Here is a 55,969-nt window from a genome sequence, read left to right on the forward strand (position 1 = left end):
CCGGCACCCGAGAAGGAGCACACCGTGACCACCGACGACCGCACCGCCCGCCTCTCCACCCCCGCCGACGAGCAGCCGACCGTGGACCTGGGCGCTCCCCGGCGGACGGCCGCTCCTCGGTGAGGACGGCGGTCGCGCCCAGGTCCACGGTCGGCTGCTCGTCGGCGGGGGTGGAGAGGCGGGCGGTGCGGTCGTCGGTGGTCACGGTGTGCTCCTTCTCGGGTGCCGGTCGCCCGGCGGGATGCGGTCCCGCCGGGCGGGCCGGCGGTGCTGCCGGTGTGCTCCGGCGATGCCTCCACGCTACGGACGAGCCCGGACCCGCCCCATCCGGGGAACCCCCGGAACTCGAGGGCGATCCCCCGCCTCGACGCGGGGGCGGGTGCGAGACTGGTCCCGGCGCGAGGAGGCGGCGATGGACGACGACGAGCTGCGGCACCGCACCCGGGACCGCAAGGGCGCCCGTGCCGTCTGGTTCGCCGGGCTCTCGGCGCTCGCCGGCTTCGTGGTGATCTCCCCTGTGATCTCCCTCACGGCGACCGTGATGGTGTGGGGGTCGCGGCGGCGGATCGGCACCCTCAGCGACCGCAACGGCCTGGTCGCCGTCAACTGGCAGCTCACCTACCTCGCGCTCCAGCTGATGCTGGTCCCGCTGCACCTCGCGCTGGTGTCGGTGCGCGACTCGCTCGGCGCCGACTGGCCGCTCGCGACGATCTCGGCGATCCTCGCGCTGGCCGTGCTCAACCTCGTGCTGTGCGTCTTCCTCGGAGTCCGGTCCGGCCAGGGCCGTACCGTGCGCCTCGGGATCGCCGTGCCCTTCGCCCGCTCCACCCGTCCGCCACGCTGACCGTCCGGGGACACCGGGCCCGGCGGCTCTCCGCTCCTGGGACTCCGCCCGGCGTGTCCGCGGCGCGGTGCCCCCTCGACCCCGCGGCGGCGGGCAGGGTGGTGGAGTGATCGCCTTCCCTCCGCCCGTGTACGTCGTGGCCGACGACGGAGTGCGGCTGGCCACCTACTCCGTCGGCGAGGAGAGCGCCCCGACCGTCCTCGCCGTGCACGGCTTCGCCTCCCACGCCGTGCTCAACTGGGAGACGTCGGGCTGGCTGCGGACGCTGCACCGGGCCGGGTACCGCGTCGTGGCGCTCGACCAGCGCGGGCACGGCGCGAGCGAGAAGCCGCACCACTCCGACTCCTACAGCGTGGACGCCATGGTGGCCGACCTGGTGCGGGTGCTCGACTCCTACGACCTCGACGCGCCCCACGTCCTCGGCTACTCCCTCGGCGCCCGGATGAGCTGGGTGCTGGGGCTCGAGCACCCGGAGCGGCTCGCATCGCTGAGCCTCGGCGGGCTGACGGTGGGCGAGCCCCTCCGCTCCTTCGACGCGGAGGCGGCCCGGGCCCGCGTCGCCTCCGGCGGCGAGATCGACGACGGCTTCACCCGCGCCTTCATCGGCATGGCGGAGGGCGTGCAGGGCAACGACCTCGCGGCACTGGTGGCGGTGGCCGACGGCGTCCGCGGCGGGGCGCACCCGGAGCACGGGCGGCACCCCGGCCTGCCGACGCTGCTCGTGACCGGCGGCGCGGATCCGATCGCTCCCGGCGGAGAGCTGCTGGCGGCGGAGACGGGGGCGCGGTTCGTGAGCGTCCCCGGCCGCGACCACACCAGCACCGTGCCCGCGCGGGGCTTCAAGGACGCGGTGCTGGCGTTCCTGGCGGAGCAGCGCTGAGCCGGCCCCGCGCCGGACGGGAGCACCGCGAGCGCCGAGGCCCGCGGCGTAGCATCCCCCTCATGCAGGCGATCCGCATCGAGAACCCCGGCCCCGACTCCCGACTCGTGCTGGAGGAGGTGCCGACGCCCTCCCCGGGACCCGGCGAGGTCCTCGTCCGCGTCGCGGCCGCCGGCGTCAACCGCGCCGACCTCGGCCAGCGCGCAGGGGTCTACCCGCCGCCGCCCGGCGCCTCCGAGATCCTCGGGATGGAGGTGTCCGGCACGGTCGTCGCGCTCGGCGAGGACGCGACCGGGTTCGCGGAGGGCGACGAGGTCTGCGCGCTGCTCTCCGGCGGCGGCTACGCCGAGTACGTCGCGGTCGACGCGGGCCTGGTGCTGCCGGTGCCGGACGGCGTCGGCCTCGTCTCGGCCGCCGCCCTCCCGGAGACGACGTCCACCGTCTGGTCGAACCTCGTGATGGTGGCCGGGCTCGGATCCGGCGACACCGTCCTCCTCCACGGCGGCGGGAGCGGGATCGGGACCACGGGCATCCAGATCGCCGCCGCCCTCGGCGCCCGCGTCGCCGTCACGGCCGGCAGCCCCCGCAAGCTCGAGGCGTGCCGCGCGCTCGGGGCCGACGTCCTGATCGACTACCGCGAGGAGGACTTCGTCGAGCGGATCCGCGAGGCGACCGGCGGGCGCGGCGTCGACGTGATCCTCGACCCCGTCGGCGGCGACTACCTGGCCCGAGACCTGGAGGCGCTGGCCGTGGGCGGGCGCGTGGTGTTCATCGGCAACCAGTCCGGTGCGCTGGGCTCGCTCGACCTCGGGGTGCTGATGCGCAAGCGCGGGGCGGTGCACGCCACGACCCTCCGCGCCCGGCCCCTGGAGGAGCGGCGCGCGATCGTCGCGCAGGTGCGCGCGGAGGTCTGGCCGCTGGTCGCCGCCGGGACGGTGCGACCGGTGGTGGACGAGGTGGTCCCGCTCGCCGAGGCCGAGCGGGCGCACGACGTGATGCGCTCCTCCGGCCACATCGGCAAGCTGCTGCTCACCCCGTGACGCCCCACACCGGAGGAGGCCCCCGCCGCCCGCGGTGAGCGGGAGCGGGGGCCTCCTCCGGTGATGCCCTCCGGCGGGGCGTCAGACCGCGGAGCGCAGGAGTCCGAGCGAGCGGTTGATGCCGTCGACGTCGACCGCGGCCGGATCGAACGAGGCTCCGGCGGCGAGGCCGAGAGCCTCGAGCGCCTCCGCGTGGTCGGCCGAGGACGGGTCGGTCGCCGCCCGCACCGTGTCGGCCCAGGCCGCGGGGCCTCCCGGCACGTCGAGCGGAGCCGCGCCGCGCGCGCCCGTGCAGCGCGGCAGAGCCGACGACAGCGGCGCGATCGCCTCTAGGCGGATGACGTGGCGCCACTCGTCCTCGAGGTCGTAGACGTAGAAGAGCTCGTCCTGCTCCTGCTCGAGCACCTCGGCGAGCGCGACGCCCGCCTCGTCCACGAGGTCGGCGCCGAACTCCTCCGCGTCGGACGGCGAGCCGATCGGAGCCTGCTCCTCGTCGGGCACGCCGACGCTGAAGTAGTGCGGCTGCGCGTCGGTCCAGCCCAGCGAGAGCTGGAGCGCGAGGTGCAGATCGCGCAGCGACGACTCGGAGGAGAGCTCGAGGCGCCGCCAGACGACGGGCTTGGTCCCGAGCAGGGCGACGTGGAGCGCGTAGGCCGTCGCCGTGTCCTGGGTCGCCTCGTCGAGGATCTCGAGGCGGGTGGCCTCGCGCTCGCCGAGGAGGACGACCGTCGCGCGGACGACGGAGGCGAGGACGGGCGCCAGGCCCTCCGGCACGGCGTAGCCGAACTCGGGCGAGTGCAGCAGCAGGCCGAGCTCGGCGGTGTCGTCGAGCATCCGCTCGGCCGTGCCGACCATGCGCTCGCGCTCGTCGAGGGCCTCGTCGAGCGAGACTCCGGAGTCGGCGGCCAGCTCGTCGACCAGCTCGCCGACGACCAGGCCCGGGTGGATCTCGGCCTGGCAGGCGACCGCGATGCGGACCAGCACGGCGTCGGTGGTGGTGACCGCGCGCTCCTCCGGGGAGAAGGCGCCGTCCTCGGTGTCGGTGGCCGCCAGCGCGGTCTGGGCGCTGAGGATCCACTGCTCGAGGAAGCGGGCGACGTAGGCGATGCGCTCGGCGGCGGCCTCGTGGGCATCGGAGCTGCGCCAGAGCACGGCGGCCTCGCCGAGACCTGCGGCGGATCCCTCCTGCTCGAGCACGGCGGAGCCGACCAGCGCGTCCCACCAGGCCGAGACCGGGATGCGGACGGAGTCGTCGCTCGGGGTGGATCCCGCGGAGGAGATGCCCGCCTCGACCGCGATCTCGCGGGCGGCGCGCTCGGTGAGGGTCGCGCCGTCGTCGGCGGCGAGGTGCTCGACCACGACGTCGGCGGCGTGCACGAGAGCGGTGGCGCGGACGGCGGAGAGCTGCTCCTCGGCCGGGACCTCGTCGAGCTCGGCGAGGTCGTCGAGCACGGCCTCGACGAAGGAGCCGGCGAGGTCGAGGACCTCGTCGAGGACGGCCTGGCACTCGTCCAGCTCCTCGTCGGTGCCGGTCCAGAGGTCCTCGTCGGTGAGGAAGTCGAGGAAGTGCTCGACGACCTCGGCGACGGTGAAGAGGGTGTCGTCGAGGTCGGCCTCGCTCTCCTCCCCCGACAGGTCGGCCTCGATCTGGTCGAAGACGGCCTCGAGCAGCTCGGCGTCGGGCTGGGCGAAGGAGCCGCGCGGGCGCAGGTCGCGGGTCATCGCGAAGAGGTCGGTCAGCACCTCGACGGCCTCGTCGGCCTCGAGGTGCTCGTGCTGCATGCCCACCTCGGCGAGGTGCGAGCGGTACCAGCTGCGGAACCGCACCATCAGAGCGGTCTCGGCCGTGCGGCCGCCGCCCTGACCGCCGGACCCGCCCTGACCGCCTCCGGATCGTCCCTGGTTGCGCTTCTTGCCCATGATTCCTCCGCGACCGCTCCACTCACGACGAAGCGCTCCAGCCTACCCAGTGCGGGCGCGCGGCGGCACGCGCGGTCGCCCCCTGTTCACCCTGTGCGCACCGGGTCCGCTCCCTCTGATGCGGCCGATCGCCCGAGTCCCGGGATCCGCGCGCTGTGGGAGTCCTCGCCGCCCGGGCCCCTGCCACACGGGTCGCGATGATGAGAAATCTCGCAGCGATCGGGCGGCGAGGCTTGCGCTTGGACCCTCCGCTTCGGTGGAGTGTCCGGATGACCGACACGACGGACACCGCCGAGACCGCTCCCGGGAAGGCGTCGCTCAAGCGGGTGATCACCGGGCCGCTGCTGTTCGCCTTCATCGTGGGCGACACACTCGGCGCCGGCATCTACACCCTGGTCGGCACGATGGCCGAGGACGTGGGCGGCGTGATCTGGCTGCCGCTGCTGATCGCGCTGGTCGTCGCCCTGCTCACCGCGGGCACGTACGCCGAGCTGATCACCAAGTACCCGCACGCCGGAGGGGCGGCGCGCTACGTGGACCGCGCATTCGGGAAGCCGTACCTCTCGTTCCTGATCGGCTTCCTGATGATGGCCTCCGGCATCACGACGGCGGCCTCCCTGGCGAACGCGTTCGCGGGCGACTACCTCGGGGCTCTGCTGGACGTGCCGCCGATCCCGACCGCGATCGTCTTCATCGCGATCCTCACCCTGGTGAACCTGCGCGGGGTGAAGGAGTCGCTGACCGCGAACCTGGTCGCCTCGGTGATCGAGGTGAGCGGACTGGTCATCGTCATCGTCTGCGCCGCGGTCTTCTTCGGCTCCGGCGACGGCGACGCCTCCCGCGTGCTCGAGTTCAACCCCGACGTCGCTCCGCTGCAGGGGGCGTTCGCCGCCTCGATCGTCGCCTTCTTCTCGTTCCTCGGCTTCGAGGCCGCGGCGAACATGGCCGAGGAGGTGCGGAACCCCTCGAAGGTCTACCCGCGGGCCCTCTTCGGTGCGCTGATCACCGCCGCCGTGGTCTACCTCCTCATCGCGCTCGGCGCCGTGATCGTGCTGCCGAACGACGAGCTCGCGGCCTCCAGCGGCCCCCTGCTGGACGTGGTCGCGGCGAGCGGAGTGGCCGTGCCGCCGTGGCTGTTCGGCCTCATCGCGCTGGTCGCCATCGCGAACGGCGCTCTGCTGTTCATGGTCATGGCGTCGCGGGTCGGCTTCGGGCTCGCCACCTCCGGGCTGCTGCCGAGCGCTTTCGGCAAGGTGCTCCCGGGCCGCCGCACGCCGTGGGTGTCGATCGTGGTCGTCGGCGGAGTGACGATGCTGCTCAGCCTGATCGGCGACGTCGGCACGCTCGCCGAGACGACGGTGCTGCTGCTCCTGCTGGTGTTCATCGCGGCGAACGTGTCGGTGCTGGTGCTGAAGAAGGACCGCGTCGACCACGCCCACTACTCCGTGCCGCGGGTGGTGCCGGTGCTCGCGACCATCGCGAGCGTGGTGCTGCTGACGCAGCAGACGGGCGTGGTCTGGCTGGCGACAGCGGGCTACGTGGTCGTGGGGACGCTGCTGTTCCTCGCCACCCGCCTGGGGAAGCGGAAGCACGCGGAGCGGACCCCGGACTGATCCGGGCCGGCGGCGATCCGTCGCGAGCGGCCCGTCCGCGGATCCCCTGCGGCCCGTCCGCGGCGGATCGATCGTGGGGGCGGTGAGGAGTGGGATCGTGAGGCTATGACCGTCACGCTCGAGCCGATGCCCGCCGCCGCTCTCGCCGCCTGGATGCGGGTCCAGCGCTCGGCGTACATCGAGGACCGGATGCGGGCGGGCGACGACGAGGCGGCCGCGACCCGCAACGCCGACGCCTCGTACGAGAAGTACTTCCCGGGCGGCTCCCCCGCCGCCGGGCACGACGTGCTCCTCGTCTCCGAGGACGGCCGCGCGGTCGGGTCGCTCTGGCTCGGCCCGCACCCGAGCGGACTCGAGGGCGTCGGGTACGTCTGGGACGTGCAGATCGACGCCGCCGAGCGCGGCCGCGGCCTCGGCCGGGCGGCGATGCTGCTCGCGGAGTCGCACGTCCGCTCCCAGGGCGGCTCCGCCCTCGCGCTGAACGTGTTCGGCTTCAACACCGCCGCGCGGGCTCTGTACGAGTCGCTCGGCTACGAGACGACGTCCCTGCAGATGCGCAAGCCGCTGGCCTGAGCGGGGCCGCTCGACGCCGGGCAGGGGCACGACCCGGTCACGCAGAACGCCGCACGCCGTGCTCGAGGGCGGACGCCGACGGGCGCCCACCGACGAGCACGGCGGCGGCAGTGGTGGAACCGCCGGGGATCGGCGGGACCCTGCGGTCAGCTCGTGGAGGCGACGGCGGTCGGGTCGCCGGTGCCGGACGGACGCGGGGCGTCACCCGATCCCGTCGCCACCGACGCGCCGGTCGGAACGACGGTGCCGCCGGTCGCCATCCCCCGGCCGAAGGCCTGGCCCTGGAGGATCGCGCCGAGGTCGACGCCGGTCGCCGACCTGACGCTGTCGAACGTCGCGGCGAGACCCGCCGCCTGCTCGCGCGCGATGTGGGTGCCGGCGGTGTCGCCGCCGATCAGCGTCACCGAGCCGACGTTCTGGTAGCCCTTCGCGAACTCGGCCATGAGCGAGGGCAGCTGCCCGATGAGCTCGCGACCCAGGATCGCCTCCTGGTTCTCGCGGAGCGCCTCCGCCTCGGCCGCGATGGCCGCCGCGCTCGCCTCGCCCTTCGCGCGGATGGCCTCCGCCTCGGCGGTCGCGTTCGCGCGCAGCGCCTCGGCCTCTGCGCCCGCCTTGGCCCGCAGTGCGTGGGCCTCGGCCTCGGCGCGGGCGCTCACGGCGGCGGCCTCGGCGGCGGCGGACGCCTGGCGCGCCTCCGCCTGGCGCTGGACGGCGTACGCCTCGGCGTCCGAGACCTGCTGCGCGACCTGGCGGTCCGTCTCGGCCTTCTTCTCGCGTCCGTAGGCGTCGGCGTCGGCCTCGGTCTGACGGCGGTACTTCTCGGCGTCCGCGACGCGCTTGACGTCGGCGTCGAGCTCGGCCTGCCGGTTCTCGGCGCGCTGCACGAGGACGGCCTGCTCGCGCTCGGCGCGGGCCAGGTTCTCGGCCTGCTCGGCCTCGGCGTTGGCGCGGCCGACCTCGGACTTCGCGGCGGCGGTGTTCTTGTCGTAGGCGGTCTGCTCGATCAGGTTCGCCTCGTCCGTGGCCAGCTGGCGAGCCTTGACCTCGCGGGCCGCGTTGATCCGCGCGACGTCGGCCTCGCGGCGGACGCGCTCGATCTCCTGCGCTCCGAGCGCCTCGATGTAGCCGTTGCGGTCGGTGACGCCCTGGATGGCGAAGGAGTCGAGGACGAGGCCCTGGGCGAGCAGGTCGCCCTTGATGCCCTCGGCGATCTCGTCTCCCAGCTTCTGCCGGTCCTGCATGACCTCCTCGACGCTGAGCTTCGCGACGACGCCGCGGAGGGCACCCTCGAGCTGCTCGGTGGTGAAGACGTCGATGGACTGGTCCTGCGACGCGAAGCGCTCGGCGGCGGCGCGGACCTGGTCGGCCGTGGACCCGATCTTGACCAGGGCGACGCCCGCGAGGTGGATGGTCACGCCGTTCTTGGTCTGCGCGACCGGCTCCATCTTGATCTGGCGCGAGCGCAGCGAGATGCGGTCGGACCGCTGGGTCAGCTTGTTCACGAACGCGCCGCCGCCGGTGATGACGGTCATGTTCGAGGTGAGGCCGTCCTCGCCCTTCTGCTTCTTCCCGACGATCACGATCGCCTCGTCGGCCTGCGGCACCTGGTACCAGGCGCGGAAGAGGAAGAAGCCGATGAGGGCGATCAGCAGGAGTGCGCCGACGGCGACTCCGGCGAGGACGATCCAGAGGAGATCCGGTTCCATGGGCGGGCGACCTTTCGTCCGACCCGCGCGACGCGGGTACCTGAGAGACGTACAGGTTCCATCGTGTCACAGCGCCTCGGACGGCCGCGTCGGCCGGAGGGGGGATACTGCGGCCGCCGCCGAGAGCGGATCACGAGGGGGCGGGCCCGGAGGAGGACGCCACGAACGAGGGCGTCGCGCGGAGTGCCGCGGAGGAGATCAGTGCTGGGGTACCTGGACTCGAACCAAGAACAACTGAACCAGAATCAGCCGTGTTGCCAATTACACCATACCCCAATGGTCATCCGGAGGTGATCCCGGGACCAGGCGGCGGCCGGATCGAGACCCGAGCGCCGAGAGACGACAGTACCCTACGCGGGCATCCCGCTCAAATCGAGCCGCGGACGACGCTGCCCTCGGACTCCGGGGCGGCCTCGCCGAGGCGGGCGCGGACGAGGTCGCGGTTGATCGCGGAGGCGACCTGGGCGCCCGATCCGGCGGCGACGATCAGCTGCTGCGGGCCGGGAGGGGTGACCTCGCCGGCGGCGTAGAGGCCGGGGACGGACGTGCGGCCACCGGCGTCGACGCGGAGGAAGCCGTCGGCGTCGCGGTCGGGGCCGGCCGCGTCCAGGTAGTCCAGCGCGGGCGTCCAGACGGGTCGGACGAACGCGCCGGTGCGCGGCACGACGTCGCCGTCGACGAGGCGGACGCCGGTCATCTCGGCGCGCTCCCCGGCGAGGTCGGCGACCGGGCGCCGGTCGACCCGGATGCCGATGGAGGCGAGCAGCGACTCGTCGGCGTCGCTCACCGTCCCGACGCCGTTGGTGAAGACGATCAGGTCGGTCGACCACTGCGAGAGGAGCATGGCCCGCTCCGCGAGGTCGTCGGTCTCGCCGATCAGGGCGAGCGCCTCCCCCGCCTTCTCGTAGCCGTCGCACTCCATGCAGCTGTGCACGGCGGTGCCGTAGTAGGCGCGCAGGCTCGGGAGCGCGGGCGGCGTCTCGAGGAGCCCCGCGGCGACCACGACGGCGGTGGCGACGACGGAGCGGTCCGCGCTGCCGCGCACGCCGCGCGCGCCGACCACGAACTCGCCGCCGGAGCGCTCGACCGACGTGACGAGGGCGTTGTGCACCTCGGCGGCCTCGTAGCGCTCGAACTCCTCGCGGCCGAGGCGGCGCAGCTCGAGCGGCGAGATGCCGTCGCGGGTGAGGAACCCGTGCGAGTGCAGGGTCGCAGCGTTCCGCGGGCGGTTGCTGTCGAGCAGCAGCACGCTCCGGCGCGCCCGGACGAGGTTGAGCGCGGTGGAGAGCCCGGCGGGGCCCCCGCCGATCACGACGACGTCGTAGCGTCCGCCGACCGTCTCCGCCACGGTCAGGCCTGCCGGGAGGCGCCGAGGTGGGCGCCCAGGCGGTCGAGGCGGGCGATCGACTCCTGCTTGCCGAGGATCTCCATCGACTCGAACAGCGGCGGCGAGACGCGGCGTCCGGAGACCGCGGTGCGCAGCGGCCCGTAGGCGATGCGGGGCTTGAGGCCGAGGCCCTCGTTCAGCGCGGAGGCGAGCGCCTCCTGGATCGAGGCCGTCAGCCACTCGGACGCGGGGACGAGCTCGAGGGCGCCGATCGAGGCGGCGAGCACCTCGCCGGCGTTCGCGGGCAGGCCCTTCAGCGCGTCCTCGTCGTACTCGAGCGCCTCGGAGGCGGTGAAGAGGAACCCGAGCATGCCGGGGGCCTCCCCGAGCAGGCCGATCCGCTCCTGCACGAGGGGCGCGGCGGCGTCGAGCACGGCGCGCTGCTCGGCGGTCGGCTCGCCCGCGAGCACTCCGGCCGCCACGAGGTACGGGATCGTCCGCTCGGTGAAGTCGTCGACGGCCAGGAGGCGGATGTGGTCGCCGTTGATCGACTCGGCCTTCTTGAGGTCGAAGCGGGCCGGATTGGGGTTCACATCGGCCACGTCGAAGGCGGCGACCATCTCGTCGATCGAGAAGACGTCGCGGTCGTGCGTGAGCGACCAGCCGAGCAGGGCGAGGTAGTTGACCAGGCCCTCCGGGATGAAGCCGCGGTCGCGGTGGTGGAAGAGGTTCGAGGACGGGTCGCGCTTGGAGAGCTTCTTGCTGCCGTCGCCCATCACGTAGGGGAGGTGCCCGAAGCGCGGGACGAAGGTCGTCACTCCGATGTCGATCAGTGCGTGGTACAGCGCGATCTGCCGGGCGGTCGAGGGGAGGATGTCCTCGCCGCGCAGCACGTGGGTGATCTGCATGATCGCGTCGTCGACCGGGTTCACCAGCGTGTAGAGCGGCTGGCCGTTGGGGCGCACCACGACGAAGTCGCTGAAGGAGCCCGCGGGGAACGTGATCGGGCCGCGGACCAGGTCGTCGAAGGACAGGTCGGCGTCCGGCACGCGCAGGCGCAGCGCCGGGGCGCGGCCCTCGGCGCGGAAGGCGGCGCGCTGCTCCTCGGTGAGGTCGCGGTCGTGGTTGTCGTACCCGTGCTGCTTCGCGCGGCCGGCCGCCTCGTTGCGCGCGTCGATCTCCTCGGCCGTGGAGTAGCTCTCGTAGAGGTGCCCCGACGCCGTCAGCCGCGCGATCACGTCGAGGTAGACATCGGTGCGCTCGGACTGCCGGTACGGGCCGTGCGGGCCGCCGACTCCGACGCCCTCGTCCCAGTCGAGCTTCAGCCAGCGCAGCGCGTCGAGGATCTGCTCCACGCTCTCCTCGCTGTCGCGGGCGGCGTCCGTGTCCTCGATGCGGAAGACGAACGTGCCGCCGGTGTGGCGCGCGTACGCCCAGTTGAACAGGGCGGTGCGGATGAGGCCGACGTGCGGGGTCCCGGTCGGCGAGGGGCAGAAGCGGACGCGGACGTCGCTCCCGGTCGCGGTCGTGAACGGGTGCGCGTCCGGCGCGCTTTCCAGGGGCGGGGTGAGCTCAGACATACGAGGCCGATCCTACCGGCGGGAGGCGGTGCAGCGCCCGGGATCGCGGGGGGCCGTGGCGCCTCCGCCCCGGGCACGGTGCGCGCCTCGCGGCGACTGCTTCTACCGGACAGCACTGCTCCGAGTCAACGGACTCCCCGAGCGAGCAGGAGCAGTGGTGCGCTGACCCCGGGCCTCTCGTCGAGAGGGCCCGAGCGCCGCACCGCAGGCCGCGCCGGGCCTCCGCGCGAGCGTGCCCGGAAGGAGCACTGATGAGCACGATCGATCTCGACCCCCGCACCGACCGCCCGAGCGCCCTCACCGAGGCGGCACGGGAGGAGAAGGACGCCCGCACGCTCTCGCTCTTCCAGGCCGCGGTGAGCGCGGAGGCCGCCGAGGGCGCGCGCATCCGCGAGCGCATCGTGCTCGACCACCTGGGCCTGGCCGAGGCCATGGCCCGCCGGGTCTCCCGGAGCGGAGGCGACTGGGCGGATCTGCGCCAGGTCGCCTACGTGGGCCTCGTGAAGGCCGCCCGCCGCTTCACTCCCGAGCGCGGCGACAGCTTCGCCGCGTTCGCCGTCCCCACGATCACCGGCGAGCTCAAGCGCCACCTCCGCGACCTCGGCTGGATGATCCGGCCGCCGCGCGGCGTGCAGGAGCTGCACCGCCGCTCCGCCGTCGTCGCCGACGAGCTCGCGCAGGAGCTCGGCCGTCACCCCACCGACCAGGAGATCGCCCGCCGCCTCGGAGTGGACGCGACGGAGGTGGCCGACGCGCGCCTCGCGGGGCATCCGCTCTCCCTCGACGAGACCGTGGGCGAGGGCGGCGTCGGCCTGGGCGACACCCTCGGCGGCGAGGACGACCGGCTGCTCGAGATCGACCGGCGGCACGGGCTCGCCGAGGCCCTCGCCGAGCTCGAGGAGGGCCAGCGCGAGCTCCTGCGCATGCGCTTCGTCGAGGAGCGGACCCAGCAGCAGATCGCCGACGCCCTGGGGACGACGCAGATGCAGGTCTCGCGCCTGCAGCGGCGGATCCTCGCGCAGCTCGCCGACAGGCTCGGCGCCCCCTCGCGCAGCCATCAGCCGCGCGCTCCCCGGGCCCGCGTGGCCACGGTCACTCCGGTCCGACCGGCGACGCGGCTGAAGTCCGCCTGAGGTGGGCCTCGGCACGCGACGGGAGCGACGAGAGGGCGGCGAGGACGTCGTCGACCTGGACCGCGAGCAGCGCCGGGTCCGGCTCGGCGGAGAAGACGTCGCCGCGGCGGAGGGAGGCGTCGGTCAGCACGACGTGCGGCCCCGAGGCCGGAGGGCCCCAGGCCTCGGGCGGTGCCGGACCGAAGATCACGACCGAGGGGACGCCGTACGCGGAGGCGAGGTGCGCGGCCCCGGTGTCGACGGTCACCACGACCTCGGCGGCCGCGACGACCGCGGCGAACCCGCTGAGCGCGAGCTCCCCCGCCAGCACCTCGCCCGTGCCGGCGAGCTCGGCGACGCGGCGGGCGCGGTCGGCCTCGTTCGCGCCTCCGGTGTAGACGACGCGGTGCCCCTCGGCGGCGAGGGAGCGCGCCACCGCGGCGAAGCGCTCCTCCGGCCACTCGCGCGAGCCGTAGAAGGCCCCGATGTGCACGACGGCGGCTCCGGGGGCCGAGGCGGGCTCCTCCGGGACGGCGATCGCGACGTCCTCGGGGTCGGCGTCGAGACCGATCGAGTTCACCAGGCGGGCCCAGCGGGCGCGCTCGAGCTCGCCGTCGATCCAGAGCGGCCGCGGGTCCTCCGGGCCCGCGCCCGGGTCCAGCGCCGGGACGCGGAACTCGAGAGTGCGCTCGGGCGCGATCTCGCGCAGCCGCAGCCGCGACTCCGGGCCGTTGCCGTGGAGGTTCACGCCGAGCTCGACCCGGCCGGCGGCCATCGGCAGCGGGTCGTCGAGTCCGTGGAGGGTGGGCACGAGCGCGTCCAGGCCCTCGACCAGGTCGACGATCGGCTCGAGCCAGGGCGTGGTCGCCATGATCAGCCGGTGGTCCGGGAAGCCGCGGCGCAGGGCCTTGAGCGCCGGGACGGCGACGAGCAGGTCGCCGAGCTTGAGGGCGCGCAGCGCGAGGATCTCCGGAGTCCCGTCCGGGGCGGTGAGAGCGCGCACGGCGCCTCCTTCCTGTCGGAGTCCCCGTACCCCGCTGCGCGCACCTCAGACGCGCCGCCCGCAGATGCCAGCGACGCGCCCGGAGGGACCGACTTCTCCGGAAGGGGGTTTACATCCCCGGTCGAGGGGTACGAGGAGAAGGTGAACGACTCCTCCTCCCGGAGCGCCGACGAGCGCGCGAGGGCCCCGCGCCTGCGGGGGATCCTCTTCGACCGCGATGCGACGCTCGTGGTCGACGTGCCCTACAACGGCGACCCGGCGCAGGTCTCCCCGATGCCCACCGCCCTCGCCGCGGTCGAGCGGGCGCGCGAGGCGGGGCTGGCCGTGGGCGTGGTCACCAACCAGTCCGGGATCGCCCGCGGGATCATCGACCGCGGCCAGGCCGACGCGGTGAACCGGCGCGTGGACGAGCTCTTCGGCGGCTTCGACGTGTGGATGCTCTGCCCCCACGGCCCGGAGGACGGCTGCTCCTGCCGGAAGCCCCGGCCCGGCATGGTGCTCGACGCCGCCGAGCAGCTGGGACTGCCGGCACGGTCCCTCGCCGTGATCGGCGACATCGGGGCCGACGTCGGCGCCGCCGCCGCGGCCGGCGCCCGTGGAGTGCTGGTGCCGACTCCGATCACCCGCGCCGAGGAGGTGGACGCCGCTCCGCTGCAGGCGGCGACGCTCCTCGAGGCGGTCGAGCTGCTGCTCGCGATGCAGCCCGACGAGGACGCCGAGTGAGGCGCCGCGTGCTCGTCGCCCGCCTGGACAGCGCGGGAGACGTCCTGCTGTGCGGACCCGCCGTCCGCGCGATCGCGGCCGACGCCGAGGTGCTGCTGCTGAGCGGTCCGCAGGGAGCGCCCGCGGCCGCGCTGCTGCCGGGTCCCTCCTCCGTCCGCACCTGGTGGTGCCCGTGGATCGGCGACGCCTCCCGCCCCGTCGACTCCGAGCTCGTCGACGAGCTGCGCGCGATCGTCGAGGAGTTCGCGCCGGACGAGGCCGTGATCCTCACCTCCTTCCACCAGTCGCCGCTTCCGCTGGCCCTGCTGCTCCGCCTCGCCGGTGTCGCCCGCATCACGGGCGCCTCGGTCGACTTCGCGGGCGCCCTGCTCGATGTGCGCCTCGTGCCGGGCGAGACCCTCGAGGAGGACCAGCCGGAGCCGGAGCGCGCGCTCGCGATCGCGGCGGCGGCCGGCTTCGCGCTGCCCGCCGGCGACGACGGACGGCTCCGCGTGCGCCGCGAGGGCGCGCTGCCCGCCGCTCTCGAGGGGATCGGCCCCTACGCGGTCGTGCACCCCGGGGCAGCCGTCCCCGCCCGCGCCTGGCCGGCGGCGAACGCGGCCCGCGCCGTCGAGCTGCTGGCGGACGCGGGCCTCGCTGTCGTCGTCACCGGCGGCCCGGGCGAGCGCTCCCTCACGGCCGAGGTCGCGGGCTCCCGCGGCATCGACCTCGGCGGGGCGACGGACTTCGCCGGCGCCGCCGAGGTGCTGGCCGGCGCCGACGTCGTGATCTGCGGCAACACCGGCCCCGCGCACCTCGCCGCCGCGGTCGGCACCCCCGTGGTGAGCCTCTTCGCGCCGGTCGTCCCGGCCGTGCGCTGGGCGCCCTACGGCGTCCCGGTCGCGCAGCTCGGCGACCAGGAGGCGCCCTGCGCCGGCTCGCGCGCCCGCGTGTGCCCCGTCCCCGGCCATCCGTGCCTCGCGGGGGTGAGCGCCGAGGACGCGGTCGGCGCCGCCCTCCGACTCCGACCCACGACTTCCCCGAGAGAGGCCATCGCATGAGGATCCTGCTCTGGCACGTGCACGGCGGCTGGGCGGACGCCTTCGTCCGCGGCGCCCACACCTACCTGCTCCCCACGACTCCGGCCCGCGACGGCTGGGGCCTGGGCACCGGCGGCCGCGACTGGCCGAGCGCCGTCGAGATCGCGCCCGAGGAGCTGCACGACGCCGACGTCGACGCGGTCCTCCTCCAGAGGCCCGAGGAGCTCGCCGAGGCCGAGCGCCTGCTCGGGCGACGCCTCGGCCGCGACGTGCCCGCCGTCTACGTGGAGCACAACACCCCCCGCGGGGACGTGCCGGACAACCGCCACCCGCTCGCCGACCGCGACGACCTGCTGATCGTCCACGTCACCCACTTCAACGCCCTGATGTGGGACACCGGATCGACGCGGACGACGGTGATCGAGCACGGGATCCACGACCCGGGTCCCCTCTACACCGGCGAGCTGCCGCACTTCGGCGTGGTCGTCAACGAGCCCGTCCGCCGGGGCCGGGTCGCCGGGACCGACCTGCTCCCCCGCTTCGGCGTGGTCGGTCCGCTGGACGTCTTCGGGATGAAGACCGACCGGCTCGCCGAGCTGCCGGGCCTGGAGGACGTGACGGTCCTCGGCGACGTCCGCACGCAGGCGATGCACGGGGCCCTGGCCCGCCGCCGGGTCTACCTGCACCCGTTCCGATGGACCTCCCTCGGCCTCGCACTGCTGGAGGCGATGCACCTCGGGATGCCCGTCGTCGCGCTCGACGTGACGGAGGCGGGGCGCGCCGTCCCGCCCGAGGCCGGAGCGGTCTCGAACGACCTCGACGCCCTCGTCGCCTCGGCCCGGGCGCTCGTCGAGGACCCGGACCGGGCCGCCCGCGCCGGCGCCGTCGCCCGCGAGGCCGCGCTCGCGCGCTACGGCCTCGCCCGGTTCCACCGCGACTGGGACGAGGTCCTCGCCGACCTCCCCGGACGCCGGTCGCCGGAGCCCGCTCTGGAAGGGAGCACCCGATGAAGCAGCACCTCTCCGCCGCGCCCGCGCTGACGATCGCCATGGTCTCGGAGCACGCGAGCCCCCTGGCGACCCTCGGCGGCGTCGACGCCGGCGGCCAGAACGTCCACGTGGCGGCGCTCGCCGACGCGCTCGCCCGCCGCGGCCACCGCGTCGTCGTCTACACCCGCCGCGACGACCCCTCCCTCCCCCGGCGCGTGCCCTTCACCTCGGGAGTCGAGGTCGTGCACATCGACGCCGGGCCGCCGCGCCGGGTGTCGAAGGACGAGCTGCTGCCCTTCATGGGCGACTTCGCCGTCGACCTCGCCGAGGAGTGGCTGCAGGAGCGGCCGGACCTCGTGCACAGCCACTTCTGGATGTCCGGGGTCGCCGCGCTCGACGCCTCCGAGCGGGTGGAGCGAGCCACGGGTCGGCGCGTGCCCGTCCTCCACACCTTCCACGCGCTGGGCGTGGTCAAGCGCCGCCAGCAGGGCGCGCTCGACACCAGCCCCGAGGAGCGCGCCTGGCTCGAGCCCGGAGTGGGCCAGAAGGCCGACGGCGTCGTCGCCACCTGCTCGGACGAGGCCTTCGAGCTCAAGGGGCTCGGCGTGCCGACCTCGCGCATCTCGGTGGTGCCCTGCGGAGTCGACATCGACCGGTTCTCGGTCGAGGGCCCGGTCGCGCCCCGCAGCGAGCGCTCGCGGCTGATGACCATCGGACGCCTGGTGCCGCGCAAGGGCATGGGCATCGCGATCGAGGCGCTCGCGCACCTGGTCGCGGCCGGCCACGACGCCGAGCTCGTCGTGGTCGGGGGCTCCGGCTCCGGCGACGCGCTGACGGCGGACCCCGAGTACCAGCGGCTGCACGGCGTGGCCGAGAGCCTCGGCGTCGCGGACCGCGTCGACTTCGTCGGCCAGCTCTCGCAGACCGAGATGCCCGCGATGCTCCGCTCGGCCGACGTCGTGGTCTGCGCGCCCTGGTACGAGCCGTTCGGCATCACTCCGCTCGAGGCGATGGCCTGCGGCGTGCCGGTCGTCGCCTCCTCCGTCGGCGGCCTGATCGACACCGTGGTCGAGGACGTCACCGGGGTCCACGTGCCTCCGCGCGACCCGGTCGCCCTGGCCGCCGCCCTCGGCTCGCTGCTGGAGGACCCCGACCGCGCCCGCGCCTACGGGGCCGCCGGACGCGAGCGCGTCGAGTCCCGCTACTCCTGGGACCGCGTCGCCGCCGACACCGAGCGCGCCTACGTCACGACCCTCGCCGGCCTCGGCGACGAGTCGCTCCTCACCGGCGCCACGAGCGCACCCTCATCTCCCACCACCCGGAAGGCGGCTCCGCGACGATGACCATCGACAGCGCGACCATCGACACCGTTCTGGACACCCCGGCCGACGCCGCCCGGCGCCTCGTCGACGACCACGTGGCGCGCGCGCTCGACGCGGTCGCGCAGCTGGAGCGCCACTCCGACAGGATCGCCGCCTGGGGCGTCGAGCTCGCCGACCGCCTGCACTCCGGCGCGCGCCTGCTCGCCGCGGGCAACGGCGGCTCCGCGGCCGAGGCGCAGCACCTCACCGCCGAGCTCGTCGGCCGCTTCGACGGCGACCGCGTCCCCTTCTCCGCCATCTCGCTGCACGCCGAGACGTCGAGCCTGACCGCGATCGGCAACGACTACGGCTTCGACCACGTGTTCTCGCGCCAGGTCACCGCGCACGCCCGGGCGGGCGACGTCGTGGTCCTGCTCTCCACCAGCGGACGCAGCGCGAACCTCCTCCACGCCGCGGAGGCCGCCCGTGCGGCGGGCGCCCGGTCGTGGGCGCTGACCGGCGAGGGGCCGAACCCGCTCACCGAGCTCTGCGACGAGGCGATCGCCCTCGAGGGCCACGGCTCCAACGTGCAGGAGGCGCAGCTGGTGCTCGTGCACGCGCTCTGCCGGGCCTTCGAGCACCGGATCCGCGCACGGACGGCGGCCGCCTCGTGAGCCGCCTGCGCCTCGTCGTCGTCGGCGACGTGATGCTCGACGTCGACCTCTCCGGACCCGCCGAGCGGCTGAGCCCGGACGCCCCCGTCCCCGTGGTCGACGTCTCGGCCCGCAGCGCCCGCGCCGGCGGTGCCGGGCTCGTCGCCCGGATGCTCGCCCGCGACGGGCACGAGGTGACGCTGGTGACCGCGCTCGCCGAGGACTCGGATCCGGACGTGGCGGAGCTGCGCGCCGAGCTGTCCGGCGTCCGCCTGGTCGCCGGGCCCTCGGGAGCGCCGACGCCGGTGAAGACCCGCGTCGCCGCCTCCGGCCAGGCCGTCGTGCGGATCGACCGCGGCTGCGAGACGCCGCCCGTCCCCGGCGTCACCGACGCGATGCTCGCCGCGCTCGCCGACGCCGACGCCGTGATCGTCGCCGACTACGGCCGCCGCCTCACCGAGGATCCGTCGCTCCGCACGGCGCTCGACGCGCTCACCGTGCCGCTGGTGTGGGATCCGCACCCGCGGGGCTCCCAGCCGGTCGCCGCCACCTCCCTCGCCACCCCGAACCTGGCCGAGGCCACCGCCTTCTCGGGAGCCGTCGGCCGCGGAGTGACGCGCGCCGAGTCCGCCGCGACCACCCTCCTCGAGCGCTGGGGCTGCGGTGCGGTCACCGTGACGATGGGATCCTCCGGCGCCCTGCTGCGCTCCCGCGGCGCCGGCGTCCCGGTCGTCGCACCGGCCGTCGCCGTGCCGCCCACCGACCCGTGCGGCGCGGGCGACCGGTTCGCCGCCTCCGCCGCGGTCGCCCTCGCCGAGGGTGCGAGCACCTCGGAGGCGGTGCAGGCGGCGGTCGCCGCGGCCGGCGCCTACCTCCTCGCGGGAGGGGTCGCCTCCCTGTCCGCTCCCGCCGACCCCGCACCCCTCCACGGCGGCGGGGTGGACGCCCTGCGCGTCGCCGAGTCCGTCCGCGCGGCAGGAGGAACGGTGGTCGCGACGGGCGGCTGCTTCGACCTGCTCCACGCCGGCCACGCCCGCACCCTCTCCGCCGCACGCGCTCTCGGCGACTGCCTGATCGTCTGCCTCAACTCGGACGACTCCGTCCGGCGCCTCAAGGGCGCGGCGCGGCCGATCATCCCCGAGGACGACCGCGTCGACCTGCTGCTCGCGCTCGAGTGCGTCGACGCCGTGCTGGTCTTCGGCGAGGACACGCCGGACGAGGCGCTGCGCCGCATCCGCCCCGACGTCTGGGTGAAGGGCGGCGACTACTCCGCCGAGTCCCTCCCCGAGACGGCGACGGTGGCGGAGTGGGGCGGCCGGGTCCTGACCGTGCCGTACCACCCGGGCCGCTCGACCACCCATCTCGCCGCCGCGCTCGCGCGTGTCGGCTGACCCGCGGCCCACGAGGCCCGCAGACCACCCCCGGAAGGAAACCATGAGCACCACTCCCACCCCCATCGGCCGCGTCCTGATCACCGGAGGAGCCTCCGGGCTCGGTGCGGCCGTCGCCGCCGCGGTCACCGCCGCCGGCGGCACGCCGATCGTGCTCGACCGCGACGTCTCGTCGGTGAAGGAGGGCGTCGCCGCCTACCAGGTCGACGTCGCGAAGACCCGCGAGGCCGAGAAGGCGGTCGTCGAGATCGCCCGCGAGCACGGCGGGCTCGACGCCGTCGTGACCGCGGCCGGCATCGACCGCTGCGGCCGCCTCGTCGACGTGGAGCCGGAGGAGTGGGAGCGCGTCATCTCCGTCAACCTCCTCGGTACCGCGGCCGTCGTCCGGGCGGCCCTGCCCTTCCTCACCGAGACGCACGGCCGCGTCGTCACCGTCGCCTCCTCGCTCGCGATCAAGGCCGTCTCGGACGCGACCGCGTACTGCGCCTCGAAGTTCGGCGTGCTCGGCTTCACCCGCGCGCTCGCGGCCGAGACCAAGGGCGAGATCGGCGTGACCACGCTGATCCCGTCGGGCATGAAGACGCGCTTCTTCGACGACCGCGACGAGCAGTACAAGCCGGGTCCGGACGCGCTGCTGAACGATCCGGAGAACGTGGCGAACGCCGTCATGTTCGTCCTCGGCCAGCCGCGCGGCTGCGAGGTCCGCGAGCTCGTCATCACGCACGAGGAGGAGCCGTCCTGGCCGTGATCCGCTGATCCGGGCGCGCCCCGGATCCCCCGCCGCGAGACGCCGCCTCGGTCCGCACGCCCCGGCGCGTCGCGTACCGAGGCGGCGTCTCGCGGTTCAGCGGGTGGAGGCGAGCACCCCGCGGACGTCCTCGAGCACCGCCTCGACGCGCACGTCGCCGACGAACGTGACGTCGTGCTCGCAGCGCGGAGCGGTCCAGCCGACCTGCGTGGCGTCGCGCCCGCAGACCGGGCAGTGCGTGGTCCAGCTCAGCTGCACCCGGTGGCGCTGCCGCCCGAGGGCCGCGGCGTTGATCGCGTTGCCCACCCAGAAGACCCCGACCGTCGGAGCGCCGACCGCGGCGGCGAGATGGCGGGGTCCGGAGTCGTTGCCGAGCACGAGGTCGGCGAGCGAGAGCAGCGGAGCGAGGTCCGGGAGGTCCACGACGCCCGCCCAGGAGACCGCTCCCGGCGCTCCGGCGACGATCTCGTCGGCGGCGGGCACGTCCGAGGCGTCGCCCACCACCAGCACGCGCGCGCCGTCCGCCAGCAGCTCCGTCGCCACGGCGGCGAAGGAGGCGGCGGGCCAGCGGCGGCGGGGATCGGTCGCGCCGGGGTGGATCAGCACCAGCGGGCCGCCCGCGGGCAGCGCCGCGGCGAGGCGGTCCCGCCGCTCCGGATCCACGGCGAGCGCCGGCTCGAGGCGGGTCGCGGGCGCTCCTGCCAGCCCGACGATCTCGAGCGCCCGCAGCATCTCGTGCTGGTAGTAGACGTAGGGGATCGTGCGCTCGAGCTCCGCGGCGTCGTCGGTGCGCGACCCGACCGTGTGGCGCGCGCCGAGGCGCTGGAGGAACGGGTTGGAGTAGCGCCCGCCGCCGTGCAGCTGCACGGCCAGGTCGAAGCGGCGCGCGCGCATCCGCTCGGTGAAGTCCTCGACGACCCGGGGGTCCTCCCCCTCTCCGTCGCGGACGCCCTGCGCCACCGGCAGGATCTCGACGTCGGCGATCGGCGACTCGACGCCCGTCAGCAGGACCCGGTGCGCGGGCGTCCCGAGCAGGGTGATCTCGGCTCCCGGGTAGGCGGCCGCGAGGGCGTCGACGGCGGGCAGCGCGAACAGCAGGTCGCCGAGTCCGCCGCCGCGCAGGACGGCGATCCTCTCGACTCCGGCGAAGGGCTCTCGGAGGGGGGCGATGGCGACCACGACGGGTTCCTCTCAGGTGCGGAGGGCGCGCGGGCGCCGCTCCGGGGACGGTGCACTCCTCCACTTCCCCGCCGGGGCCGATCCGAAACCGGATCGGGGGCGAGCCCGTCGCCGATCCGGGGGCGGATTCCGGAGGCGGCGTGTCTAGGCGCGCACCACCCGGGTACCGGACGGATGCGTCCGCCACTCCGCGGGCGCCCCCGACCGAGAGGTGACCGTGACCATCGACATCACGACCCCCGCCACGACCGCCGCCGACGCCGTCCGCCGCGCGCGGACCGCGTTCCCCGTGTGGGCCGCCACCGCGCCCGCCGAGCGCGGCGCCCTGCTCCGTGCCGCCGCCCACCGCGTGGCCGAGCGCGAGCAGGAGCTCGCCGACCTCAACACGCAGGAGACGGGCAAGCCCGCCGGCGACGCGCTGGGCGGCGTGCGCGCCGGTGTCGACACGCTGCTCCAGTACGCCGAGCTCGGCCCGCTTCACCGCGGGAGGAGCCTGCGCGGAGGGGCGCTCAACGTCGATCTGGCCCTGCCGCACCCGCGCGGTGTCGTGCTCGCCCTCACTCCGTGGAACGACCCGGTCGCCGTCGCCGCGGGCCTCCTGGGCGCCGCGATCGTCTCCGGGGATGTCGTCGTGCACAAGCCGAGCGAGCGCAGCCCGGGCACGGGCGCCCTCTTCACGAGCATCCTCGCCGAGGCGCTGCCCGAGGGCGTGCTGACCCTGGTCGAGGGTGACGGGGCGGTCGGCGACGAGCTGGCGCGCACCGAGGGCGTCGACGTCCTCGCCCACGTCGGCTCGACCGCCACCGGCCGCGCGCTCGCCCGGGTCGCCGCCGTCACCGGCGCGCACGTGATCCTCGAGAACGGCGGCAACGACGCGCTGGTCGTCGACCGCGACGTCGACCCGGTCTGGGCCGCCGAGCAGGCCGCGCTGGGCGCCTTCGCCAACGCCGGCCAGATCTGCACCTCCGTCGAGCGGATCTACGTGCACCGCGACATCGCCGAGGCGTTCACGGCGGCGCTGGTCGCCGAGGCCGACCGCTGGAGCGCGGGCCCTCTCCCCCGCCTCGTCGACGCCCGCATGCGCGACGCCGTCCACGAGCACGTCACGGAGGCGCTCGACAGCGGCGCGCGCGCCCTCACCGGCGGCACTCCCGGGGACGGCACCTTCTACCCCGCGACCGTCCTGGCCGACTGCACCGAGTCGATGCTGGTGATGACGGAGGAGACCTTCGGGCCCGTCGCGCCGATCCGCGTCGTCGACTCCTTCGACGAGGGCCTGGACCTGGCCGCCGCGAGCCCCTACGGCCTGGCCGCCTCGATCCTCACCGCCGACATGGAGCACGCGCACCGCGCCGCGGCGACGCTGCCGGTCGGCACCGTCAAGGTCAACGGCGTCTTCGGAGGAGCGCCGGGCGGCAGCGCCCAGCCCCGCGGAGCATCCGGCTCCGGCTTCGGCTACGGCCCGGAGCTGCTCGACGAGATGACCACCACCACGGTCGTGCACTTCGGCCTGCCCGTCCTGCCGGGAGGCGCGCGATGAGCCTCGAGGGCTCGGCGCTCCAGCGGGCGAGCGCCCTCCTGGCGCACGTCCACGAGCGCCCGCCCGTCGTCGCCGTGATCGGGGACCTCATCCTCGACTCCTGGTGGCTCGGCGAGGCGGAGCGCGTCACGCGGGAGGCGCCCGCGCCGGTCCTGCGGCTCGAGGACGTCGTCGACGTCGCGGGCGGGGCCGCCAACACCGCCGCCAACCTGCGCGCGCTGGGCGCCGTCGTCCGCACGGTCGGCGTGGCCGGACGCGACTCCGAGGGCGACCGGCTCGTGCGCGCCCTCGAGCGGGCCGGCCTGGACACCTCCCGGGTCGTCCGCACCGGCGCCGCGACGACGATCAAGACCCGCGTGGTCGGCGGCGACAGCGTGATGCTGCGCGTCGACTCCGGCCCGCACCGCCCGGCCGACGACGAGCTGGCCCTGCTCGCCGGTGCCGCCGCCGAGGCCGCCGCGGGCGCCGACGCCGTCCTGGTCTGCGACTACGGCTCGGGGATCCTCCGCGAGGCCGTCGAGCGCCTGCTCGCCGTCGGGCGCCCCGGCCTCCTCGTGATCGACGCGCACGAGCTCGCCGACTGGGCCTTCGCCCGGCCGGACCTGGTCACTCCGAACGCCAAGGAGGCGGAGCGGCTGCTCGGCGGCTCCCTCGGCCGCGGGACGGAGCGGGCCGCCGCCGTGCGCGACGCCGCCGGGGAGCTGCGCGCGCGCTCGGGCGCCCGGCACGTCGTGGTCACCCTCGACCGGGACGGCTCCACCGCCCTCGACGCCGACGGCACGGTCAGCCGCACCTTCGCTCAGCCCGCGGAGGAGAAGCAGGCGTCCGGCGCCGGCGACACCTTCGCCGCGACCGCCACCCTCGCCCTCGCCGCCGGCCGCTCCCTGGCCACCGCCGTCGATCTGGCGCAGGCCGCCGCCGACGTGGTCGTGCAGCGCCCCGGCACCTCCGTCTGCTCGGGCGACGACCTGCTCGCCTCCCTCGCCGCTCCCGGCGCCGTCGTGCTCGGCGAGGACGCCCTCGTCGAGGTCCTCGCGGAGCAGGCGCGCCGCGGTCGCCGCGTGGTCTTCACCAACGGCTGCTTCGACGTCCTGCACCGCGGCCACACGGCGTATCTCCGCCAGGCCCGCGAGCTCGGCGACGTGCTCGTGGTCGCGGTGAACGACGACGACTCCGTCCGGCGGCTGAAGGGCGAGGGACGGCCGATCAATCCGGAGGGCGACCGCGCGGGCGTGATCGCCGAGCTGGGCTGCGTCGACTACGTGACGCTCTTCGGCGGAGACACCCCCATCCCGCTGCTCGAGCGCGTGCAGCCCGACGTCTACGTGAAGGGCGGGGACTACAACCCCGACATGCTCGCGGAGGCGGCCGTCGTGCGCTCCTACGGGGGCGTCGTCACCACGGTCGGCTACGTCTCGGAGCACTCCACGACCGAGATGGTCCAGCGCATCCGATCGGCCGCGCCGTGACCAGCCGCCGGTGGTCCGGGCGCTGGGGGGTCCCGGAAGCTCCCCGGCAGCCGCTGATCGACGTGCTGGTGCCGACGGTCGGCCGCCGTGCCGAGCTCGCCGCCACGCTCGCCGGACTCGCCGCCCAGGACGACCCGCCCTTCCGCGTGATCGTGAGCGACCAGTCCGACGACGCGGTCGCCGAGAGCGACCCGACGATCCTCGCGATGCTGCGCGTGCTGGAGGCGCAGAGCCGGGCTCCGGTGGTGCGCCGGCACCTGCCCCGGCGCGGGCTCGCGGAGCAGAGGCACTACCTCCTCTCCCTCGCCACTGCCCCGGCCGTCCTCTTCCTCGACGACGACGTGTGGCTCGAGCCGGGCACGCTCTCGCGGCTGCACGAGGCCCTCGAGCGCCTCGACTGCGGCTTCGTCGGCTCCGCGGTGCAGGGCCTGTCCTACCTCGAGGACGTGCGCCCGCACGAGACCGAGTCGTTCGAGACCTGGGAGGAGCGCGTCGAGCCCGAGCGGGTGCGGCGCGGAACCCCTGAGTTCGAGCGCTGGCCGCTGCACAACGCGGCCAATCTCACGCACGTCGCCGCCCGCCTCGACGTCCCGGAGGGCGCCTGGCGCGCGTACCGTGTCGCCTGGCTGGGCGCGTGCGTCCTCTACCGCCGCGACGCCCTCCTGGCCGTCGGCGGCTTCGACTTCTGGGAGCAGCTGCCCCCGGAGCACAGCGGTGAGGACGTCGCCGCGCAGTGGCGCGTCATGGAGCGCTTCGGCGGCGCGGGCCTCGTGCCCAGCGGCGCCGTGCACCTCGAGACGCCCACGACGGTCACCGACCGGCGCGTCGACGCCTTCGACCGGCTCTTCGCCGAAGAGCACTCGTAACACTCAGCAAGGCGACGAAAGGACAGCACGATGGACGCACCCAACCCGATCCAGATCCAGAAGTACCTCTCGGGCATCGACTACCCCGCCTCGAAGGACACGATCGTCGAGACCGCCGAGAAGGAGGGCGCGGACGGCGACGTCCTCGAGGCCCTCCGTGCGATCCCGGACGGCGACTACGAGAAGCCCACCGACGTGAGCTCGGCCGTCTCGAAGGTCTGACCACCCTCAGCGGGACGCCGCTCCGGTGCACGGCACGCCGTGCCTGCCGTACCGGAGCGGCGTCCCGCGATCGGCGATCGGCCGGCGCGGAGAGCCGGGGTCAGGCGGAGGCGTGCTCGCGCTCGCGCAGGACGCCGGACTCGAGCGCCTGGAACGACAGCACCTTGTAGCCCTCGGACTCGAAGAAGATCGTCGCCCGGTCGGCCTCCACGCTCATCACGGTGCCGGCGCCCCACTCGCGGTGCTCCACCGACTCGTCGACGCTCAGAGGGGCGTCCACGGGCGCCTCCACGGTCTCGCCGCTCGCCTCGTGCCGCTCGCAGCCGTCGCAGTTGCCGCACCATTCGGCCGACTCCACGCCGAAGTAGTCCAGCAGGACCCGGCGGCGGCACTGGCTGGTCTCCGCGTACGCGCGCATCATCGACAGGCGCGACTCCGCGATCCGCTCGCGGGAGGCCAGAGCCTCCTTCACCGCGTGCACGGCCTCGTCGCCCGAGGCCTCGCGCGTCGCGCGCAGACCGGACCCGGTCTCCACCAGCCCCGCGTCCGCGAGATCGTTGACGATCCGGGCGATCGTGCGGGCCGGCTTCCCCAGCTCCCTCGCGAGAGCCGCGGAGTCGAGCCCCGGCTGCTCCGAGACGGCCGCCCAGATCACGCGCAGCGCGGCCTTGTCGACCGAGCGCTTGGCGAAGAAGCGGCGGAGACCCAGATCCTCGGCGCGGTAGTGCAGCGCGCCCGTCGCCGGCTCGCCGTCGCGGCCCGCGCGGCCGATCTCCTGGTAATACGCGTCGAGCGACTCGGTGGTCGTCGCGTGCAGCACGAAGCGGACGTCGGCCCGGTCGATGCCCATCCCGAAGGCCGAGGTCGCGACGACGACGTCGAGCTCGCCGGCGCGCCACTGCTCGTGCACGACCTTGCGCTCGGACACCTTGAGTCCGGCGTGGTACGCCGCGACCCGGCGCCCCTCCGCCGCGATGTCGGCCGCGTAGGCCTCCGTCTCCTTGCGGGTGGCGACGTAGACCAGGCCCGGAGCCGTCCAGCTGCGGGCCTCCTCGACCACGGCGGCGCGCTTCTCGTTCTCGCTCTCGTGGCGGTGCACCACCAGCCGGATCTCCGGACGGTCGACGCCGTGCACCTGGATCTCGGGGTCGGTCATCCGGAGGCGCTCGATGATCTCGTCGCGCACCGGCCCGGAGGCGGTGGCGGTCATCGCGAGCACCGGCGGGTCTCCGAGCTCGCCGCGCACATCGGCCAGGCGGAGGTAGTCGGGGCGGAAGTCGTGGCCCCAGGAGGAGACGCAGTGCGCCTCGTCGACGACCAGGAGCGACACTCCTGCGGCCGCCAGACGCGCCACGTTCTCGGGCTTGGCGAGCTGCTCGGGCGCCAGGAGCACGTAGAGCGGGCCGCCCTCGTCGATCCGGTCCCAGGCGCGGGCGACGGCCGCGGCGCCCTGGGAGGAGTTGATCGCGACGGCGGGCGGGGCCGCCGGAGCCGCCTCGATCGCGGCGAGCTGGTCGGCCTGCAGGGCGACGAGCGGGGAGACGACCAGGACGACGCCGCCGCGCTCGGCTCCGGCGATCTGGTAGACCGCGGACTTGCCGCCGCCCGTCGCCAGCACCAGCAGCGTGTCGCGCCCGGAGGCCGCCGACTCGATCGCCTCGCGCTGACCGGGGAGCAGCGACGACCAGCCGAAGTCCTCCCGGGCGATGCGGCTGACGGAGTCGGTGCGGGAGGAGTTCATAGCTCGACGCTACGACCAGACGGCCACGGAGGCAGTCCGCTTGACAGCGCCGGGGAGCACGGTGAAGGCGCGTCGCCCGGCCTCCCGGCCCGCCTCTGCCGCCTCGTCCCCGCGCTGTCAATGTCCTGCGGAGGGGCCCGTCGCGTGCTGGGCTGGAGCCCCGACGAGAGGAGCCGACATGGCCGACCAGAACGTGAACGAGGACCTTCCCGGATCCGGCGGCGACGCCGCCCCGAACACCGGCGGCGCGCAGACGGTGCTGCCCGGCGAGGACGCGGCCGACGCCTCCGCAGCGGGGGCCGTTCCCGGGGGCACCGCGATCGACCGCGGTGTCACGGACGCCGTGACCGACGGCGACAGCGGAGGGGACACCGTCTCCGGCGACGCCGACCTGCCGGACGAGACCGAGGGCGCGGTCGGCAGCGACCCGGCGAGCGCCGACTGACGTCCCGCTCGGACGTGTCCGGCCCGCCGGATCCGAGGATCCGCGCGGGCCGGAGGCGCTCGTCCCTCCGCGGAGGAGGGCCCGGGCTCAGCGCCGGACGACCACCGGGTTGAACAGCGTGCCGATGCCCTCGACGTCCACCGCGACGGCGTCCCCGTTCGCGATCGGCCCGACGCCGGCGGGCGTCCCGGTGAGGATCACGTCCCCGGGGAGCAGCGTGAAGATGCGCGAGACGTAGGCCACGAGCTCGGGCACCCCGTGGATCATGTCGCCGGTGCTGCCCGACTGCTGCACGCGCCCGTTGACGCGCGTCTCGATCGCGCTCTCGTTCCAGACGAACTCGGTCTCGATGACCGGTCCGAGCGGGCAGAAGGTGTCGTAGCCCTTCGCCCGCGCCCACTGGCCGTCGGAGCGCTGGAGGTCGCGTGCGGTGACGTCGTTGGCGATCGTGTACCCGAAGACCACGTCCTCGTAGTCCTCCGCGCGGACGTTGCGGGCCACGGCGCCGATCACGATCGCCAGCTCGCCCTCGAACTCCACCTGCTGGCTGTCCTCGGGGAGGACGATCACCTCGTCCGGGCCGATGACCGACGTGTTCGGCTTGAGGAACACCAGCGGCTCCGCCGGGGCGTCACCGCCCATCTCAGCCGCGTGGTCGGCGTAGTTCTTCCCGATGCCGACGATCTTGGAGCGCGGGATCACCGGCGCGAGGAGCTTCGCCTCCGCGATCGGGATGCGCTCGCCCGTGGTGTCGAACCCGGCGAACATCGGGTCGCCGGCGAGCACGACCAGGTCGTCCTCGTCCACGATCCCGAAGTGGATCGCTCCCCCGTTGTCCCCGTCGCGCTGCGTGGCGAATCGTGCGATCTTCATGCGTCCAGCCTCGTCATCCATCCGTGCGTGTCCTCGCGGCGTCCGTACTGGATGCCGGTCAGCTCCTCGCGGAGCGACATCGTGAGCTCCCCGGCGGGCGCGCCCTCGCGGCCGACGGAGAAGCCCTCGCCCTTGAGCTCGGCGATCGGGGTGATCACGGCGGCGGTCCCGCAGGCGAACACCTCGACCACGTCGCCGGAGGCCACCCCGTCGCGCCACTCGTCGATGCTCACGCGGCGCCGCTCGACGCGGTGGCCGCGGTCCTCGGCGAGCTGCAGGACGCTGTCGCGCGTGATGCCCTCGAGGATGGAGTCCGATTCCGGGGTGACCAGCGTGCCGTCCTTCTTCACCAGCACCACGTTCATGCCGCCCAACTCCTCGATCCACTGCGACTCCTGCGAGTCGAGGAAGAGGACCTGCGCGCAGCCGTGGCTGTAGGCCTCCTGCTGCGGAAGGAGGGAGGAGGCGTAGTTGCCGCCCGTCTTCGCCGCTCCCGTGCCGCCCTTGCCCGCCCGGGCGTAGGAGGTGGAGAGCCAGATCGACACGGGGGCGACCCCGCCCGAGAAGTAGGCGCCGGCGGGGCTGGCGATCACGTAGTAGCCGACGTCCTCGGCCGCGCGCACGCCGAGGAACGCCTCCTGCGCGAACATGAACGGGCGCAGGTAGAGGCTGGTCTCCGGTTCCGAGGGGACCCAGTCGCCGTCGACCGCGATCAGCTGCCGCAGCGACTCGACGAAGAGGTCCGTCGGGAGCTCCGGCAGCGCGAGGCGGCGGGCCGAGCGCTGCAGGCGGCGCGCGTTCGCCTCCGGGCGGAAGGTCCAGACGGAGCCGTCCTCGTGGCGGTAGGCCTTCATCCCCTCGAAGATCTCCTGAGCGTAGTGCAGGACGGCGGCGGCGGGGTCGAGCGCGAGCGGGCCGTAGGGCTCGACGCGGGCGCTGTGCCAGCCGTCCGTGCGGGTCCAGCGGAGGCCGACCATGTGGTCGGTGAAGTGCATGCCGAAGCCGGGGTTCGCGAGGATCCGGGCGCGCTCCTCGGCGGAGCGGGGCGCGGGGGCGGCGGTCACCTCGAAGGCGAGGTCGGCGGGGGCGGAGTCGGTGCTCATCGTGGTGGTGTCCTTCTGCGGGGGATCAGCGGAGGCGGGCGACGACGGAGTCGCCGATCGCGGCCGTGGAGCGCGGGGTGCCGTCGCGCGACTCGATGTCGGCGGTCACGGCCGCGGTGACGCGGGCGGCCTCGTCGCTCCGGCCGAGGTGGTCCAGCAGCATCGCGGCCGAGAGGATCGCGGCGGTCGGGTCGGCGAGCTGCCGTCCGGCGATGTCGGGCGCGGATCCGTGGACCGGCTCGAACATGCTGGGGAACGCGCCGTCGGGGTTGATGTTGCCCGAGGCCGCGAGTCCGATGCCGCCGCTGATCGCGCCGGCCAGATCGGTCAGGATGTCGCCGAAGAGGTTGTCGGTGACGATGACGTCGAACCTAGCAGGGTCGGTCACGAGGAAGATCGTGGCGGCGTCCACGTGGAGGTAGTCGACGGCCACGTCCTCGAAGGCGGCCCCCACCTCGTCGACGATCCGCTTCCAGAGCGAGCCGGAGAAGACGAGGACGTTCGTCTTGTGGACGAGCGTCAGCCGGGAGCGGCGCGTGCGGGCGAGCTCGAACGCGTGTCGGACGACGCGCTCGACCCCGTAGGCGGTGTTGACCGACACCTCGTTGGCGACCTCGTGCGGGGTGCCCTGCCGGATCGAGCCGCCGGTGCCGACGTAGGGCCCCTCCGTGCCCTCGCGGACGACCACGAAGTCGACCTCGCCGGGAGCCGCGAGCGGCGAGGCGACGCCCGCGTAGAGACGGGTGGGCCGCAGGTTGACGTAGTGGTCGAGCTCGAAGCGCAGCCGCAGCAGCAGCCCGCGCTCGATGTTCGCGTCCCGGAGGCGCGGGTCGCCCGGTGCTCCGCCGACGGCGCCCAGGAGGATCGCGTCGTGCCCCGCGATCGCCGCGAGGTCCTCGTCGGTGAGGACGTCGCCGGTCTCGAGGTAGCGGGCGGCGCCGAGCGAGAAGGTGGTCGTCTCGAGCACCAGATCGGAGTCGGCGGTGACGGCGTCGAGGACCTTGACGGCCTCGGCGGTCACCTCGGGCCCGATCCCGTCTCCGGGGATGACGGCGAGCTTCACGGTGCGGGGCATGGCGGTCCTCAGGCGTACGGGGTCGGAGTCCCCCCAGCGTACTCGCGGCCCGCCCGCGCCGCGGTCCGGGGCACGCGCCCCCGTCGGGCTGGCGAGGGCCGCCCGGGAGGCGCTGCGCGTCCCGGGCGGCCTCCGTCGGGAGGAGAGGAGGAGCGTCAGCTCCGGCGGAGGCGCCAGGCGCCGACCGCGGCGGCGGCCAGCACGAGGACGACGCCGAGCCAGGCCGACCAGCCGACGCCCGAGTCGAACGCCGCGCTCGCCGACGCGACGAGGCTCGCGGCGGAGTCGGCGGGCAGCTCGCCGGCGACCGAGACGGCGCCGCCGAGGGTCTCCCCGGCCCGCTGCGCCTGCGCGGCGTCGAGGCCCTCGGGCAGCACGACTCCCCCGCGGTACACGGCGGTGAGGACCGTGCCGAGCGTCGCGGTGCCGAGGACGGCACCGAGCTCGTAGGCGGTCTCGGAGACGGCGGAGGCCGCACCGGCCTTGTCGGCGGGCGCGTTGGCCAGGATCAGCTCGTTCGACACCGTCTCGGCCGCACCGATGCCCAGGCCGAGGAACGCGAAGGCGACGGCGACGGTGAGCGCGGACGCTCCTCCGGGCGCCCCGCTGCCGAGGGCCAGCAGGATGTACCCGACGGCCGAGACCAGCAGTCCGGCCGGGACGACGAGGCGCGGAGCGACGCGGCGCGCGATCGGCACCACGCCGAGCCCGGCCAGGATCATCACGGCGAGGCCCGGCACGAGCACGAGGCCCGCCTCCAGGGGCGAGAGCCCGACCACGAGCTGCAGGTGCTGCGAGAGGAAGAAGAGCCCGCCGACCAGCGCGGTGACGCTGAGGAGGTTGACCACGATCGCCGCACTGAACGAGCCGCGGCGGAAGAGCGAGAGATCGAGCATCGGCGAGGCCCGGCGCTGCTGGCGGCGGACGAACAGAACTCCCGAGACGACGCCCACGACGAGCGCCGCGACGCCGACCACGTCGATCCCGTGCTCGGCGAAGGACTTCACCGCGTAGACGACCGGCGCCATGGTCGCCAGCGACAGCAGGATGCTGACCACGTCGACCGGGCCGGGCTGCGGGTCGCGCGACTCCGGCACCAGGATCGGCACCAGGACGACCAGCGGGAGCAGCACGGGCACCGCGAGCAGGAACACCGACCCCCAGGGGAAGTGCTCGAGCAGCACGCCGCCGACCAGCGGGCCGACGCCCGAGCCCACGGCGAAGCCGGTCGCCCAGATCGCGATCGCGAGGCGGCGCTGGTCGCGGTCGGGGAAGACGCTGCGCAGGAGCGAGAGCGTCGAGGGCATCAGCATCGCGCCGAAGAAGCCCAGTGCCGCGCGGGCGCCGATGAGCGCCGCGGCGGTGGGAGCGAACGCGGCCACGAGCGAGACGGCGGCGAAGCCGACCGCGCCGACCAGCAGGAGGCGCCGCCGCCCGACCCTGTCGCCGAGGCTGCCCATCGCCACCAGCAGGCCCGCGAGCACCAGCGGGTAGGCGTCGACGATCCACAGCAGCTCGGTGCCGGAGGGGCCCAGATCCTCGGCGATCGAGGGGAGCGCGAAGTTCAGCACCGTGTTGTCGACCGAGACCAGCAGCACCGGGAGCATCAGCACCGCGAGCGCCACCCAGGCGCGTCGCCCGACCCGGTCGGCGGCGCCGGCGGTGTCGTGGGTGGAGACGGGAGCGGTGCGCGCGGACACGGGAACGACCTTTCAGAGGAGAACGGAGAGAGTATACCGTCCAGCCGGTACAGTCGCCACTGATCCGCCGTAGGATGGTCGCCGTGCCTCCTGCCCCCGCCCGCGACCGCGTCCTCGACGCGTTCGAGCAGCTCCTCATCGAGCAGGGCGAGCGCGCCGCGACCCTCGACGCCGTCGCCCGCGAGGCCGGAGTCTCCAAGGGCGGGCTGCTCTACCACTTCCCCTCGAAGGACGCCCTCGTCGACGGGCTCCTGCAGCGCCTCGACGCGCGGCGGGAGGCGGACGTCGCGCAGAGCCTCGCCGCTCCCGAGGGCGTGGTCGCCTACCTGCTGCGCACCTCCTTCGCCGCCGACTCGGCCTTCGACCGCACGATCCTCGCCGTGTCGCGCATCGCGCAGGGGCACGACGAGCGCGCCAGCGGCGGCCTCGCGCGGATCCACGACAGCTGGAACGAGGTGGTCGCCGACGCCGTGGGCGACCCGCTCGTCGCCCGGGCGATCGTCCTGATGAGCGACGGGCTCTACTACAACTCCGCCCTGCTCCCCACGGGCTCGCAGTCGCGCGGCGAGGCCGAGGACGTCCTCGCGGTCGTCCAGCGCCTCCTCGGGAGCTGAGCCGCGCCGCCCCGGCGGACCCGCTACAGCTCGACGACCCCGTCGATCAGGGTCACCGTCGCGCCGCCGATCCAGATCGCGCCGTCCGTGCTCTCGACGCGCACGCGCCCGGCTCGGCCCAGCGCCGCCCCTTGGGCGGCCGTGTAGCGCTCGCGCAGCACGCCGCTGCCGATCAGCCACTGGGCGATCCCCGCGTTGAGGCTCCCCGTCACCGGGTCCTCGGACACGCCGGCGTCGGGGATGAACGCCCGCACCTCGACCGCGCACTCGCCTCCCGCCGGATGCTCGCCCACGACGCCGACGGGGAGCCCGGCGAGGAGAGCCTGGTCCGGCCGCAGCGCGAGGACCTGCTCCGCCGACGCGAGCCGCACGGCCAGCCAGCCGGGACCGTTGTCGACCCACTCGTGGTCGAGGATCTCCGCGCGCGGGATCCGCAGAGCCGCGGCCACCCGCTCGAGCGTCGCCTCGTCGACCGGTCCGGTCCGCCGGCGGGGCGGGGCGGCGAAGGCGATGCCCTCCTCCGTCACCCGCAGTCGGACGATACCCGCGGCGCACTCCTGCACGAGCTCCCCCGCCGCGCGGGCCGTCCCTCCGGCCGCGAGCCAGGCGTGCGCGCTCCCGAGGGTCGGGTGCCCGGCGAAGGGCAGCTCCCCGCCCGGCGTGAAGATCCGCAGCCGGTAGTCGGCCGCGGGGTCGCTCGGGCGGAGGAGGAAGGTCGTCTCGGAGAGGTTCGTCCAGCGCGCGAACTCCGCCATCGCGGCGTCGCCCACGCCGTCGCCGTCGACGACGACCGCCACCGGGTTGCCCCGGAACGGCGCGGCGCCGAAGACGTCGACCTGAGCGAACCGCCGCGTGCTCACTGCTCGGTGATGTCGATCTCCTGCATGAGGTCGGCGTCGATCGCGACGCGGACCTTCTCGAGCAGGCCGTCCGGGGCGGGGGAGTCGATGGTGATCACCGAGAGCGCCTTGCCGCCCGCCTCGGTGCGCGCGATCTGCATGCCCGCGATGTTGACCGCGGCGTCGCCGAACTCGCGGCCGTAGACCGCGACGATCCCGGGGCGGTCGACGTAGCTCATGACGACGAGGTGCTTCGCGAGGGGGACCTCGACGTCGTAGCCGTTGATCGCCACGATCTTCTCGACCTGCTTGGTGCCGGTCAGCGTGCCCGAGACCGAGATCTGCGAGCCGTCCGAGAGCGCGCCGCGCAGCGTTATCACGTTGCGGTACTCGTCCGAGACCGGCTCGGTGATCAGGCGCACCTCGATGCCGCGCTGCTCCGCGAGCACCGGCGCGTTGACGTAGGACACCGTCTCCGAGACCACGTTGGTGAACACGCCCTTGAGAGCCGCCAGCTTGAGGACCTTCACGTCGTAGCCGGCGAGCTCGCCGCGCACCTCGACGTCGATGGAGGTGACCGGCGAGTCCGCGAGGCCCGAGAAGACCTGGCCGAGCTTCTCGACCAGCGGGATGCCGGGGCGCACGTACTCGTCGATCACGCCGCCGGCGACGTTCACGGCGTCCGGCACGAGCTCGCCCGAGAGCGCGAGGCGCACCGAGCGGGCGACCGAGACGCCGGCCTTCTCCTGCGCCTCGTCGGTCGAGGCCCCGAGGTGCGGAGTGACGACCACGTTCTCGAGGGCGAGCAGCGGCGATCCGGTCGGCGGCTCCTTCACGAACACGTCGAGTCCGGCGCCGGCGATGGTCTTCGCGACGAGCGCGCGGTGCAGCGCGTCCTCGTCGATGAGGCCGCCGCGGGCCACGTTCACGATGAACGCCGACGGCTTCATCAGCGCCAGCTGATCGTCCGAGATCATGCCCGTCGTCTCGGGGGTCCTCGGCATGTGGATCGTGATGAAGTCGCTCTCGGCCAGCAGCTCCTCCAGGGAGAGGAGCGTGACGCCGAGCTGCTGCGCGCGGGCGCTGGTCACGTAGGGGTCGTAGGCGACGACGTTCACACCGAAGGCCTGCAGGCGCGCGGTGATCAGCGCGCCGATGCGGCCGAGGCCGATGATGCCGACGGTCTTCTCGTAGAGCTCGACGCCCGTGTACTTCGAGCGCTTCCAGAGGCCCTGCGCGAGTGCGCTGTGAGCGGCGGGGATGTGGCGGGCGAGGCTCAGGATGTGGCCGACGGTGAGCTCGGCGGCCGAGATGATGTTCGAGGTCGGCGCGTTCACGACCATGACGCCCGCGGCGGTCGCGGCGGTGATGTCGACGTTGTCCAGACCCACACCGGCGCGGGCGATCACCTGGAGCGAGGGGGCCGCGGCGATCGCCTCCGCGTCGACCTGCGTCGCGGAGCGCACCAGGATCGCGTGCGCCGTGGCGAGGGCCTCGAGCAGCGCCGGGCGGTCGGTGCCGTCCACGGAGCGGATCTCGAAGTCGGGACCGAGCGCGTCCACGGTGGCGGGCGAGAGTTCTTCGGCGATCAGGACGACCGGCTTTGTCACGAGAGGCGCTTCCTTCGGAGAGGGGACGGAGCGGGCACCGAGGCGGGGGCGTCGGCAGCCCCCCGTCACTGTAGCGGAGGGGTGCGCGCGCCCCGCGCCGTGTGACGCCGCCGGTCAGCTCAGCGAGACCAGGCTCTCGACGCCGAGGACGAGCTGCACGTCGAGCGAGAGCGCCGCCGAGAGGCAGAGGGCCGCCGCGAGCAGTCCGATGCGCGCCGGGAGCCCCCGGCGGCGCCCGAGCAGGACGGCGGCGACGAAGCAGGCGACCGGCAGCACCAGGCCGAGCAGGAGCACCGCCCAGCCCGTCGGGTTCAGGTCGGTGCCGAGGGAGGCCGCGTAGCTGCGCAGGCCGATCAGGTTGCCGACCGCCTCCCAGACGTCCCAGGCGAAGAAGAGCGCGAACACCACGGCGACGAGGACGGAGGCGGCCAGGCGACGGCCGGGCCGGTCGCGCCGGCCGGGCCCGCCGAGGGTGGCCCGGGTCGAGTCGGTCATCAGGCCCCCTTGAGGAACGGCAGCGGAGCGAGGAGGACGAGTCCGGCGACCAGCCAGAGCACGCGGGTGCGCACCCGGGAGTCGCGGGTGGCGAGGAGCACCACGGCGAACCACACCGGCGGCGCCAGGACCGCCAGCCAGAGCCCGAGCGAGTAGAGGGCGCCGCCGAGCGCATCGCCCGCGAAGCCGGCCGCGGCGACCGGCGACTGCCGCGTCGCCGTGATCGCCCAGGCGATGGCGTACAGGAGGTAGAGACCGGCCGCGATGCCCGCGGCGATCAGCAGAGCGGACGAGGACGCGGCCTCGTCGTCGGGGTCCTCGTCCTCGGAGTCGTCGTCGTCCGAGCCGTCGTCCGCCGCGCCCGCCCCCGCGACCGTGCGGGGCGTCCGGCGCACGCGCGCCGTCCCCGCGGCGAGCGTCGGGTCCGCGCCCTCGCCCGCCCACTCCAGGGCCTCGTCGTCGGCGTCGTCCTCCGGGCCGGCGTCCGGCCCGCGGTCCACCGGCGGGGTCGCCGCGTCGTCGTCCTCCGGGGAGCGGCCCGGTCCACCATCGATCACCGCAACACCCTAGCCGCGCGCACCTCGCAGGAGGCTCGGAGCCCGCCGCCGCCTCCCCGACACCCGGCGGACACCCCGCGTCCTCCCCCGGGGGCGAGGCTGAGCGGATGGACGACCGCCGCCGCCGCTTCGTCGCCCTCGGCGACTCCTTCACGGAGGGGGTCGGCGACCCGCACCCGCGCCTGCCGAACGGGGTGCGCGGCTGGGCCGACCGCGTCGCCGAGCGCCTGGCGAAGGCCGAGCCGGGCTGGGAGTACGCGAATCTCGCCGTCCGCTCGAAGCGCCTCGCCCAGATCACCGAGGACCAGCTCGCGCCCGCCCTCGCGCTCCGCCCCACCCTGATCACGCTGTACGCCGGCGGCAACGACATCCTCGACCTCGGCACCGACACCGTCGATCTGATCACCCGCTACGAGGCGCTCGTCGACGCGCTCGCGACCACCGGCGCCTCCCTCGTGCTCTTCACCGGCGTCGACATCCCGGGACTGCCCGCCCCGCGGATGTTCCTGCGCCGCAACCACCTCTACAACAGCGCCGTCCGCCGGATCGCCCGCGAGCGGGGCGCGATCCTCGTCGACTACTGGGCGATGCGGGAGTTCCACTCCCCCGTGCTCTGGTCGCCCGACCGGATGCACCTCTCCAAGCGCGGCCACCGCGTCCTGGCCGGCCGCGTGCTCGACACGCTCGGCGTGCCGCACACGATCTCGACCGGGCCGTGGGACGCACCGGAGCCGCTCCGCCTCCGCGCACGGCTGCGCGAGCAGCGCCGCTGGGCGGCCGACTGGGTCCTCCCCCTCGTCGGCCGCAAGCTGCGCCGGGTGACGCTCGGCGACCACCTCTCGCCCCGGTGGCCGGACCCCGTCCTCGTCCCGCCGAAGGGCGGTCTCCGCCGTCTCGTCCGCGAGCTCGAGCGGTAGGCGCGCCCCGGACGCGGAGGAGCCCCGGCCCGGCGAGGGGATCCCGGTGGACGGGTCCCTCGTCGGGCCGGGGCTCCCCCGGTCGACGCGGTGCGACTAGCGCGCGACGCTGCCGTCGGTGTAGTCCTCGTCGGTCTGCTTCCAGGCGAAGAGCTTGCGCAACTCGCGGCCGGTCTCCTCGATCGGGTGCTTCTCGCCCTTCGCGCGCAGCTCCTGGAACTCGGGTCCGCCCGCGTCCTGGTCGCCGATGAAGCGCTTCGCGAAGGCGCCGCTCTGGATGTCGCCGAGGACGGCCTTCATGTTCTCCTTCACGCGCGGGTCGATGACGCGCGGGCCGGAGACGTAGTCGCCGTACTCGGCGGTGTCGGAGACGCTCCAGCGCTGCTTGGCGATGCCGCCCTCCCACATGAGGTCGACGATGAGCTTGAGCTCGTGCAGCACCTCGAAGTAGGCGATCTCGGGCTGGTAGCCGGCCTCGACGAGGGTCTCGAAGCCGTACTGGACGAGCTGCGAGGTGCCGCCGCAGAGCACGGCCTGCTCGCCGAACAGGTCGGTCTCGGTCTCCTCGGTGAAGGTGGTCTTGATGACGCCGGCGCGGGTGCCGCCGATGGCCTTCGCGTAGGACTTCGCGGTCTCCCAGGCGGTGCCGGTCGCGTCGTTCTCGACGGCGATGATGTCCGGGATGCCGCGGCCGGCGACGAACTCGCGGCGCACGGTGTGGCCGGGGGCCTTCGGCGCGATGAGGATGACGTCGACGCCCGCGGGCGCCTCGATGTAGCCGAAGCGGATGTTGAAGCCGTGCGCGAAGGCGAGGGTCTTGCCCTCGGTCAGCGCGGACGCGATCTGCTCGCTGTAGATCGCGCGCTGGTGCTGGTCCGGCGCGAGGATCATGATCAGGTCGGCCCAGGCCGCGGCGTCGGCGACGCTCTTGACCTCGAAGCCGTCGTCCTCGGCCTTGGCGGTCGACTTCGACCCCTCCTTCAGCGCGATGACGACCTGGACGCCGGAGTCGCGGAGGTTCTGCGCGTGCGCGTGGCCCTGCGAGCCGTAGCCGACGATCGCGACCTTCTTGGACTGGATGATGGAGAGGTCGGCGTCGGCGTCGTAGATGAGCTCGGTCACGTGGTGAGTCCTTTTCTGTAGTGGAGAGTTCGCGGTCAGTTCTTGAAGACGCGCTCGGTGATCGACTTGGAGCCGCGCCCGATGGCGAGCAGGCCCGACTGCGCGATCTCCTTGATGCCGTAGGGCTCGATCACCCGCAGGAACGCGTTGGTCTTGCCGGTGTCGCCGGTGACCTCGATCACCAGGGCGTCCGTCGCGACGTCGACCACGCGGGCGCGGAAGAGCGTGACGGCCTCGAGCACCTGCGAGCGCGTGACGTTGTCGACGCGGACCTTGACGAGCAGGTGCTCGCGCTGGACCGACTGGTCGGTGTCGAGCTCGACGATCTTGATCACGTTGACGAGCTTGTTGAGCTGCTTCGTGACCTGCTCGAGCGGCAGGTCCTCGACGTCCACGGCGACCGTGATGCGCGAGAGCCCGGCCAGCTCGGTCGGACCGACCGCCAGCGACTCGATGTTGAAGCCGCGGCGGGCGAACAGCCCGGCGACACGGGTGAGCAGACCCGGCTTGTCCTCGACGAGCAGGGAGAGAACGTGGTGCGTCATGCGGGTCTACTCCTCGTCGTCCCAGGTCGGGCTGTGGTCTCGGGCGTACTGGACGTAGCTGTTGGACACGCCCTGCGGGACCATCGGCCAGACCATGGAGTCGCGGCTGACGACGAAGTCGATGACCACGGGCCGGTCGTTGGTGGCGATGGCGAGACGGATGGCGTCGTCGATCTCCTCCGGCTTCGTGACGCGGATGCCGAGCGCGCCGTAGGCGTCGGCGAGCTTCACGAAGTCGGGCACCCGGACGGTGTCGTGACCCGTGTTGAGGTCGGTGTTGGAGTAGCGGCCCTCATAGAACAGGGTCTGCCACTGGCGCACCATGCCGAGCGAGGAGTTGTTGATCACCGCGACCTTGATCGGGATGTCGTTGATCGTGCAGGTGGCGAGCTCCTGATTGGTCATCTGGAAGCAGCCGTCGCCGTCGATCGCCCACACGGTGCGCTCGGGCTCGCCGACCTTGGCGCCCATCGCCGCGGGCACGGAGTAGCCCATGGTGCCGGCGCCGCCGGAGTTCAGCCACGAGTTGGGGCGCTCGTACTTGATGAACTGCGCCGCCCACATCTGGTGCTGGCCGACGCCGGAGGCGAAGACGCCCTCGGGGCCGGTGATCTCGCCGATGCGCTTGATGACGTACTGCGGCGAGAGCAGGCCGTCGTTCGGCTCGGTGTAGCCGAGCGGGAACTCCGTCTGCAGGCCCTTGAGGTAGCTCCACCACTCGGAGGTGTCGGCGCGGCCGTCGGCGGAGGCCTTGGCGAACGCGTCGGTGAGGTCCGGGAGGACGTCCTTCAGGTCGCCCACGATCGGCACGTCGGCGGTGCGGATCTTGGAGATCTCGGCCGGGTCGATGTCGACGTGCACGACCTTGGCGTGGGGCGCGAAGAGCGCCGCCTTGCCGGTCACGCGGTCGTCGAAGCGCGAGCCCAGCGCGAGGATCAGGTCCGCCTCCTGCAGAGCGAGCACCGCGGGGACGGTGCCGTGCATGCCGGGCATGCCCAGGTGCTGCTCGTGCGAGTCCGGGAACGCTCCGCGCGCCATCAGCGTGGTCACCACGGGGGCGCCGCTGGCCTCGGCGAAGGCCTTCAGCTCGGCGGCCGCGCGGGCGCGGATGATGCCGCCGCCCACGTAGAGCACCGGCTTCCTCGACTCGACCAGCAGCTGGGCCGCGGCCTGGATCTGCTTGCCGTGGGCCTTCGTGACCGGGCGGTATCCGGGCAGGTCGATCTTCGGCGGCCAGAGGAACGGCGCCTGGTCCTGCTGCGCGTCCTTCGTGATGTCGACCAGCACGGGGCCGGGGCGGCCGGTGGTGGCGATCAGCGCGGCGGAGGCGAGGGCCGAGGGGATGTCCTCGGGGCGGGTCACGAGGATGGAGTGCTTCGTGATCGGCATCGTGATGCCGACGATGTCCGCCTCCTGGAACGCGTCGGTCCCCATGAGCGTCGAGAACACCTGGCCGGTGATCGCGAGCATCGGGACGGAGTCCATGTAGGCGTCCGCGATCGCGGTGACCAGGTTGGTCGCTCCGGGGCCCGAGGTCGCGATGCAGACGCCGAGCCTGCCGGTCGCCGAGGCGTAGCCCTCGGCGGCGTGGCCGGCGCCCTGCTCGTGGCGGACCAGGATGTGCCGGATCTTCGAGGAGTCCATCAGCGGGTCGTAGACCGGGAGGATCGCGCCGCCGGGCAGGCCGAAGACGTCCTCGATCCCGAGCATCTCGAGCGAGCGGACGACCGCCTGCGCTCCGGTGAGGACCTCGGCCGCGGGGGCGGTACCGGGAGCGTGGGCGGGTCGGGGTGGCTGGGGCGTCGGTGCGGGCTGCACGGCGGACGGATCCGGAGTCATGCGGGTGTCGATTCCTTCAGGAGGTGGTGCGGCGGCGGGCAGAGCCGGAGGCGAGTGCCCGGGAACGCGAGTGCGCGGCCGGCCGGAGCGGGCCGGGTCACCCGGTGACGGCGCCCTCGGCTGCCGAGCGGACGAGCTTGGCGTACTTGGCGAGGACACCGCGGGTGTAGCGCGGAGGGAGAGGGGCCCAGCCTTCTCGGCGGGCGGCGAGCTCGGACTCGTCGACGAGTAGGTCGATCGAGCGAGCGGCGATGTCGACCCGAATCGGGTCTCCGTCGCGAACGAATGCGATGGGACCTGCGTCCACCGATTCGGGAGCTATGTGGCCGATGCACAGGCCGGTTGTGCCGCCTGAGAATCGTCCGTCCGTCAACAGTAGTACATCTTTTCCGAGCCCGGCCCCCTTGATGGCGGCGGTGATGGCGAGCATCTCGCGCATGCCGGGACCGCCCTTGGGGCCCTCGTAGCGGATGACCACCACGTCGCCCTTCTCGATCCGGCCCTCGGTCAGAGCGTCCATCGCGGCGCGCTCGCGCTCGAACACGCGGGCCGGACCCTCGAAGACGGAGGCGTCGAAGCCGGCGGTCTTGACGACCGCGCCCTCGGGGGCGAGCGAGCCCTTGAGGATGGTGAGCCCGCCGGTCGCGTGGATCGGGTTGTCGAGGGTGCGGATGACCTCGCCGTCCAGCGGCGCGATGTCCATCGCGGCGAGGTTCTCGGCGACCGTCCTCCCGGTGACCGTCAGGCAGTCGCCGTGGAGCAGCCCGGCGTCCAGGAGCGCCTTCATCACGGCCGGGACGCCGCCGTGGCGGTCGACGTCGTTCATGACGTACTTGCCGAAGGGCTTGAGGTCGCCGATGTGCGGGATCGTGTCGCCGATGCGGTTGAAGTCGTCGATCGTGAGGTCGACCTCGGCCTCGTTGGCGATCGCGAGCAGGTGCAGGATGACGTTGGTCGACCCGCCGAAGGCCATCGCCACCGCGATCGCGTTCTCGAACGCCTCCTTGGTGAGGATGTCGCGGGCCGTGGTGCCGTTGCGCAGCAGCTCGACGACGGCCTCGCCGGACTTGCGGGCGAAGTAGTCGCGGCGGCGGTCGGCGGCGGCGGGCGAGGCGGAGCCGGGCAGGCTCATGCCGAGCGCCTCGGCGACGCTGGCCATGGTGTTGGCGGTGTACATGCCGCCGCAGGAGCCCTCGCCCGGGGCGAAGGCGCACTCGATGCGCTTGGCGTCCTCCTCGGACATGATCCCGGCCTTGACGCCGCCGACGGCCTCGAAGGAGTCGATGATCGTGATGTCCTTCTCGGTGCCGTCCGAGAGCTTGACCCAGCCCGGGGCGATCGAGCCGGCGTAGACGAACACGGCGGCGAGGTCGAGGCGGGCCGCGGCCATCAGCATGCCGGGCAGCGACTTGTCGCAGCCGGCAAGCATGACGGTCCCGTCCAGGCGCTCGGCCATCATCACGGTCTCGACGGAGTCGGCGATGACCTCGCGGGAGACGAGCGAGAAGTGCATGCCCTCGTGCCCCATCGAGATACCGTCCGAGACGGAGATGGTGCCGAACTGGAGCGGGTAGCCGCCGCCGGAGTGCACGCCCTCCTTCGCGGAGCGCGCGAGGCGCTCGAGCGAGAGGTTGCAGGGGGTGATCTCGTTCCACGAGGACGCGATGCCGATCTGGGGCTTCTCCCAGTCGTCATCGCCCATCCCGACCGCCCGCAGCATCCCGCGCGACGTCGTGGCCTCGATGCCGTCCGTGACGGTGCGCGAGCGGGGCTTCCAATCGATTTCCGGCATGCGATGAGGCTACCGCCTCGCGCGCGGTGCCCCTGCTCGCCGGGCGGACCCGGACCGGCCCGCGCACCCGTCCCGGCCCCGGCCTCCGGCAGCGGCACCGGATGCGGACGTCCCCGCGGATCTCCGACTCGTCGCGAACGGCCGCTCCCCGCGTCGGCGGACGGCCGTCCTCGGCGAGTCGGCGATCCGGGACCCGCCGGCGCTGACCGCCGGAAGGGGGCTGCTACTCCGCGCGCAGGTCGGCCAGCAGCCGGAGTGCGTGCGCGACCTGCTCGGGACCGCGGACCCGGTAGGAGGCCGCGGTGGTGCCCTCGCCGCTCTTGATGCCGACGTCGCCGGAGCCGAGGACCGCGAAGGCGTCCTCGTCCGTCACGTCGTCGCCCGCATAGAGGACGGCGGTCGCGCCGGTGTAGCGGCGGAGGTGCTGCACGGCCTCGCCCTTGGTGGTCGAGCGGACCGAGAACTCCAGGACGTTCTTCCCCTCGCGGACGGTGACCCCCTGCACCTCGGCGCGCGCCTCGGAGAGGGCGACGACGTGGGCGACGCGGCTGTGGCGCTCGGTCGCGAGGCGGGTGTGCAGGGCGAAGCCGGCGGGCTTGTCCTCGATCCAGACGTTGTCGATCCCGCGGGCGATCCCCTTCAGGACGTCCTCGAGCACTCCCACCTTCTCGAGCTCGTCGTCGTCGAGCCGGACCGCGTCCTCCTCGGGGTCGAGGCGGATCTCGATGCCGTGGGAGCCGACCAGCAGCGCCTCGTCCGGCAGCTGCGAGACCTCCTCCAGGCTCCCGAGCGCCCGGCCGGAGACCAGCGCGACCCGGGTGCCGGGGAGGGCGAGGAGCCGCAGCACGGCCTCGCGCGCTTCGGGGAGCGCCCGCGCGCGGGCGGGGTCGTCGACCTCGGGCGCGAGGGTGCCGTCGAAGTCGAGGGCCACCAGGAGCCGATCGGCCGCGGCGAGCTCCCGCAGCGCCGCCGCGAGCCGCTCGGGCACTCCCTCGCTCATCGCGCGCCGCCGTCGAGCTCGCGGTCGTCGGCGGCCTCCCGCTCGAGCTCGGCCGCCTGTCCGTGGGCCGCGTCGTCGCGGTGCTCGGCCTCCTGGCCGTGCGGCGCCTCCTGCCCGCGGGCGGCGGGCCGCACGTCGAGCTGCTGGCCGGCCGCGTGCTCCGCGAGAGCGGAGAGGAACGACTCGGACCAGCGCGCCACGTCGTTCTCGAGCACGCGGCGACGGAGCGCGCGCATGCGCCGGGTGCGCTCGACGCGCGGCATCCGCGCCGAGGCCTCCATCGCGTCCTTCAGCCCCGAGATGTCGTGCGGGTTCACCTGCACGGCCTGCTTGAGCTCGTCGGCCGCTCCGGCGAACTCGCTCAGCACGAGCACGCCGTCGTTGTCGAAGCGGGACGCGACGTACTCCTTCGCGACGAGGTTCATCCCGTCGCGCAGCGCCGTGACGAGCATGACGTCGGCGGCGAGGTAGAGCGCCACCATCTCCTCGCGCGGGTAGCCGTGGTGGAGGTAGCTGATCGCCGGGTGCCCGAGCGTGCTGTAGTCGCCGTTGATCCGGCCGACCTGCAGCTCGATGTCGTCGCGCAGCTGCCGGTAGGTGTCCACGCGCTCGCGGCTCGGGCTCGCGACCTGCACCAGCACCGCGTCCTCGGAGGTGAGGCGGCCGTCCGCCAGGAGCTCGCCGAAGGCCTTCAGGCGGTGGCCGATCCCCTTGGTGTAGTCGAGCCGGTCGACGCCGAGCATGATCGTCGCGGGGTTGCCCAGCTCGGCGCGGATCTCGGCGGCGCGGGCCTGGATCTCGGGGGTGCGCGCCATCGCCTCGAACGACGCGGAGTCGATCGAGATCGGGAAGTGCCGGGCGACGACCGGGCGCACGCTCGCCCCGCGCCGCGAGCGGTTGACGCGGCGGGTGCCGCCGACGGCCTCCTCCTCGACCGGGACCTCGACGACCGTGCTGCGGGTGTCGTAGCCCAGCAGGCGCCGGACCGCGCGGAGGAAGCTGCCCGCGTCTCCCTGGCGCTGGAAGCCGATCACGTCGGCGCCGAGCAGGCCCTCGACGATCTGCCGGCGCCACGGGAGCTGCGCGAAGATCCCGTAGGGCGGGAACGGGATGTGGTTGAAGAAGCCGATCGTGACGTCGGGCCGGAGCTCCCGCAGCATCTTGGGCACGAGCTGGAGCTGGTAGTCCTGGACCCAGACCACGCCGTCCTCCTCCGTCACGGCCGCGGCCGCCTCGGCGAAGCGCTGGTTGACCCGCACGTAGGCGTCCCACCAGTCGCGGTGGTAGGTCGGGGGCGCGATCACGTCGTGGTACAGCGGCCAGAGCGTGTCGTTCGAGAAGCCCTCGTAGTAGTCCTCGAGCTCCTGCGCGCTGAGGGCGACGGGGACGATCTGCACGCCGTTGTCGACGAACGGGGCGACCTCCTCGTCGGCCACGCCGGGCCAGCCGACCCAGGCGCCCTCGTTCGCGCGCATCACCGGCTCGAGCGCGGTGACCAGCCCGCCGGGTGAGGTCTTCCAGGAGGCGGTGCCGTCCTCGGCCACGACGCGGTCCACGGGGAGGCGGTTCGAGACGACCACGAACGCGTTGCGCTCGGTCCCTCCCGAGGTCCCGGCGTCGGTCCTGTCAGCGGCGGAGGAGGAGGAGGCGGAGTGCGGAGGAATGGTGGTCCCTTTTCGTCGGTCGAGCCGTCGTCGTGCCCGTCGAGGCTATCAGCCGGCCCCGCACGGGGACGGGGGGTCAGCCCTGCACGAGGGCGAGGGCGAGCGTCGCTCCGCCCACCGTCGGGACGACCGCGACGAATCCGAGGAGCGCGTACTGGCGCCACGAGACGTGCACGCCCAGCGCGGTCAGCCTCTGGTGCCAGAGCAGGGTGGCGAGCGAGGCCCACGGGGTGATCAGCGGTCCGGCGTTCACGCCGATCAGCAGGGCGACCAGGCGGAGCGGATCCGCCGCGACGGGCTCGAGGGCGAGGTAGGCGGGCAGGTTGTCGACCACGTTGGAGGCGACCGCGCCGGAGCCGGCGAGGCGCAGCAGGTCGAGCGTCCCGCTCCCCTCCCCCGCGACCACGGCGAGCGCCGCGCCCAGCCCGAGCTGGTGCGCCGCCTCCATCGCCACGAAGAGGCCCGACGCGAACACGACGAGCTGCCACGGCAGGAGGGCGGGCGTGAGCGCCGCGGGACGGCGCACCGCGAAGAGGACGATCAGCGCGACCGCGGCGACCATCGCCGGGATCCACACCTCGAGGCCCGAGACGAGCGCCGGCAGGAGCAGCGCCACGACGATCCCCGCGCCGACCAGCAGCACCCGGTCCTCCACCGGCGTCCGCTCCCCCGGGGTGTAGCGCCCGGCCAGCTCGCGCCGGTAGCGGATCGCGAGGATCAGCACGGGCACGACGGCCGCGACGAGCGCGGGCACCGCGGTCAGCGCGGCGAAGGCGAAGGGGCCCTCGACCCCCAGGCGCCGCTGCGCGAGCAGGTTGGTGAGGTTCGAGACGGGGAGGAGGAGGGAGGCGCAGTTCGCCAGCCAGACCGTGGCCATCGCGAACGGCAGGGGCGGGACGCGCACGTGCGCCGCGAGCAGGACCACGACCGGGGTCAGGAGCACGGCGGTCGTGTCGAGCGAGAGGAACACCGTGCTGACGACGGCCATCGCCACCACCAGCAGCCAGAGCACCGCGGTCCGCCCGCGGCCCCACTCGGCGGAGCGCTCGGCGACCACGGTGAAGACGCCGGCCTCGGAGGCCAGCTCGGCGACCACGGTCACCGCGACCACGAAGCCGAGGATCGGCGCCGTCCGCTCGACCAGCTCGCCCAGCGCGTCCATCGGGAGGACCCCCGTGACGACGGCCACCGCCCCGACGACGAGCAGCACCGCCCCGATCACAGCCGTGCGCATGTCGTTCCCGTTCTCCTCGGCGTGCCCCGGCTCGAGGATTCGGGTCCCGGCGGCGGTCCACCGTAGCGGGACAACCCCTCGGTGCTGTCAAGCGTTTCTCTGAGAGCTTTCGCACCCGCTAGCGTCGGGGTGAACACGGGAGGCACACGCATGCGCAAGTTCATCCTCAACTCCAGCGTCATCAGCGCGATCGTCGGCGGCTGGTCGATCCTGCAGACCACGCGCAAGGGCCCGCGCGACTGGCGCCTGGCCCTCCAGTGGGTCAGCTGGGCCATCTCGGTCACCGTCGCCCTGGGCTCCGTGTCCTACGACTCGAAGGAGATCGTCAAGGAGGAGCGCGGCAGGAAGCGCGACCGCTAGGCCCTCCTGACGCGCCGCCTCCCCGCGGGGCGGCGTGTCAGCCGGTCTCCCGACCCGGTGGCGGCGACACTGTTCCCAGTCGCTGCCGGCACGGGAAACGGGGTTCGTCATGAGGTTTCGTCTGAGGCGTCGCAAGGCGGCCCCCGAGGTCGTCGAGGCGGCCCCCGTCCTCACGCAGGACGAGCTCTTCGCCGTCGTCCACGAGCGGCTCGCGGCCTTCGTCGGATCCGAGGGCGCCTGGGTCGTCACGCGCCGCAGCCACGACGACCGCGACCCGATCTTCCACGGGATGCTCGCGCGCTCCCTCGCCCACGAGCTCTCCGCCGCCATCCAGGAGGAGCAGCTCCGCGCCGGCGCCGAGCGGACGTCGTCCCCGGTCACCGAGGCGATCCCCGTGATGCGCGCCTCCACTCCCCCGGTGGAGCCGGCCGCCCTCACCTGGGAGCCGAAGCCGATCGCCGTCTGGGCGGAGCCGGCCCCCGCCGACGTCGCCGTCGACACGCCCGTCGCGACCCGCTCCTGACCCGAGCGGTCGGCCGGCGGGCTCGCCCTCCGGCCGACCCGACGAGCGACGTCGCCCTTCCCGCTGATCGAGGAGGCGGCGCAGCCGCCGTCTCGAGATCCCCCGCGGCCGCCCTCCCCCGGCCGCCCGTCAGAGCGTCGGCCAGCTCCCGGGGCCCTCGCTGCCCGCCGGGTACTCGTCGAGCGGCACCCGGTCCGCGTGCCACGCGTCGATCGCGGGCTGCACGATGCGCCAGCACTCCTCGGCGGCGTCCCCGCGGACCGAGAGCGACGGGTCGTCGTCGAGGATCCCCGAGATGACCTCGCCGTACGCCAGCAGCTCGCCCGCGCCGAAGGTCGCCTCCAGCGAGGCGCGCTCGAGCGTGTACGGGTCGCCGGGGCCGTTGATGTTCAGCTCGAGCGACATCTGGTCGGGCGCGAGGAACAGCCGCAGCACGGACGGCGCCTCGGTGCCCACGAAGCCGCGGGGCAGGTGCGGCACCGGCTTGAAGCGGATGACCACTTCGCGTCGCCGCTCCCCGAGCGCCTTGCCGGAGCGGAGGGTGAACGGCACGCCGGCCCAGCGCCAGGTGTCGATCTCGACGACCAGCTCGGCCAGCGTCTCGGTCCGGCGAGCGGGGTCCACGCCCTTCTCGTCCGCGTAGGCGGGCAGCTCGCGTCCGTCGATCGTCCCCGCCGTGTAGCGGGCGCGGCGCGAGCTCGCGGCGGGGTCGTCGCCGTGCAGGCGGGTGGCGCGCAGGACGATCGACTTCGCGTCGCGGAGGTCGGCCGCGTCGAGCGAGGACGGCGGCTCCATCGCGATCACCGCGAGGACCTGCAGCAGGTGGCTCTGGATCATGTCGGTCAGCGCGCCCGCGCCGTCGTAGTAGCTCGCCCGCCCCTCGAGGGCCAGCTGCTCGTCGTAGACGATCTCGACGCTCTCGATGTGCTCGGCCGACCACAGCGGCTCGAGGATCCGGTTCGCGAAGCGCAGGCCGAGCACGTTCATCACGGTCGCGCGGCCGAGGAAGTGGTCGACGCGGTGGATGCGGTCCTCGGGGACCAGCGCGGCGAGGCGCTTGTTGAGGGCGTGCGCGCTCGCCTCGTCGGTCCCGAACGGCTTCTCCAGCGCCAGCACGGTGCCCTCCGGCAGGTCGTGGGCGGCGAGCGCCTCGCAGGCCTTCGCCGCGATCGCCGGCGGGAGGGCGAAGTAGACCGCCACCGGACCGGCGCAGCTCGCGAGCAGTGCGGCGAGCGCCTCCGGATCGGTGACGTCGACCTGCTGGTAGCGCGTGCCGGAGGTGAGCGCGTCCACGCCCTCGCCCTGCGCCTCGACGGTGGCGAAGGAGGCGGTCAGCACCTCGTGCCAGTGCTCCTGGGTCCAGTCCTCGCGTCCCGCGCCGACGAGGTGGACCCGCCGGTCGGTCTCGCGGGTCAGCAGCTGGCCGACGGCGGGGAGGAGGAGCCGCGAGGACAGGTCCCCCGTCGCTCCGAGGATGAGCAGGGTCGAGACGGTCTGTGCCATGCGGCTCACCCTACGGCGGCGCTGAAGAGCCCCGCTCCGCCTTGACTGGGAGGCCACAGCCGCACCTGAGAGGATCACCGCATGGTCTCCCCGATCGAGGACTACGCCGTCCTCTCCGACTGCCGCACGGCCGCTCTCGTCTCCCGCGACGGGGGGATCGACTGGCTGTGCCTGCCGCGCTTCGACTCCGCCTCCGTCTTCGGCGCCCTCCTCGGCGGCGACGACCAGGGGCGCTGGTCGCTCCGGCCGGTGGACGGGGAGGCGACGAGTGAGCGCCACTACCTCGGCGACACGCTCGCGCTGGTCACCCGGTGGACGACTCCCACCGGCGTCGTCGAGGTGGTCGACGTGATGCCGCTGCGCGACGAGCGCGCCGAGCTGGTGCGCCGGGTGCGCGGAGTGTCGGGGACCGTCCGGATGCGGCAGGAGCTGCGCATCCGCTTCGACTACGCCCGCACCATGCCGTGGGTGCGGCAGGAGGGGACGGACGAGGATCCGCTGCTCGTCGCCGTCGCCGGGCCCGACGCGGTCGTGGTGCGCGGAGTGCGGTTGAAGGCCGTCGACCACGCCCACGCGGCGGAGTTCGACGTCGACGCGGACGCGGTCGTCGACCTCTCGATGGCGTGGTTCCCCTCGCACCAGCGGGCGCCGAAGCGCCTCGACGTCGACCGCGCGCTGGAGCGCACGCTCTCCTGGTGGTCCGAGTGGGCGTCGGCGATCGACTACGACGGCCCGCACCGCGACGCCGTCGTCCGCTCGCTGCTGACCCTCCGCGCCCTCACCGACGACGAGACCGGCGGCATCGTCGCGGCGGCGACCACCTCGCTCCCGGAGCAGTTCGGCGGCGCCCGCAACTGGGACTACCGCTACGTCTGGCTCCGCGACGCCTCGCTCACCCTGCAGGCCCTGCTCGCGCACGGGTCCGAGCAGGAGGCGCAGAAGTGGCGGGCCTGGCTGCTCCGCGCGGTCGCGGGCGCGCCGGAGGACGTGCAGATCATGTACGGCCTCGCCGGCGAGCGCGACCTGCCCGAGCGGGAGATGCCGAGCCTGCCCGGCTACGACGGCGCCTCCCCCGTGCGGATCGGGAACGCCGCCGTCGACCAGTACCAGGCGGACGTGATCGGCGAGGTGATGGTCGCTCTGCACGAGGCCCGCGTGGCCGGAGTGGACGAGACGGAGTTCTCCTGGCCGCTCCAGCGCGCGCTCCTGGGCTTCGTCGAGACCAACTGGCAGCGGCCGGACAACGGCATCTGGGAGATCCGGGGCGAGCCGCGGCACTTCACGCACTCGCGGGTCATGATCTGGGCCGCGCTCGATCGGGGCGTCCGCGCCGTGCGCGAGAACGGCCTGCCCGGTCCGGTCGAGACCTGGGAGCGCCTCCGCGACGAGGTGCGCGCCGAGATCGAGGCCCAGGGCTTCGACGCCGAGCGCGGCCACTTCGTGCAGTCCTACGGCTCGCCCGAGGTCGACGCGTCGCTCCTCGTGCTGCCGATGGTCGGCTTCGTCCCCGCCGACGACCCGCGGATGCTGGGCACCGTCGCCGAGCTGGAGCGCGTGCTCCTGCAGGACGGCCTGCTGCACCGCTACCGGACCGAGTCCTCGGTCGACGGCCTCGCCGGCGGCGAGCACCCGTTCCTCGCCTGCTCCTTCTGGCTCGTCCGGCAGTACGCCGACTCCGGCCGGATCGACGACGCGCGGACCCTGATGGACCGGCTCGTCGGGCTCTGCAACGACGTGGGCCTCCTCTCGGAGGAGTACGACGTCGAGGGCCGCCGGCACGCGGGGAACACTCCCCAGGCCCTCTCCCACCTCGCCCTGGTGCAGGCGGCCGACGCGATCGCGGCAGCCCGATGAGGCGCCGCCGCGTCGTTCTCGCGAGCATCGGCGGAGTCCTCGGAGTCGCGGTCCTCGGCTTCCTCACCTGGAGCTCGATCGTCAGCGGCCCCGACGAGGACGCCCTTGCCCGCGTGCGCGCCGATCCGGCGATCGCGGTCGAGCGCACGGACGACGCGCTCGTGATGACGCCGACCTCGACCGGCGAGCTGGCCGGCACGGGCCTGGTCTTCATCCCCGGAGCGAAGGTCGACGCCTCCTCCTACGAGGCGACCCTGGCTCCGCTGGTCGACGCCGGGGCGACCGTCGTGATCACGCGGCCGATCCTGCACCTGGCCTTCTTCGACCTCCGCTCCCTCGAGACCTTCACCAGCCAGGCCGAGGGCGTCGACCGCTGGCTCGTCGGCGGCCACTCCCTCGGCGGCGTGAAGGCCTGCCAGTGGGCCGAGGACCCGGCGGTGGCGGGCCTGGTGCTGCTCGGCAGCTACTGCGCGAACGACCTCTCGGGCTCCGAGCTCCCCGTCCTCAGTGTCAGCGGATCGGAGGACGGGCTCAGCACGCCGGAGAAGGTCGCCGACGCGAGCGTCCGGCTGCCCTCCTCCGCCGACCTCGTCGAGATCGACGGCGCCAACCACGCCGACTTCGGCTGGTATGGGCCGCAGGCGGGCGACGGCGAGGCGACCATCAGCCACGAGGAGGCGGACGCCCGCATAGCCGAGGCCCTCCTGGGCTTCAGCCGCGAGGTCGGCTGAGTCGCCCGCTCCCGCTTGACCTCGAGCGCACTCGAAGTCGTAGGTTGACGCCATGTCCACCGCCACCGCCGCCCCGGCCGAGCCGGAGGTGCTGTCGATCTCGCAGGTCGCCGCCGTCACCGGTCTCACCGTGCACACCCTGCGCTACTACGAGCGCGCCGGGCTCATGCTCGACCCGGTCGAGCGCGCCTCGTCGCAGCACCGCCGCTACCGGCCGGCCGACGTCGGCTGGGTCGACTTCCTCACCAAGCTCCGCGCGACCGGGATGCCGATCGCGAGGATCCGCGAGTACGCCCGGCTCCTCCGGATCGGGCCCGCCACGGAGCCGGAGCGCCTCACGCTGCTCCGGACGCACCGCGAGGAGGTCGAGGCGCAGCTCGCCCGGACACACGCCAGCCTCGCCGCGATCGACATCAAGATCGCGGCGTACCAGGAGAGGACCACCCACTGATGAAGACGATCACCCTCGGATCCGACGTCGCCGCCCTCGAGGTCTCGCGCCTCGGGCTCGGCGCGATGGGCATGTCGGCGTTCTACACCGGCGCCGGCACCGACGACGCGGAGTCGATCCGCACCGTGCACCGCGCCCTCGAGCTCGGCGTCACGTTCCTCGACACCGCCGAGATCTACGGCCCGTACACCAACGAGGAGCTGCTCGGCCGCGCGCTGGCAGGCCGCCGCGACGAGGTGGTGCTGGCGAGCAAGTTCGGCATGATCCGCCACCGCGGCGACGGGGGCCGCGGACTCGACGGCTCCCCGGAGAACCTGCGGCTCGCCGTCGAGGGCTCGCTCGCGCGCCTCGGCACCGACCGCATCGACCTCTACTACCAGCACCGCATGGACCCGGGCGTCCCGGTCGAGGAGACCGCCGGGGCCTTCGCGGAGCTGATCCAGGAGGGCAAGCTCCGCGGCTACGGCCTCTCGGAGGCGGCGCCCGCGACGATCCGGCGCGCTCACGCCGTGCACCCGGTCACCGCTGTGCAGTCCGAGTACTCGCTGTGGACCCGCGACCCCGAGGCGGAGGTGCTGCCGGTCCTCCGCGAGCTCGGCATCGGCTTCGTCCCGTACTCGCCGCTGGGCCGCGGCTTCCTCACGGGCAGCATCCGCTCGGTCGCCGAGCTGGGCAGCGACGACTTCCGCCGCGACAACCCCCGCTTCGCCGACGGAGCGCTGGAGGCGAACCTCCGCATCGTGGAGGCCGTCGACCGTGTGGCGGCAGAGGCGGACGCGACCGCCGCGCAGGTGGCGCTCGCCTGGCTGCTCGCCCAGGGCGAGGACATCGCTCCGATCCCGGGCACCAAGCGCGTCTCGCGCATCGAGGAGAACGCCGCCGCGGACGCCCTCGTGCTGACCGCGGAGCAGCTCGACGTCCTCGGCTCGCTCGAGGCCCCCGTCGGCGACCGCTACGCCGACATGAGCTCCGTGAACCGCTGACCGCCCTGCGGGACGCCGCTCGCCGCGCGCACCCCGGGTGCGGCCGTGCGAGCGGCGTCCTCGCAGGAGTCACTCCCGCGGCGGCAGCTCCCGCTTCGGGGTGTCCCGCTTCGGGGTGTCCCGCAGGTCGATGAGACCCGTGAACATCGCCCCCCGCTCGTTCGAGCGCTCGTCGCCCGAGAACAGGTTGTCCGGGGCGGAGGACCCGTGCCGGCGCGGGGTTGCGGCGGGAGCGGGCTCCCGCTCCATCTCGACGCGCTGACGCGGGAGGGCGACGGGGTCGTTCTCGTGCAGCCACGAGACGAGCCGCTCGCGCACGTAGCAGCGCAGGTCGAAGAGCGTCGGCGCGTCCTTCGCGGTGACGAGCACCCGGATCCGGACGAAGCCGCCCGTCGCGTCGGTCACCTGCAGCACGCTGGTGCGCCGGTCCCAGAGGTCGGTCTCCTCGAGCATGCGGTGCAGCTCCTCGCGCATCTGCTCGGGGCTGACCCGCCAGTCCAGGTCGAGCTCGACGGCGCCGAGCAGCTCGGACCCGGTGCGGGTCCAGTTCTGGAACGGCTGGGTCGTGAAGTAGTTCGTGGGCAGCACCAGGCGGCGGTCGTCCCAGAGGTGGACGACGACGTAGGTCAGCGTGATCTCCTCGATCCGCCCCCACTCGGTCTCGACGATCACCACGTCGTCCAGGCGGATGGCGTCGCTGAAGGCGAGCTGCATCCCGGCGAAGATGTTCGTGAGGCTCGACTGCGCGGCCAGGCCCGCCACGATCGAGAGCACGCCGGCCGAGGCCAGGAGGCTCGCACCGGCCGTGCGGGCCTCGGGGAAGGTCAGCAGCGAGGCGCCGATCGCGATGACCACGACGGCCGCCACGGCGACCCTCCGGATGATCGTCATCTGCGTGCGGAGGCGGCGTGCCCGGCGGTTGTCGGCCGTGTCGGTCCGGTAGCGCTCGGCGCCCAGGTCCTCGAGGAATACGAACAGGGATCCGATCACCCACGCCGCCGCGCCGATCGTGGCGATCTGGAACACCCGCTGCACGAGACCCGGCCAGGGGTCGCCCGTCACGGTGGCGGCGAGCGCGGCCCAGACCGCGATGGTCATGAGCAGCACGCGGAACGGGATGCGCAGACGCCGGATCAGCAGGCGCGCCCAGGTCTTGCGCTTGCCGACCGAGCGCAGCACGAGGGCGACGACGGCGGTCGCGACCACGGCGATCACGACCGCGATCACCACGGCGAGCGCGATCGAGCCGATCACGGGGAGGACGTCTTCGGGCACATCGGTCCTTTCTGGAGGGGAAACGGAAGCGAACGGAGATCCTGCCACGCGAACGGGGGTCGGTCCGCATTCTGCGCCGGACACCGTGCGGATGCTCAGGCGCCTGTTGGCGTCGGCGGACGGAGACGTCGACCTCGCCTGGAGCACCGTCGCCCGGGCCTTCACGCGGACGGGCATCACCCTGAGCCTGACCGCCGCCGCAGACGACCAGGGCCAGGCCTCCGACGCGCTCGACGTCGGGATCGGCTCCACGAGCGTCGGCTTCCGCGGAGTCCTGCCGCTGCTCGACCCGTCGACCGCCGCACCCTCCAGCGAGTGAGCACGGGCCGGCGCTCCCCCCGCGGGCGCTCCGAGGAGGTCGGGAACGGACTCGGTCCGGGAACGACGAAGCCCCGCACCTCACGAGGAGGTGCGGGGCTGGTGGTGCACCCCCTCGGACTTGAACCGAGAACCCACTGATTAAGAGTCAGTTGCTCTGCCGATTGAGCTAGAGGTGCGTTCCGGCCGGCTGATCGTGCGTGCCGAACCGAGGGATCACATTACCAGCGTCTCCCCCCGTCTCGTCAAATCGAGTGCGACGGAAAGCCCGCGGCAGCGATCGGAGGCTCCGCGGGACCCACCGGTATCGTGGTCGCGTGACCCCGCAGAGCAGTGACCAGAGCTTCGACGACGACCTCCGACTCGCCCTCCGCCTGGCGGTCGCGGCCGATGCGATCTCGCGGGAGCGGTTCGGCGCGCTCGACCTCGTCGTGGACACGAAGCTCGACCGCACCCCGGTCACCGACGCCGACCGCGCCGTCGAGGAGGCGATCCGCGCGCTGCTCGCCGCCGAGCGTCCGGACGACGCGATCCTCGGCGAGGAGTTCGGCACCTCGGGCGAGGCCTCGCGGCAGTGGATCCTCGACCCGATCGACGGCACCGCCCACTTCCTCCGCGGCGTCCCGATCTGGGCGACCCTGATCGCGCTCGCGGTCGACGGCGTCCCCGTCGTCGGAGTCGTCTCCGCTCCCGCTCTCGGCACGCGCTGGTGGGCGGCCGAGGGCTCCGGCGCCTGGGCCGTCGAGCTGGAGGCCGGGGCCGAGCCGCGACCGCTGCGCGTCTCGGGGATCGACACGCTCGCCTCGGCGACCTTCAGCTACAACAGCATCCAGCAGTGGGAGGGCGCGGGCCGTCTCCCGCAGCTGCTCGAGCTCGCCGGCGCCGTCTGGCGCGACCGGGCGTACGGGGACGCGTGGCCCTACATGCTCGTCGCCGAGGGCCTCCTCGACGGTGCGGGCGAGTTCGACGTGAAGCCCTACGACCTGGCGGCCCTGGTGCCGATCGTGCAGGAGGCGGGCGGCCGCTTCACCTCCGCCGACGGGGAGGACGGGCCGTGGCACGGCAGCGCCGTCGCCACCAACGGCCTGCTGCACGACGAGGTGCTCGC

The 55,969-nt window shown here is 73.9% G+C and carries 52 protein-coding genes and 2 tRNA genes (1 of these 54 cut by a window edge); 28 read left to right on the forward strand and 26 right to left on the reverse strand.

All coding sequences use genetic code 11. The features are described from left to right. Window positions 1–412 precede the first annotated feature (412 nt). The 3 genes from C5B92_RS07700 (at window position 413) to C5B92_RS07710 (ending at window position 2,764) form a co-directional block, all read left to right on the forward strand. Window positions 413–844 (forward strand): DUF4870 domain-containing protein, encoded by a 432-nt coding sequence (locus tag C5B92_RS07700; RefSeq protein WP_181028771.1) that lies wholly within the window; start codon window positions 413–415, stop codon window positions 842–844. A 106-nt stretch (window positions 845–950) separates the two neighbouring features. Continuing rightward, entirely contained in the window at window positions 951–1,724 is a 774-nt protein-coding gene (locus C5B92_RS07705) for an alpha/beta fold hydrolase (protein WP_181028772.1), read from the forward strand. A gap of 62 nt (window positions 1,725–1,786) precedes the next feature. Continuing rightward, window positions 1,787–2,764 (forward strand): NAD(P)H-quinone oxidoreductase, encoded by a 978-nt coding sequence (locus tag C5B92_RS07710; RefSeq protein ID WP_104350255.1) that lies wholly within the window; start codon window positions 1,787–1,789, stop codon window positions 2,762–2,764. 81 nt (window positions 2,765–2,845) lie between these two features. Here the strand turns inward: C5B92_RS07710 and C5B92_RS07715 are convergent, their stop codons facing one another. Beyond that, the gene (locus C5B92_RS07715) at window positions 2,846–4,684 is read right to left on the reverse strand and encodes a plasmid pRiA4b ORF-3 family protein (RefSeq protein ID WP_104274519.1); all 1,839 of its coding nucleotides are present in this window, start codon (window positions 4,682–4,684) and stop codon (window positions 2,846–2,848) included. 269 nt (window positions 4,685–4,953) lie between these two features. Between C5B92_RS07715 and C5B92_RS07720 the strand changes: the two genes are divergently transcribed. Then, the gene (locus tag C5B92_RS07720) at window positions 4,954–6,297 is read left to right on the forward strand and encodes an APC family permease (protein ID WP_104226270.1); all 1,344 of its coding nucleotides are present in this window, start codon (window positions 4,954–4,956) and stop codon (window positions 6,295–6,297) included. A 105-nt stretch (window positions 6,298–6,402) separates the two neighbouring features. After that, a complete protein-coding gene (locus C5B92_RS07725; RefSeq protein ID WP_104250154.1) occupies window positions 6,403–6,870 on the forward strand; it encodes an N-acetyltransferase in 468 nt (155 codons plus the stop codon). Between the two features lie 146 nt (window positions 6,871–7,016). On the opposite strand, the gene C5B92_RS07730 is transcribed toward C5B92_RS07725, so the two are convergent. The 4 genes from C5B92_RS07730 to gltX form a co-directional block, all read right to left on the reverse strand. Beyond that, window positions 7,017–8,576 carry an SPFH domain-containing protein gene (locus tag C5B92_RS07730; protein WP_104226268.1) on the reverse strand — a complete coding sequence of 520 codons (1,560 nt, stop codon included), beginning with the start codon at window positions 8,574–8,576 and terminating at the stop codon, window positions 7,017–7,019. A gap of 204 nt (window positions 8,577–8,780) precedes the next feature. After that, window positions 8,781–8,852, reverse strand: a tRNA-Gln gene (locus C5B92_RS07735). 91 nt (window positions 8,853–8,943) lie between these two features. Beyond that, window positions 8,944–9,924 carry an NAD(P)/FAD-dependent oxidoreductase gene (locus tag C5B92_RS07740; protein ID WP_104276156.1) on the reverse strand — a complete coding sequence of 327 codons (981 nt, stop codon included), beginning with the start codon at window positions 9,922–9,924 and terminating at the stop codon, window positions 8,944–8,946. Window positions 9,925–9,926: 2 nt separating this feature from the next. Further along, on the reverse strand, window positions 9,927–11,483 hold the full coding sequence (gene gltX, locus C5B92_RS07745) for a glutamate--tRNA ligase (protein WP_104274518.1): 1,557 nt from the start codon (window positions 11,481–11,483) through the stop codon (window positions 9,927–9,929). A 251-nt stretch (window positions 11,484–11,734) separates the two neighbouring features. Here gltX and C5B92_RS07750 point away from each other — a divergent pair, with 251 nt between their 5' ends. Beyond that, window positions 11,735–12,616: a sigma-70 family RNA polymerase sigma factor gene (locus C5B92_RS07750; protein WP_104223520.1), complete on the forward strand. Its 882-nt coding sequence runs from the start codon at window positions 11,735–11,737 to the stop codon at window positions 12,614–12,616. Here C5B92_RS07750 and C5B92_RS07755 read toward each other — a convergent pair. Next, window positions 12,576–13,598 carry a glycosyltransferase family 9 protein gene (locus C5B92_RS07755; RefSeq protein WP_104274517.1) on the reverse strand — a complete coding sequence of 341 codons (1,023 nt, stop codon included), beginning with the start codon at window positions 13,596–13,598 and terminating at the stop codon, window positions 12,576–12,578. The two genes, C5B92_RS07750 and C5B92_RS07755, sit on opposite strands and share 41 nt — an antisense overlap. 141 nt (window positions 13,599–13,739) lie before the next feature. Between C5B92_RS07755 and C5B92_RS17275 the strand changes: the two genes are divergently transcribed. From C5B92_RS17275 to C5B92_RS07785, 7 genes are read left to right on the forward strand one after another with little or no spacing between them, the layout of a single operon-like run. After that, window positions 13,740–14,321 (forward strand): HAD family hydrolase, encoded by a 582-nt coding sequence (locus C5B92_RS17275; RefSeq protein WP_104274516.1) that lies wholly within the window; start codon window positions 13,740–13,742, stop codon window positions 14,319–14,321. Beyond that, entirely contained in the window at window positions 14,318–15,361 is a 1,044-nt protein-coding gene (locus C5B92_RS07760) for a glycosyltransferase family 9 protein (protein ID WP_219814344.1), read from the forward strand. The genes C5B92_RS17275 and C5B92_RS07760 overlap by 4 nt, the downstream gene beginning before the upstream one ends. Continuing rightward, window positions 15,358–16,350, forward strand: coding sequence for a glycosyltransferase (locus C5B92_RS07765; RefSeq protein ID WP_104274515.1), 993 nt, complete (start codon window positions 15,358–15,360; stop codon window positions 16,348–16,350). Before C5B92_RS07760 ends, C5B92_RS07765 begins: the two co-directional genes overlap by 4 nt. Window positions 16,351–16,376: 26 nt before the next feature. Then, entirely contained in the window at window positions 16,377–17,672 is a 1,296-nt protein-coding gene (locus C5B92_RS07770; protein ID WP_104283822.1) for a glycosyltransferase, read from the forward strand. Then, window positions 17,669–18,304, forward strand: coding sequence for an SIS domain-containing protein (locus C5B92_RS07775; protein WP_104274360.1), 636 nt, complete (start codon window positions 17,669–17,671; stop codon window positions 18,302–18,304). The genes C5B92_RS07770 and C5B92_RS07775 overlap by 4 nt, the downstream gene beginning before the upstream one ends. A gap of 5 nt (window positions 18,305–18,309) precedes the next feature. Further along, window positions 18,310–19,674 (forward strand): PfkB family carbohydrate kinase, encoded by a 1,365-nt coding sequence (locus C5B92_RS07780; protein WP_104274364.1) that lies wholly within the window; start codon window positions 18,310–18,312, stop codon window positions 19,672–19,674. Between the two features lie 43 nt (window positions 19,675–19,717). Beyond that, entirely contained in the window at window positions 19,718–20,422 is a 705-nt protein-coding gene (locus tag C5B92_RS07785) for an SDR family oxidoreductase (RefSeq protein WP_104250150.1), read from the forward strand. A gap of 96 nt (window positions 20,423–20,518) precedes the next feature. Here the strand turns inward: C5B92_RS07785 and C5B92_RS07790 are convergent, their stop codons facing one another. Further along, a complete protein-coding gene (locus tag C5B92_RS07790; protein WP_104274359.1) occupies window positions 20,519–21,601 on the reverse strand; it encodes a glycosyltransferase family 9 protein in 1,083 nt (360 codons plus the stop codon). A 217-nt stretch (window positions 21,602–21,818) separates the two neighbouring features. Here C5B92_RS07790 and C5B92_RS07795 point away from each other — a divergent pair, with 217 nt between their 5' ends. Genes C5B92_RS07795 through C5B92_RS07810 form a run of 4 tightly spaced genes read left to right on the forward strand, consistent with a single transcriptional unit; the run spans window position 21,819 to window position 25,698 of the window. Then, window positions 21,819–23,141: an aldehyde dehydrogenase gene (locus C5B92_RS07795; RefSeq protein WP_258061309.1), complete on the forward strand. Its 1,323-nt coding sequence runs from the start codon at window positions 21,819–21,821 to the stop codon at window positions 23,139–23,141. Then, window positions 23,138–24,610 carry a D-glycero-beta-D-manno-heptose 1-phosphate adenylyltransferase gene (gene rfaE2 / locus C5B92_RS07800; protein WP_104274357.1) on the forward strand — a complete coding sequence of 491 codons (1,473 nt, stop codon included), beginning with the start codon at window positions 23,138–23,140 and terminating at the stop codon, window positions 24,608–24,610. Before C5B92_RS07795 ends, rfaE2 begins: the two co-directional genes overlap by 4 nt. After that, complete coding sequence (locus C5B92_RS07805) at window positions 24,607–25,476, forward strand: glycosyltransferase family A protein (RefSeq protein WP_219814261.1); 870 nt, start codon at window positions 24,607–24,609, stop codon at window positions 25,474–25,476. The genes rfaE2 and C5B92_RS07805 overlap by 4 nt, the downstream gene beginning before the upstream one ends. Before the next feature lie 30 nt (window positions 25,477–25,506). Next, complete coding sequence (locus C5B92_RS07810; RefSeq protein WP_104223528.1) at window positions 25,507–25,698, forward strand: DUF2795 domain-containing protein; 192 nt, start codon at window positions 25,507–25,509, stop codon at window positions 25,696–25,698. A 100-nt stretch (window positions 25,699–25,798) separates the two neighbouring features. Here C5B92_RS07810 and C5B92_RS07815 read toward each other — a convergent pair whose 3' ends face one another. Next, window positions 25,799–27,439: a RecQ family ATP-dependent DNA helicase gene (locus C5B92_RS07815; protein WP_104274356.1), complete on the reverse strand. Its 1,641-nt coding sequence runs from the start codon at window positions 27,437–27,439 to the stop codon at window positions 25,799–25,801. A gap of 178 nt (window positions 27,440–27,617) precedes the next feature. Here C5B92_RS07815 and C5B92_RS07820 point away from each other — a divergent pair, with 178 nt between their 5' ends. Next, a complete protein-coding gene (locus tag C5B92_RS07820; protein WP_104274355.1) occupies window positions 27,618–27,884 on the forward strand; it encodes a hypothetical protein in 267 nt (88 codons plus the stop codon). A gap of 87 nt (window positions 27,885–27,971) precedes the next feature. Here the strand turns inward: C5B92_RS07820 and C5B92_RS07825 are convergent, their stop codons facing one another. The 4 genes from C5B92_RS07825 to C5B92_RS07840 all read right to left on the reverse strand — a co-directional run bounded on the left by C5B92_RS07825 (window position 27,972) and on the right by C5B92_RS07840 (window position 32,635). Next, on the reverse strand, window positions 27,972–28,757 hold the full coding sequence (locus C5B92_RS07825; RefSeq protein ID WP_104274354.1) for a fumarylacetoacetate hydrolase family protein: 786 nt from the start codon (window positions 28,755–28,757) through the stop codon (window positions 27,972–27,974). Next, window positions 28,754–29,860: a branched-chain amino acid aminotransferase gene (locus tag C5B92_RS07830; RefSeq protein ID WP_104226252.1), complete on the reverse strand. Its 1,107-nt coding sequence runs from the start codon at window positions 29,858–29,860 to the stop codon at window positions 28,754–28,756. The genes C5B92_RS07825 and C5B92_RS07830 overlap by 4 nt, the downstream gene beginning before the upstream one ends. Window positions 29,861–29,885: 25 nt before the next feature. Further along, complete coding sequence (locus C5B92_RS07835) at window positions 29,886–30,935, reverse strand: 3-isopropylmalate dehydrogenase (protein ID WP_104257252.1); 1,050 nt, start codon at window positions 30,933–30,935, stop codon at window positions 29,886–29,888. A 155-nt stretch (window positions 30,936–31,090) separates the two neighbouring features. Continuing rightward, entirely contained in the window at window positions 31,091–32,635 is a 1,545-nt protein-coding gene (locus tag C5B92_RS07840) for an MFS transporter (protein WP_258061310.1), read from the reverse strand. A gap of 74 nt (window positions 32,636–32,709) precedes the next feature. Between C5B92_RS07840 and C5B92_RS07845 the strand changes: the two genes are divergently transcribed. After that, entirely contained in the window at window positions 32,710–33,249 is a 540-nt protein-coding gene (locus C5B92_RS07845) for a TetR/AcrR family transcriptional regulator (protein WP_208543367.1), read from the forward strand. A gap of 23 nt (window positions 33,250–33,272) precedes the next feature. Here C5B92_RS07845 and C5B92_RS07850 read toward each other — a convergent pair whose 3' ends face one another. From C5B92_RS07850 to C5B92_RS07865, 4 genes are all read right to left on the reverse strand, one after another. Further along, window positions 33,273–34,109: a PhzF family phenazine biosynthesis protein gene (locus tag C5B92_RS07850; protein ID WP_104274353.1), complete on the reverse strand. Its 837-nt coding sequence runs from the start codon at window positions 34,107–34,109 to the stop codon at window positions 33,273–33,275. Next, window positions 34,106–35,698 carry a phosphoglycerate dehydrogenase gene (serA, locus tag C5B92_RS07855; protein ID WP_104223535.1) on the reverse strand — a complete coding sequence of 531 codons (1,593 nt, stop codon included), beginning with the start codon at window positions 35,696–35,698 and terminating at the stop codon, window positions 34,106–34,108. The genes C5B92_RS07850 and serA overlap by 4 nt, the downstream gene beginning before the upstream one ends. 114 nt (window positions 35,699–35,812) lie before the next feature. Further along, window positions 35,813–36,193 (reverse strand): hypothetical protein, encoded by a 381-nt coding sequence (locus C5B92_RS07860; RefSeq protein ID WP_104274352.1) that lies wholly within the window; start codon window positions 36,191–36,193, stop codon window positions 35,813–35,815. Further along, the gene (locus tag C5B92_RS07865; protein WP_104274351.1) at window positions 36,193–36,750 is read right to left on the reverse strand and encodes a hypothetical protein; all 558 of its coding nucleotides are present in this window, start codon (window positions 36,748–36,750) and stop codon (window positions 36,193–36,195) included. The genes C5B92_RS07860 and C5B92_RS07865 overlap by 1 nt, the downstream gene beginning before the upstream one ends. 107 nt (window positions 36,751–36,857) lie before the next feature. On the opposite strand from C5B92_RS07865, the gene C5B92_RS07870 reads away from it, so the two are divergent. Continuing rightward, window positions 36,858–37,667: an SGNH/GDSL hydrolase family protein gene (locus C5B92_RS07870; RefSeq protein WP_104223538.1), complete on the forward strand. Its 810-nt coding sequence runs from the start codon at window positions 36,858–36,860 to the stop codon at window positions 37,665–37,667. A gap of 96 nt (window positions 37,668–37,763) precedes the next feature. On the opposite strand, the gene ilvC is transcribed toward C5B92_RS07870, so the two are convergent. The 7 genes from ilvC to C5B92_RS07905 form a co-directional block, all read right to left on the reverse strand. Beyond that, window positions 37,764–38,789 (reverse strand): ketol-acid reductoisomerase, encoded by a 1,026-nt coding sequence (gene ilvC, locus C5B92_RS07875; RefSeq protein ID WP_104223539.1) that lies wholly within the window; start codon window positions 38,787–38,789, stop codon window positions 37,764–37,766. Between the two features lie 35 nt (window positions 38,790–38,824). Continuing rightward, the gene (gene ilvN, locus C5B92_RS07880; protein WP_104223540.1) at window positions 38,825–39,334 is read right to left on the reverse strand and encodes an acetolactate synthase small subunit; all 510 of its coding nucleotides are present in this window, start codon (window positions 39,332–39,334) and stop codon (window positions 38,825–38,827) included. 6 nt (window positions 39,335–39,340) lie between these two features. Then, window positions 39,341–41,173 carry an acetolactate synthase large subunit gene (locus C5B92_RS07885; RefSeq protein WP_104274350.1) on the reverse strand — a complete coding sequence of 611 codons (1,833 nt, stop codon included), beginning with the start codon at window positions 41,171–41,173 and terminating at the stop codon, window positions 39,341–39,343. 97 nt (window positions 41,174–41,270) lie between these two features. Then, entirely contained in the window at window positions 41,271–42,965 is a 1,695-nt protein-coding gene (gene ilvD / locus C5B92_RS07890; RefSeq protein WP_104233215.1) for a dihydroxy-acid dehydratase, read from the reverse strand. Between the two features lie 223 nt (window positions 42,966–43,188). Continuing rightward, window positions 43,189–43,965 (reverse strand): trehalose-phosphatase, encoded by a 777-nt coding sequence (gene otsB, locus C5B92_RS07895; protein ID WP_104226245.1) that lies wholly within the window; start codon window positions 43,963–43,965, stop codon window positions 43,189–43,191. Beyond that, window positions 43,962–45,545, reverse strand: a complete 1,584-nt coding sequence (locus C5B92_RS07900; protein WP_104250140.1) for a trehalose-6-phosphate synthase — start codon at window positions 45,543–45,545, stop codon at window positions 43,962–43,964. Before C5B92_RS07900 ends, otsB begins: the two co-directional genes overlap by 4 nt. 160 nt (window positions 45,546–45,705) lie before the next feature. Beyond that, the gene (locus C5B92_RS07905) at window positions 45,706–46,863 is read right to left on the reverse strand and encodes an SLC13 family permease (protein ID WP_104274476.1); all 1,158 of its coding nucleotides are present in this window, start codon (window positions 46,861–46,863) and stop codon (window positions 45,706–45,708) included. A gap of 150 nt (window positions 46,864–47,013) precedes the next feature. Here C5B92_RS07905 and C5B92_RS07910 point away from each other — a divergent pair, with 150 nt between their 5' ends. Both C5B92_RS07910 and C5B92_RS07915 read left to right on the forward strand, forming a co-directional pair. Next, window positions 47,014–47,223, forward strand: a complete 210-nt coding sequence (locus C5B92_RS07910; RefSeq protein ID WP_104226242.1) for a hypothetical protein — start codon at window positions 47,014–47,016, stop codon at window positions 47,221–47,223. A gap of 109 nt (window positions 47,224–47,332) precedes the next feature. Further along, on the forward strand, window positions 47,333–47,746 hold the full coding sequence (locus C5B92_RS07915) for a hypothetical protein (protein WP_104233213.1): 414 nt from the start codon (window positions 47,333–47,335) through the stop codon (window positions 47,744–47,746). Between the two features lie 129 nt (window positions 47,747–47,875). On the opposite strand, the gene C5B92_RS07920 is transcribed toward C5B92_RS07915, so the two are convergent. Continuing rightward, the gene (locus C5B92_RS07920; RefSeq protein ID WP_181028773.1) at window positions 47,876–49,249 is read right to left on the reverse strand and encodes a glucose-6-phosphate dehydrogenase; all 1,374 of its coding nucleotides are present in this window, start codon (window positions 49,247–49,249) and stop codon (window positions 47,876–47,878) included. An 81-nt stretch (window positions 49,250–49,330) separates the two neighbouring features. Here C5B92_RS07920 and C5B92_RS07925 point away from each other — a divergent pair, with 81 nt between their 5' ends. Genes C5B92_RS07925 through C5B92_RS07940 form a run of 4 tightly spaced genes read left to right on the forward strand, consistent with a single transcriptional unit; the run spans window position 49,331 to window position 53,268 of the window. After that, complete coding sequence (locus tag C5B92_RS07925; protein WP_104256025.1) at window positions 49,331–51,103, forward strand: glycoside hydrolase family 15 protein; 1,773 nt, start codon at window positions 49,331–49,333, stop codon at window positions 51,101–51,103. Beyond that, window positions 51,100–51,834: an alpha/beta hydrolase gene (locus C5B92_RS07930; protein WP_104256026.1), complete on the forward strand. Its 735-nt coding sequence runs from the start codon at window positions 51,100–51,102 to the stop codon at window positions 51,832–51,834. The genes C5B92_RS07925 and C5B92_RS07930 overlap by 4 nt, the downstream gene beginning before the upstream one ends. A 52-nt stretch (window positions 51,835–51,886) precedes the next feature. After that, window positions 51,887–52,285: a MerR family transcriptional regulator gene (locus tag C5B92_RS07935; RefSeq protein WP_104350256.1), complete on the forward strand. Its 399-nt coding sequence runs from the start codon at window positions 51,887–51,889 to the stop codon at window positions 52,283–52,285. Next, window positions 52,285–53,268 (forward strand): aldo/keto reductase, encoded by a 984-nt coding sequence (locus C5B92_RS07940; protein WP_104223552.1) that lies wholly within the window; start codon window positions 52,285–52,287, stop codon window positions 53,266–53,268. The genes C5B92_RS07935 and C5B92_RS07940 overlap by 1 nt, the downstream gene beginning before the upstream one ends. 69 nt (window positions 53,269–53,337) lie before the next feature. On the opposite strand, the gene C5B92_RS07945 is transcribed toward C5B92_RS07940, so the two are convergent. After that, window positions 53,338–54,543: a mechanosensitive ion channel family protein gene (locus C5B92_RS07945; protein ID WP_258061311.1), complete on the reverse strand. Its 1,206-nt coding sequence runs from the start codon at window positions 54,541–54,543 to the stop codon at window positions 53,338–53,340. Window positions 54,544–54,634: 91 nt separating this feature from the next. On the opposite strand from C5B92_RS07945, the gene C5B92_RS17280 reads away from it, so the two are divergent. Next, on the forward strand, window positions 54,635–54,862 hold the full coding sequence (locus C5B92_RS17280; RefSeq protein ID WP_181028778.1) for a hypothetical protein: 228 nt from the start codon (window positions 54,635–54,637) through the stop codon (window positions 54,860–54,862). A gap of 102 nt (window positions 54,863–54,964) precedes the next feature. On the opposite strand, the gene C5B92_RS07955 is transcribed toward C5B92_RS17280, so the two are convergent. Next, window positions 54,965–55,040, reverse strand: a tRNA-Lys gene (locus tag C5B92_RS07955). A gap of 138 nt (window positions 55,041–55,178) precedes the next feature. On the opposite strand from C5B92_RS07955, the gene C5B92_RS07960 reads away from it, so the two are divergent. Beyond that, window positions 55,179–55,969: the 5' portion of an inositol monophosphatase family protein gene (locus C5B92_RS07960; RefSeq protein WP_104274581.1), read on the forward strand. The gene runs 19 nt beyond the window's last position; 791 of the gene's 810 nt are visible here — the first part of the coding sequence; the start codon lies at window positions 55,179–55,181; the stop codon falls past the right edge of the window.

The organism is Rathayibacter sp. AY1A4 (assembly GCF_002930955.1).
In the GTDB taxonomy this organism is placed as follows: domain Bacteria; phylum Actinomycetota; class Actinomycetes; order Actinomycetales; family Microbacteriaceae; genus Rathayibacter.

Bases quoted from the DNA above. Each gene is read 5' to 3' on its own strand.
- C5B92_RS07700 (WP_181028771.1), top strand. From the start codon at position 413: ATGGACGACGACGAGCTGCGGCACCGCACCCGGGACCGCAAGGGCGCC.
- C5B92_RS07710 (WP_104350255.1), top strand. From the start codon at position 1,787: ATGCAGGCGATCCGCATCGAGAACCCCGGCCCCGACTCCCGACTCGTG.
- C5B92_RS07715 (WP_104274519.1), bottom strand. From the start codon at position 4,684: ATGGGCAAGAAGCGCAACCAGGGACGATCCGGAGGCGGTCAGGGCGGG.
- C5B92_RS07720 (WP_104226270.1), top strand. From the start codon at position 4,954: ATGACCGACACGACGGACACCGCCGAGACCGCTCCCGGGAAGGCGTCG.
- C5B92_RS07725 (WP_104250154.1), top strand. From the start codon at position 6,403: ATGACCGTCACGCTCGAGCCGATGCCCGCCGCCGCTCTCGCCGCCTGG.
- C5B92_RS07730 (WP_104226268.1), bottom strand. From the start codon at position 8,576: ATGGAACCGGATCTCCTCTGGATCGTCCTCGCCGGAGTCGCCGTCGGC.
- gltX (WP_104274518.1), bottom strand. From the start codon at position 11,483: ATGTCTGAGCTCACCCCGCCCCTGGAAAGCGCGCCGGACGCGCACCCG.
- C5B92_RS07750 (WP_104223520.1), top strand. From the start codon at position 11,735: ATGAGCACGATCGATCTCGACCCCCGCACCGACCGCCCGAGCGCCCTC.
- C5B92_RS07765 (WP_104274515.1), top strand. From the start codon at position 15,358: ATGAGGATCCTGCTCTGGCACGTGCACGGCGGCTGGGCGGACGCCTTC.
- C5B92_RS07775 (WP_104274360.1), top strand. From the start codon at position 17,669: ATGACCATCGACAGCGCGACCATCGACACCGTTCTGGACACCCCGGCC.
- C5B92_RS07785 (WP_104250150.1), top strand. From the start codon at position 19,718: ATGAGCACCACTCCCACCCCCATCGGCCGCGTCCTGATCACCGGAGGA.
- rfaE2 (WP_104274357.1), top strand. From the start codon at position 23,138: ATGAGCCTCGAGGGCTCGGCGCTCCAGCGGGCGAGCGCCCTCCTGGCG.
- C5B92_RS07810 (WP_104223528.1), top strand. From the start codon at position 25,507: ATGGACGCACCCAACCCGATCCAGATCCAGAAGTACCTCTCGGGCATC.
- C5B92_RS07815 (WP_104274356.1), bottom strand. From the start codon at position 27,439: ATGAACTCCTCCCGCACCGACTCCGTCAGCCGCATCGCCCGGGAGGAC.
- C5B92_RS07820 (WP_104274355.1), top strand. From the start codon at position 27,618: ATGGCCGACCAGAACGTGAACGAGGACCTTCCCGGATCCGGCGGCGAC.
- C5B92_RS07825 (WP_104274354.1), bottom strand. From the start codon at position 28,757: ATGAAGATCGCACGATTCGCCACGCAGCGCGACGGGGACAACGGGGGA.
- C5B92_RS07830 (WP_104226252.1), bottom strand. From the start codon at position 29,860: ATGAGCACCGACTCCGCCCCCGCCGACCTCGCCTTCGAGGTGACCGCC.
- C5B92_RS07835 (WP_104257252.1), bottom strand. From the start codon at position 30,935: ATGCCCCGCACCGTGAAGCTCGCCGTCATCCCCGGAGACGGGATCGGG.
- C5B92_RS07845 (WP_208543367.1), top strand. From the start codon at position 32,710: ATGGTCGCCGTGCCTCCTGCCCCCGCCCGCGACCGCGTCCTCGACGCG.
- C5B92_RS07860 (WP_104274352.1), bottom strand. From the start codon at position 36,193: ATGACCGACTCGACCCGGGCCACCCTCGGCGGGCCCGGCCGGCGCGAC.
- C5B92_RS07870 (WP_104223538.1), top strand. From the start codon at position 36,858: ATGGACGACCGCCGCCGCCGCTTCGTCGCCCTCGGCGACTCCTTCACG.
- ilvN (WP_104223540.1), bottom strand. From the start codon at position 39,334: ATGACGCACCACGTTCTCTCCCTGCTCGTCGAGGACAAGCCGGGTCTG.
- C5B92_RS07885 (WP_104274350.1), bottom strand. From the start codon at position 41,173: ATGACTCCGGATCCGTCCGCCGTGCAGCCCGCACCGACGCCCCAGCCA.
- ilvD (WP_104233215.1), bottom strand. From the start codon at position 42,965: ATGCCGGAAATCGATTGGAAGCCCCGCTCGCGCACCGTCACGGACGGC.
- otsB (WP_104226245.1), bottom strand. From the start codon at position 43,965: ATGAGCGAGGGAGTGCCCGAGCGGCTCGCGGCGGCGCTGCGGGAGCTC.
- C5B92_RS07905 (WP_104274476.1), bottom strand. From the start codon at position 46,863: ATGCGCACGGCTGTGATCGGGGCGGTGCTGCTCGTCGTCGGGGCGGTG.
- C5B92_RS07910 (WP_104226242.1), top strand. From the start codon at position 47,014: ATGCGCAAGTTCATCCTCAACTCCAGCGTCATCAGCGCGATCGTCGGC.
- C5B92_RS07915 (WP_104233213.1), top strand. From the start codon at position 47,333: ATGAGGTTTCGTCTGAGGCGTCGCAAGGCGGCCCCCGAGGTCGTCGAG.
- C5B92_RS07920 (WP_181028773.1), bottom strand. From the start codon at position 49,249: ATGGCACAGACCGTCTCGACCCTGCTCATCCTCGGAGCGACGGGGGAC.
- C5B92_RS07925 (WP_104256025.1), top strand. From the start codon at position 49,331: ATGGTCTCCCCGATCGAGGACTACGCCGTCCTCTCCGACTGCCGCACG.
- C5B92_RS07930 (WP_104256026.1), top strand. From the start codon at position 51,100: ATGAGGCGCCGCCGCGTCGTTCTCGCGAGCATCGGCGGAGTCCTCGGA.
- C5B92_RS07935 (WP_104350256.1), top strand. From the start codon at position 51,887: ATGTCCACCGCCACCGCCGCCCCGGCCGAGCCGGAGGTGCTGTCGATC.
- C5B92_RS07940 (WP_104223552.1), top strand. From the start codon at position 52,285: ATGAAGACGATCACCCTCGGATCCGACGTCGCCGCCCTCGAGGTCTCG.
- C5B92_RS17280 (WP_181028778.1), top strand. From the start codon at position 54,635: ATGCTCAGGCGCCTGTTGGCGTCGGCGGACGGAGACGTCGACCTCGCC.